Below are 57,671 nucleotides of genomic sequence, written 5' to 3'. Positions count from 1 at the left end.
TTTACCCATGGTTGATGGTGAAGCAGGTTGGCCGTGTGTACGAGTCATCATTGGAATTGACTTATACTCAACCGCTTTGTCTTTGATTGCGCTCAGTAGCTCATCACAGTATGGCAGTAAGACTGTGTCACGCGCTTCAGTTAACATTAGGCCATGAGAAAGGTTATTGATGTCCTCAGATGTACATGCGAAATGAATAAATTCATTGACTGCATTTAGCTCGGCATTGTCAGCGACTTTTTCTTTAAGAAGGTATTCTACAGCTTTAACGTCGTGGTTAGTGGTGCGCTCAATCTCTTTTACGCGTGCTGCGTCTGCTTCGCTGAAGTTTTCAACGATGCTATCAAGAAGTGCATTGGCTTTATCGCTGAAAGCGGGTACTTCTTTAATGGCGTCGCTGCTCGCTAGCGCTTGTAGCCAACGAACTTCTACGATGACGCGGTATTTGATCAAGCCAAATTCACTGAAGATGCTTCTCAGTTCTTTGGTCTTGCTACCGTAGCGACCATCCACAGGAGAGATAGCGGTTAACGCTGAAAGCTCCATAATAACTCCTAACTATTTGTTTTTGAACGATACTTAGATAGTGGTTTAAGAACCACTACGAATTTTATACCAACTTGATTAATTAAATGGTCTATTTTGAGGCGAGAAAATCTAGTCGATAACAAGGCAAAAATTTTGCTATTTAGTTGTTCTAAATAAGAAATTTTTAACGCTGTTAGCGTCAGATCTGCTCCTTCAAATTGAGCAAGTATTAAGACAAATTGATATTATATATAACTCTTTGCAGCAGTAATGATTTTCTTTTTCGCAAAAAAGAAATGACGACGTTTACCACCGAGCTGGCGCCACAGTACTGCACTACGGATCCCCGCAAGTAATAGCGCCCGAATTTTTTGTTGTGTTGCTGTTTGTTTTAATAACTCAGGCTTACCGAATACTTGGATCTTAGGGCCAAGAGGGCTTATTACTTGACCGTAAATGTCGGCAAGTGCTGCAACAACTTGGCTTTCACAGATATCAAAGTGTAATAACTGGCGCTCAACTTGCTGAATTTTTTGTGCTAATAAATCAAGAGATTTGCTATCGTTACTTAGCACTCGCTCTAATTGCATCATAGCGCCAACATACTTAACCATTTCAACGTCTTTTTCGCCGCCAGCCGAAAGCTGCTCGATTAGCGTTCGACAGCCTGTTTTGATGGCAAATTTGTCTGGGTAAACGTCCTCAGGGCGTTCAGGAGAAGTATTAATAATGCTTTTTAAAAAGCCCTCAACTTCGTTTTCATTGAAGGTGCCGTAACGCGCACATTTTTGTACCAGTTTACTGATCTGACACATTGCCGCCAGAGGCATTACGTATTGGTTTTGCATTATTTAATCACCGACTCAATAATACCGCCGCCAAGGCACACGTCATTTGCGTAGAATACCGCAGATTGTCCGGGAGTTACGGCTTTTTGTGGCTCATCGAATAACACACGTGCCATGCCATCTTGGCCAACTAATAACGTACAAGGGATGTCGGTTTGGCGATAACGTGTTTTTACCGTGCAGCGAGTTGTACCTTGTGGACCTACGCGGTCAACCCAATGTAGCTGATTTGCGTTTAAACCGTTGCTGAACAGGCGAGGGTGGTTTTTACCTTGACCAACAACCAGTACATTACGTTCGATATCTTTATCTACCACATACCAAGGTTCGCCGTTGCCTTCTTTAGAACCACCAATTAATAGACCCTTACGTTGACCTAGCGTGTGGTACATCAGGCCTTCATGTTCACCAACATGATTACCTTCACAATCTTCAATCACACCAGGCTGCGCGGGTAAAAATTTGGCAAGGAAGTCTTTAAATTTGCGCTCACCGATAAAGCAGATCCCGGTTGAATCTTTTTTATCGTGCGTGATTAGGCCTTGATCTTCTGCAATTTTACGCACTTCTGGCTTTTCAATTTCACCAACAGGGAAGAGTGTTTGCGCAATATGTTCATGGCTTAATGTGTAAAGGAAGTAGCTTTGATCTTTGTTCTCGTCATCTCCACGAAGCATAACGAATTTACCGTCACGCTCTGCGCGACGAACATAGTGGCCCGTTGCGATATAGTCCGCACCCAATGCTTCTGCTGCAAACTGTAAAAAGGCTTTAAATTTGATTTCTTTGTTGCACATGATGTCTGGGTTTGGTGTACGACCAGCCTTGTATTCTTCAAGGAAGTGCTCAAACACATTGTCCCAGTATTCAGCAGCAAAGTTTACGGTGTGTAGCTCAATACCTAACTTATCACACACTGCCTGAGCATCTTTTAGATCTTCAGCTGCTGCACAATACTCATCATTGTCATCTTCTTCCCAGTTCTTCATAAACAGGCCTTCTACTTGGTAGCCTTGTTGTTTTAAAAGGTAGGCAGATACAGAAGAATCTACACCGCCGGACATTCCGACAATGACTTTAATGTGACTATTATCGCTCATAATTTCGCTATTAATCTTAATGCTCAGATAGAAAGCGCTTATTATACTCAAATCTCTTTAAATTGCACGTCCGTGAGGTGTTCAAGCGCAGGAGAAAAGTCCTAGTAGGAAATGCTAAAGCACTCGATATTCACCGTTTTTAAGATCGCCCAGACTATATTTGCCTATTTGTGCGCGAATCAGTCTAAGCGTGGGATGACCAATATGCGCCGTCATGCGACGAACTTGTCTATTACGTCCTTCTTTGATGGAAATAGCAAGCCAGGTTGTCGGGATATTTTTTCGTTCTCTAATCGGCGGGTTACGTGGCCAAACATTAGGCTCAGTTATTACTTCTACTTTGGCAGGTAGAGTTGGACCATCTTTTAGTGCTACACCGTTTCTAAGCGCATTTAGGCTTTCGCTACTTGGCTCTCCTTCGACCTGAACCCAGTAGGTTTTATATGTCGATTTTTTAGGAGAAGTCAGGGTGTTTTGTAATTTACCGCAGTTGGTAAGTAGCAATAGCCCCTCACTATCTCTATCCAAGCGACCTGCTGCATACACATCTTTGATATCAATAAAATCAGCCAATGTTTGACGATTTTGATCATCAGTAAACTGACACAAAACATCAAAAGGCTTATTGAATAGAACGACTTTTACTTGCTCTGGCGGTAGGGCGGGTTTTGATTGCCGGTTAGTTATTGGCTTTTTCCGTGTTGTGTTGTATCTAGAGAATGCGGGCTTATTAGCATGTGATTTTCTTTTGTTATTTGTGTTGGCTCTACTACTTGTGCTCATTGCCACATTCCTAAGGTTCACGAAAAACGGTATTTTAGCGCAATTGCTCACGAGTGTCGCCTGAAAGCAAAAAAGCGACCCTTGGGCCGCCTTTTGACTGTTATCCGAAGATTACAGTGACGCTAGTACGTCGTTAAATACCGCTGAAGGACGCATAGCTGCGAACGCTTTGTCGTCTTCTGGCTGGTAATAACCACCAACATCCATTGCTTGACCTTGTGCTTCATTCAGTGCAGCAACAATATCAGCTTCTTTTGCTGTTAGTTCCGCAGCAACATTTTCAAACTTAGCTTTAAGCTCTGCATCTTTGTCTTGTGCAGCAAGCTCTTGAGCCCAGTACATTGCAAGGTAGAAATGGCTACCACGGTTATCAAGCTCTTTCACTTTACGTGAAGGTGACTTATTTTCATCTAAGAATTTAGCCGTTGCTGCATCTAATGTATCTGCAAGTACTTGTGCCTTAGCATTACCCGTTGTTTGGCTCAAATGCTCAAAAGAAGCAGCAAGTGCAAGGAATTCGCCTAGCGAGTCCCAACGCAAGTGGTTTTCTTTTTCGAACTGTTGTACATGTTTAGGCGCAGAACCACCCGCACCAGTTTCAAATAAGCCACCGCCATTCATTAGTGGAACGATAGATAGCATTTTCGCACTCGTTCCAAGCTCTAAAATTGGGAATAGGTCAGTTAGGTAATCACGTAATACGTTACCCGTTACTGAAATAGTATCTTCGCCTTTTTTCATGCGCTCTAGAGAGTATAGTGTTGCATCCACTGGTGCTTTGATTAGGATTTCAAGGCCATCAGTGTCATGCTCAGGCAAATATGCGTTTACCTTTTTGATAAGTTCAGCGTCGTGAGCACAGGCTTCGTCTAACCAGAAAACGGCAGGTGTATTCGTTGCGCGAGCACGGTTAACCGCTAGCTTTACCCAGTCTTTGATCGGTGCATCTTTCACCTGACACATACGCCAGATGTCGCCCTCAGCAACGGTATGCTCAAGTAAAGTGTTGCCCGCAGCATCAACAACGCGGATTGTGCCAGCTGATGGCGCTTCAAACGTTTTGTCGTGTGAACCGTACTCTTCCGCTTTTTGTGCCATTAGACCGACGTTAGGAATTGTACCCATAGTACGTGGGTCAAATGCACTATTTTCTTTACAGAAATCGATAGTTGCGCCGTACACACCTGAGTAACAACGATCTGGGATCACAAAAGCAGTATCTTGTTGTTTACCTTCAGCATTCCACATCTGGCCGCTTGAACGAATTGCTGCAGGCATTGATGCATCGATGATCACGTCACTAGGTACATGCAGGTTTGTAATACCACGGTCTGAGTCTACCATCGCGATATCAGGTGCTGTCTCGTAAACTGCTGCAAGGTCAGCTTCGATTTCTTTGCGCTTCGCGTCGTCCAACGACTCAATTTTTGAGTACACGTCGCCAACACCGTTGCTTGCATCAACACCGATTTCAGCAAATGTCGCTGCATGTTTCTCGAATACGTCTTTGTAGAATACTTTTACAGCGTGACCAAAGATGATTGGATCTGACACCTTCATCATGGTTGCTTTCATGTGTAGCGAGAATAGAACGCCTTTATCTTTTGCTTCTTGTACTTGTGCTGCTAAGAATTCACGTAGTGCCTGTACACTCATACGAGAGGCGTCAATGATTTCACCTGCAAGTAGTGGCGTGCTTTGTTTAAGTACGGTGATGTCACCATTGCTCGTTACGTGTTCAATACGAACATCAGTCGCTTCAGCAACCGTTACCGATTGTTCAGAACCGAAGAAGTCACCGTCAGCCATTGATGCAACATAAGACTGTGAGTCTTTCGACCAAGCACCCATTGAATGCGGGTTTTTACGAGCGTAGCCTTTGACTGAAGTTGGAGCACGGCGGTCTGAGTTACCTTCACGAAGTACTGGGTTTACTGCACTACCTTTGATTTTGTCATAACGTGCTTTAACACCTGCTTCTTCGTCTGTTTTGGCTTCAGAAGGATACTCTGGGAGCGCGTAACCTTTAGCTTGCAATTCTTTAATCGCTGCACGAAGTTGTGGAATTGAAGCACTGATATTAGGTAACTTGATGATGTTAGCTTCAGGCGTTTTAGCAAGGGCACCTAGCTCAGCGAGTGCATCACCAATACGTTGTTCTTCTTTTAAGTACTCAGGGAAAGTCGCAATAATACGTCCTGCAAGTGAAATATCGCGAGTTTCAACTTCGATATTTGCAGGCTTAGTGAATGCTTGGATGATTGGCAATAGCGAGTATGTTGCGAGAGCCGGGGCTTCATCTGTTTTGGTATAGATAATTTTCGATGTCATCATCATTCCTAGATAGTTGTGGGCTGTTACGCCGTTCAACAATTGCTAATAGGACTAAGCGACGCAATTTTCACACTCAACAACGTGTTGTTGTAGCTGGTTTAAACTGGACCAGTTCACTAAGCGATTAGTGAAAGATGCAAAAAAACCTCGACAATGCTCATTAGAATCGATGTCTAGGTAGCGCAGCATTAGCAAGTTTGTTAGGTATTTATACTTTTGGCTTATTACAATAACTGGTTTTCATTCAGCATTGAAATGCATCAAGTAGCAATATCTAACCAACCTGAAATTGACTTTGCAAGCGTGCTTTAGTCTAACAGTGTTTGCATATGGGGGCTAATTTTTAAATTTAAAGTGTAAAAGTGAAAAGTTATAACAAACGAGACAAGAAAAGGCTGAAAATTTCTTTTAGATTTGGAGGAGCGATTCAAAGAGAGGAATAAGCGAGCACTCATGTAACCCGCTTTAGCCAAAAACTACTTAACACTTAAACAACATCTTCCGTAATTGGAGCAATGTTAGTTGCGTGTAGACCCTTGGGCCCTTGTTGTAGCTCGAATGATACATCCTGACCAGCTTTAAGCGTCTTGTATCCATCCATTACAATCGTTGAGTAATGAGCAAAGATATCTTCGTCACTGCCGTCTTCTACGATGAAACCAAACCCTTTGGCGTTATTGAACCATTTGACTTTTCCGCAAGCCATACTTCTACATCCTTCTATAAGTTGACTAAATTAAAGTTAATCTACTCTTTTAATTTTGCTAAACTGCCCATAGATTAGACAGTCATGTAAGACTGTAGTTTATATGAGCAAGCAGTCAAGTTTTTTGCTCTTTTTTTTAACATTTTATTTATTTCTCAAATCTATTTGCTTGAGTATATAAGACAAGACTATATTTATTATGAGTGGGACAAAAGATTCTGGTGTATTGGACGCCGTTCGCGAGGAACAGAAGCAGCAGCTTCAACCGCCGCGAAAATATAAAGTGATTTTGAATAATGATGATTACACGCCCATGGATTTTGTTGTCGAGGTATTGACGACATTCTTCAATATGGATAGCGAGAGAGCAACTGAGGTGATGCTTGAAGTGCATCACAAGGGAAAAGCGGTATGTGGAGTATACCCTGCTGACATAGCCCATACTAAGGCTGAGCAGGTAAACCGATATGCTCGTGACAACGAGCACCCGCTGCTCTGTAGTTGTGAGCAGGAATGACCTATAAATTTCTTGTTGGGGGTTGCCAATGCTAAACAAAGACTTAGAACTTACTCTTAATGCCGCGTTTCGCGAGGCTCGTTCTCGCCGTCACGAATTTATGACGGTTGAGCATTTATTACTTGCATTGATCGATAACCCTTCTGCTAGTGAGGCGCTAGATGCCTGTGGTGTCGATATGGATACCTTGAAGCGCGAGTTATCAGAGTTTATTGATGAAACTACGCCTGTTATTCCAGATTTAGAGGAAGACAGAGAAACACAACCAACACTTGGTTTTCAACGTGTGCTACAACGCGCTGTATTCCATGTTCAATCTTCTGGTCGCTCAGAAGTGACTGGAGTAAATGTACTTGTTGCTATTTTTTCTGAGCAAGAAAGCCAGGCTGTTTATTTACTGAAAAAGGCTGACGTGAGCCGCTTGGATATCGTTAATTTCATTAGTCATGGTATCTCTAAGATTGAAGATGATCACGAGCAAGAAGATCATGAAGAAATGCAAGACGATAGCGGTGAAATGCAACAGGAAGAGAAAACCAAGCTGGAAAATTTCACTTCTAATCTAAATATTCAAGCGGAATCTGGCCGCATTGATCCGCTGGTTGGTCGTGATGAGGAAGTTGAGCGTACGGTTCAGGTACTGTGCCGTCGTAAGAAAAATAACCCATTACTCGTTGGTGAAGCGGGGGTTGGTAAAACTGCGATTGCTGAAGGTTTAGCGTATCGAATAGTCAATAACCAGGTACCTGATGTAATTGCCGATGCAGTGGTTTACTCACTGGATATGGGGGCATTACTTGCGGGTACAAAATATCGCGGTGACTTTGAGAAGCGCTTTAAAGCGCTACTAAAAGAACTTCAATCGAAACCTCATGCGATATTATTTATTGACGAAATCCATACCATTATCGGCGCTGGCGCTGCTTCAGGTGGTGTAATGGATGCGTCTAATCTAATTAAGCCACTGTTATCGAGTGGACAACTTCGCTGTATGGGCTCAACAACATACTCTGAATTCAAAAATATTTTTGAGAAAGACAGAGCGTTAGTGCGCCGCTTCCAGAAAATTGATGTGGTTGAACCAAGTGTTGAAGATACCACTAAGATCTTACATGGATTGAAAGAGCGTTATGAAGAGCACCATGGTATTCGTTACACGCAAAAAGCGTTAAAAGCGGCTGCTGAACTCAGTGCTAAATATATCAATGAGCGTCACTTGCCTGACAAAGCAATTGATGTCATTGACGAAGCGGGCGCCAGTCAAAGGCTACAACCAACTTCAAGACGTAAGAAAACGATTAATGTGTCGGACATTGAAGCGATTGTGTCTAAAATGGCGCGTATTCCACAGCAAAGCGTGTCATCTAGTGATAAAGAAACGCTCAAGAATCTTGATCGTAACTTGAAGATGCTGGTGTTTGGCCAAGATGAGTCGATTGACGCGTTAACATCAGCAATTCGCTTATCACGCTCCGGTCTTGCTAATGAAGACAAGCCTGTAGGTTCATTCTTGTTTGCTGGTCCTACAGGGGTCGGTAAAACCGAAGTAACCAAGCAACTTGCTAAGTGTATGGGCATAGAATTTATTCGCTTCGACATGTCTGAGTACTCTGAGCGCCATGCCGTTAGCCGCCTAATAGGTGCGCCTCCTGGGTATGTTGGCTTTGAGCAGGGGGGTCTGTTGACCGAGGCTGCAATCAAGCATCCTCATGCAGTGGTGTTGCTCGATGAAATAGAGAAAGCGCACCCAGACATCTACAACATTCTATTGCAGGTTATGGATCATGGTACGCTAACAGACAACAATGGTCGTAAGGCAGACTTTAGAAACATTGTGTTGGTGATGACAACAAATGCGGGTGTACAAGAGACTGTTCGTCAATCGATTGGATTCCAGCAGCAAGACTACTCTCATGATGCCATGGTAGAAATCAATAAGGTGTTCACACCAGAGTTTAGAAACCGCTTGGATAACATCATTTGGTTCAACCACCTAGAGAAAGAAGTTATCTTGCAAGTTGTTGATAAATTCATTGTTGAATTGCAAGCGCAGCTTGATAAGAAATCGGTTAATCTGGAACTTACGGCGCAAGCACGAGATTGGCTGTCAGATCTGGGTTACGACAAGGCAATGGGGGCTCGTCCAATGGCGAGGGTTATTCAGGACAACCTGAAAAAGCCACTTGCCAATGAAATCTTGTTTGGTCATTTGTCTGATGGTGGGACAGTGAAAGTTACGGTGAAAGACAACAAGTTGTCCTTTGATTACCAAACGGAAGCGGTGTCAGCATAAAACCTTTGAGGTATTTATAAAAGCCCAGCGTCGCTGGGCTTTTTGTTATCACTCAGTTTGATGCGGTATTACCGTCTCTCAAACTCAGTGCTAGTCGTTCGTGTATACCAATTGCTTGAATGAACTTGGTATACCTAAGTAACATCAGCATTTTGAAGTCGCTTGGGTATCAACGAGTTTACGGCATCAACTTAGTATAAATCTACACACGCAGAGTAACGAGCACGGAAGACCATGATGCTCCCTTTGAACGGTGGGGTTAGAATAACAAAAAGCCCAGAATAGCTGGGCTTTTTGTTATCACTCAGTTTGATGCGGTATTACCGTCTCTCAAACTCAGTGTTAGTCGTTCGTGTATACTAATTGCTTGAATGAACTTGGTATACCTAAGTAACATCAGCATTTTGAAGTCGCTTGGGTATCAACGAGTTTACGGCATCAACTTAGTATAAATCTACACACGCAGAGTAACGAGCACGGAAGACCATGATGCTCCCTTTGAACGGTGGGGTTAGAATAACAAAAAGCCCAGAATAGCTGGGCTTTTTGTTATCACTCAGTTTGATGCGGTATTACCGTCTCTCAAACTCAGTGCTAGTCGTTCGTGTATACCAATTGCTTGAATGAACTTGGTATACCTAAGTAACATCAGCATTTTGAAGTCGCTTGGGTATCAACGAGTTTACGGCATCAACTTAGTATAAATCTACACACGCAGAGTAACGAGCACGGAAGACCATGATGCTCCCTTTGAACGGTGGGGTTAGAATAACAAAAAGCCCAGAATAGCTGGGCTTTTTGTTATCACTCAGTTTGATGCGGTATTACCGTCTCTCAAACTCAGTGCTAGTCGTTCGTGTATACCAATTGCTTGAATGAACTTGGTATACCTAAGTAACATCAGCATTTTGAAGTCGCTTGGGTATCAACGAGTTTACGGCATCAACTTAGTATAAATCTACACACGCAGAGTAACGAGCACGGAAGACCATGATGCTCCCTTTGAACGGTGGGGTTAGAATAACAAAAAGCCCAGAATAGCTGGGCTTTTTGTTATCACTCAGTTTGATGCGGTATTACCGTCTCTCAAACTCAGTGCTAGTCGTTCGTGTATACCAATTGCTTGAATGAACTTGGTATACCTAAGTAACATCAGCATTTTGAAGTCGCTTGGGTATCAACGAGTTTACGGCATCAACTTAGTATAAATCTACACACGCAGAGTAACGAGCACGGAAGACCATGATGCTCCCTTTGAACGGTGGGGTTAGAATAAAAAGTTTCAAACGATAGCTGGGCTTTTTGTTATCACTCAGTTTGATGCGGTATTACCGTCTCTCAAACTCAGTGCTAGTCGTTCGTGTATACCAATTGCTTGAATGAACTTGGTATACCTAAGTAACATCAGCATTTTGAAGTCGCTTGGGTATCAACGAGTTTACGGCATCAACTTAGTATAAATCTACACACGCAGAGTAACGAGCACGGAAGACCATGATGCTCCCTTTGAACGGTGGGGTTAGAATAACAAAAAGCCCAGAATAGCTGGGCTTTTTGTTATCACTCAGTTTGATGCGGTATTACCGTCTCTCAAACTCAGTGCTAGTCGTTCGTGTATACCAATTGCTTGAATGAACTTGGTATACCTAAGTAACATCAGCATTTTGAAGTCGCTTGGGTATCAACGAGTTTACGGCATCAACTTAGTATAAATCTACACACGCAGAGTAACGAGCACGGAAGACCATGATGCTCCCTTTGAACGGTGGGGTTAGAATAACAAAAAGCCCAGAATAGCTGGGCTTTTTGTTATCACTCAGTTTGATGCGGTATTACCGTCTCTCAAACTCAGTGCTAGTCGTTCGTGTATACCAATTGCTTGAATGAACTTGGTATACCTAAGTAACATCAGCATTTTGAAGTCGCTTGGGTATCAACGAGTTTACGGCATCAACTTAGTATAAATCTACACACGCAGAGTAACGAGCACGGAAGACCATGATGCTCCCTTTGAACGGTGGGGTTAGAATAACAAAAAGCCCAGAATAGCTGGGCTTTTTGTTATCACTCAGTTTGATGCGGTATTACCGTCTCTCAAACTCAGTGCTAGTCGTTCGTGTATACCAATTGCTTGAATGAACTTGGTATACCTAAGTAACATCAGCATTTTGAAGTCGCTTGGGTATCAACGAGTTTACGGCATCAACTTAGTATAAATCTACACACGCAGATTAACGAGCACGGAAGACAATACGTCCCTTTGATAGGTCGTAAGGCGTCATTTCAACAGTAACTTTGTCACCAGTCAAAATACGGATGTAGTTTTTGCGCATTTTTCCAGAAATATGTGCAACAACCACGTGACCATTTTCTAGTTCAACACGGAACATTGTGTTTGGTAGCGTGTCAAGGACCGTGCCTTGCATTTCAATTACGTCTTCTTTCGCCATGTGTAGCGTATCACCTCTTGGTTAAATTAAACGATGCAGATTTTGCCCAAAAGCGGGGAATAAGTAAAGTTACAAGCTGATTTTTTGTTAATTTGGTCATTTATTCAGCCAGTTTTACCAAAGTTTTTTGCTTCTATTCCTAACGCATTTCAAAATCTGGAGCCTTGTTGATAGGCAAGGGTGATATTCTAGCATAGGAAAATCTGCTAGTAACGCATGTTTTTTGTCCATGCTATTGGATAATTGTGGTGTAAAAGGAGGTGTATTCCTGCATTTGAGCAAACGTATGCAGGAAAGAGGTACTAAGCACAAGGTTGTGAGGCATCCGGATCAATATCTTGCCAAATATCTTTAACTAGCTTTTGTGCTGGAACAAATTGGGTTTTATAACGCATTTTCTTGCAGTCGTCGATTTGATAACCCAAGTACAAGTACGGTTTATTCTGTTTCGCTGCCTGTTCGAGCTGAGCCATGATCATGATAGTGCCGATACTTAGTGATTCATACTCAGGATCGAAAAAGGTATAAATAGCAGACAATGAATAAGGCATTGAATCAGTGACGGCTACTGCAATTAACTTATCTTTGTGCCATAGCTCGATAAAGATAATGTTCATCCAACGACAAAATAAGAAGCTTTCGTACTGGAGACGGTTAGGTGGGTACATAGAGCCATCGCTGTGGCGTAGACTGATATATTTTTCGTATAGCGGATAGTATTCAGGACGCTCCTGGTGGCTAATAATTAGCTGATAATCTTGCTTTAATTTATTGCGTTTGCGTTTTTGAGATTTACTCGGTTTAAATTCTTGAGTTAACACTCTTACTGATTGACAAGCTGAGCATGCGGGACAGTGTGGACGATAAATCTGGTCTCCACTGCGGCGAAACCCTAATGCTAACAATTGTTCAAATCTATCTGGGCTGTAACAATTTGGGTCTAGAATAACCAGTAACTGTTCCTTCTGCTCAGGTAAATAACTACAACTAAATTGTTGGCTCAGTCCGATTTTAGAAGGAAAGTGTTCATTCATAGATAGCTTTCAACTCCTGAGGCTGCCACATTGATGATGGGATCTCAAATCGATCCGCCAATTTAAGTTTAGTCAAAAACTCGCTCCTTGGTACAACTTTTAATCCCAAACTTGTTAAATAAGGATTTTCGAGTTGGCAATCAATAAAATGTGCCTGATGGGCTTTGAGCCAATTTACCAGAGCCCACATCGCCATTTTGGACGTATTAGGTAAGGTGTGAAACATAGATTCACCACAAAATACACCAGACTGCATGATGCCATAGAGCCCGCCAACGAGTTTGCCTCGATCCCATATCTCCACACTATGTGCTAATCCCTGAATGTGCGCTTGCTGATACGCAGCCAACATCCCATTTGTGATCCAAGTTCCTTCAGCGGCCATTCGTTGATTTCTACAAGCTTCAATCACTTGTGAAAAGGCGGTATTGATAGTGACGGTTGGACTGAGTTTACGTTGGGCTTTTCTTAGTGTTTTACCACAGTGAAAATCTTGAAGCTCCAAAATGCCGCGCTCGCTTGGGCTCCACCACATAATTGGCTCACCTTCATTAAACCAAGGAAAGATCCCATTGGCATACGCGTTCTTCAGTCGTTTTACTTGTAAACAACCACCAATAGCAAGCAGTCCATCTGGTTCAGACAAGGCATAGTGATTTGGTGGAAAACGAAAGTCATCGCGGGCGAGATGGAACAGTTGTTGGATCATTGAACAAACTACAAGATTGTTATTTATTTCAATATAGCAAATTAAAGCAAGGAGGAAAGAGGGTCAGTCTAGACCGACCCATTTATCTATTATTTTTGGCTATCTAAGAAGCGCTCTGCGTCTAGTGCCGCCATACAGCCTGTGCCAGCGGAGGTAATTGCTTGACGGTAAATGTGGTCAGACACATCACCTGCTGCAAATACACCTTCAACACTAGTCTGTGTTGCGTTACCATTTAAGCCCGACTGTACAACCAAATAACCATCTTTCATCTCTAGCTGGCCCTCAAACATATCTGTGTTTGGTTTGTGACCAATCGCGATGAAAACACCAGCAAGATCAAGTTGCTCTGTCGCTTCTGAATCAGTATCTTTGATACGAATACCAGTAACACCCATATCATCACCTAGCACTTCATCAAGTGTACGATTTAGATGTAATACAACATTACCGTTCTCTGCTTTATCCATTAGGCGATCGGCAAGAATCTTCTCACTACGGAAAGAATCGCGGCGGTGAATAACATGTACTTCTTCAGCGATGTTTGATAGGTAAAGTGCTTCTTCAACCGCGGTATTACCACCACCAACAACCGCAACCTTTTGACCACGATAGAAAAATCCATCACAAGTTGCACAAGCAGATACGCCACGGCCTTGGAACGCTGTTTCAGACTCAAGACCAAGGTATTTTGCTGATGCACCTGTTGCGATGATTAGCGCATCACAAGTATAAGTACCTTGATCGCCAGTGAGTGTGAAAGGACGCTTCGTCACGTCAACTTTGTTGATGTGGTCGAAAATGATTTCAGTTTCAAAGCGCTCTGCATGCTCTTTCATACGGTCCATAAGAGCTGGACCCGTTAAACCATGTGCATCACCAGGCCAGTTCTCGACTTCAGTTGTTGTAGTCAGCTGACCACCTTGCTGCATACCTGTGATTAATACTGGGTTTAAATTTGCTCGTGCTGCGTATACCGCGGCAGTGTAGCCCGCAGGACCCGAACCTAAAATCAACAGTTTGCAGTGTTTTGCATCGCTCATGTAATTTTCCTAACTAAATTCTAAAAAATGCTATTAAGCAAAAGTTTGTTCGATTCTATGTAATTCAATAGGGAAGTAAATAAAAAACCGTAATCTGATTTGGTATAAATTGGCAAGTTGTCAAAAAATTTGTACTGTTTTGTTTTAAATAGACTACACATTGAGCAATCTTGTCCAGTACTAACAAAAAACAGCAGTATTTCATGACCTCAGGTTTTTTTTTTGATATGTTTTAGAGAATTTTGTTTTGCTATCAAGAGTTGATAGCCTAATTGAAAAGGTATATATGGCATTTTGGCAGAATACCCCAGGCTTTGGGTTAAGTGCACAAGATTGTGAGGTGTTAACTGATGCTAAGCAATATCATCAGACGCTTTTACAACTGATCTCACAGGCAAAAACGCGTATTTATATCACCGCACTTTATCTTCAAGATGATGAGGCGGGTCGCGAGATATTGCACGCATTGCACGAGGCTGCACAGCAAAATCCAGACTTAACGGTAAAAGTGTTGGTTGATTTTCACCGTGCGCAACGCGGCCTCATTGGTGCTGAAAAGTCAGAAGGCAATGCCAAGCTATATTGTGATTTAAAAGAGCAGCTGGGCACTCAAGTCGAAGTGTATGGTGTGCCGGTAAAAGCAAAAGAGCTTTTTGGCGTGTTGCATTTAAAAGGCTTTGTTATTGACGACATCCTGCTTTATAGCGGCGCTAGTTTAAATAATGTCTACTTGCATCATGATGAAAAATACCGCCTAGATCGCTATTTTGTGATTAAACAAGCACAGCTCGCAGATAGCTTTTGCCACTTTACCGATCAAGTGCTGATAGCGTCCGACGCAGTACCTAGACTCGACATCCGTCCACTACCTACTTTACTCGACATTCGTACTGATCAAAAACAGCTGATGAAACAGTTGAAAAAGGCCAGTTATGATATTTCAAAGGCGAATAGTCGGGAAGGTCTAACGGTTCGTCCATTTTTAGGTTTCGGTCGTAGAACTAATAAGCTAAATCGTCTTATTAAGGCGCTTTTCGATACCACAGAACAAGAGTTAGTACTTTACACTCCTTACTTCAATTTTCCGGCTCCTCTACTTCGCTCGCTACGTCGTTTGCTGAAAACAGGTAAAAAGGTAACAATAGTGGTGGGGGATAAAACTGCAAATGATTTCTATATCAGTCCAGAGCAGCCATTTAGCCGAATTGGTGCGCTTCCTTATTTGTACGAAACCATTTTGTATAAATTCATCAAGTCGCAACGCCGCTTCATCACTGCCGGATTGCTGGATGTGTATCTGTGGCAAGATGGCAACAACTCGTTTCACTTGAAGGGGGTAAGCAAAGATGGCGATACGCATTTAATGAGTGGTCATAACCTCAACCCAAGGGCATGGGGGTTAGATATTGAAAATGGCATTCTAATAGAAGATCCCGACAAAGCGTTGTTGCCTCAAATTGAGTTAGAAAAGCAAGAGATCTTAAAACATTGCCGTCGCATCGAGAGCCACGATGATCTCGAGACATTGGCGGATTATCCCGCACCAGTGAAAAAACTCCTTGGTCAGGCTAAGCGTGTGAAAGTCGACTTTATTATCAAGCGTTTTATTTAACGCAAGAACTGATAATTTTAAAAAGGGACGAGCGTCCCTTTTTTACATTCTTATTTTTGATTATATGCTTCGTTGTGTGAGCTTGCTGCGCGACCTGATGGATCGGCATTGCGCTGGAAAGACTCGTCCCAAGCAAGCGCTTCAGGTGTTGAACACGCCACAGACTTGCCGTGAGGAACACACTTAGCTGCCGCTTCTCCTGGAAAATGCGACTCAAAAATGGTGCGATAATAATAGGCTTCTTTGCTATCCGGTGTATTGATTGGATAGCGGTAATGGGCGTTTTCAAGATCCGAATCGCTCACTTGCTGACTGACATATTCTTTCAGTGAATCGATCCAGCTATAGCCTACGCCATCAGAAAACTGTTCTTTTTGGCGCCACAATACATCATCGGGTAAATAGCCATCAAACGCCTCGCGGATAATGTGTTTTTCGATACGGCCATCTTTACACATTTTATAGTCTGGGTTAGTACGCATAGCAATATCGACAAATTCCTTATCTAAGAAAGGAACACGTGCTTCAACCCCCCAAGCTGCCATCGACTTATTTGCACGTAAGCAATCAAACATATGAAGTTTCGAGACCTTTCGGTTTAGCTCATTGTGAAACTCCTCAGCGTTTGGTGCTTTGTGGAAATACAAATAGCCGCCAAATAGTTCATCGGCCCCTTCACCCGATAACACCATTTTAATGCCCATTGCTTTAATGTAGCGTGCCATAAGGTACATAGGAGTAGAAGCGCGAATGGTTGTGACATCGTAGGTCTCTAGGTGATAGACCACTTCTTTCAGAGCATCTATCCCTTGTTGTACAGTAAAGTGAATAGGATGGTGAACTGTGCCGATTTTGTCCGCTACTTTTTGTGCTGCAGCGAGATCGGGTGAACCTTCCAAGCCAATGGAAAATGAGTGAAGTTTTGGCCACCAAGCATCGGAAGCATCATCATCTTCGATACGCTTTGCTGCAAACTTTTGTGTGATGGCGGAAATCACAGAAGAATCCAGACCACCAGACAACAACACGCCATACGGCACATCGCACATCAATTGGCGTTTTACTGCGGCTTCTAGCCCATTTTTAACCGCTTCGGGGCTGGCCTCATTGTTTTTTACTGCACTAAATGCTTGCCAGTCGCGTTGGTAATACTCTCTTGGACCCCCTTCTTTTGAATACCAATAATGGCCAGGAGGAAACTCTTCAATTTGTGTACAAATAGGTGTGAGCGCCTTCATTTCGCTGGCGACATAGAGGTTACCGCTTTGATCACGGCCAGTGTAAAGTGGAATGATACCGATATGATCACGACCAATTAAAAAGGCATCTTCCGTTTCATCGTACAAACAAAATGCAAAAATTCCATTGAGATCATCTAAAAACTCAGGGCCTTTTTGCTTGTATAGCGCCAAGATCACTTCACAGTCTGATTCTGTTTGAAATTCAAATGGAACGGTCAGTGTTTTTGCAAGCTCTTTATGATTATAAATTTCACCATTTACCGCCAAAATATGTGTTTTTTCAGGGTTAAATAATGGTTGTGCGCCGCTAGAAACGCCAACAATTGCCAAACGCTCATGAACTAGGATGGCTTTTTCACTTGAATATACTCCTGACCAGTCGGGGCCACGGTGTCTTAATTTTTTTGACATTTCGATCGCTTGCTCACGAAGTGCAAGGGGATCGGTCTTGATGTCAAGTACGCCGAAAATTGAACACATATTTCCTCATTCCTATTGATGTGTTGATAATATCAACAAATTATTATTGCTCACGGAAGCATAGCTACCATGAGATAGTTTAAGTTCTACCAAAAATAATTTGATAAGTCACACAATGAAATAGAGAAAATGTGAATTTTTTGTGATGTGCAATGGTGCAATTCTGCACCATTGTGGGGCATTGCTTATTAGTGTGTCGTTCCTGCGACAAGCTTAATATCTTGCTTTTGTGTAATGGCACTGGTTAATAGGATTTTTATTCCTTTAACTAGGGTGTCAATGTCCATACTGGGCGCACCAGGGTGGTGCGCCGCTTGGGAGGGCAAGTATGGAATATGTACAAAGCCACCACGGCACGCTAAGTCATGTGTACTAAGATAGTGCAGTAATCCATACATCACATGGTTGCACACGTAAGTGCCCGCAGTATTAGAAATACTTGCAGGAACTCCCGCTTGAAGCGCACTACTTAGCATACTTTTTATTGGTAAAGAGGCAAAGTAAGCATCGGGTCCGTGTGTAACGACTGGTGTATCTATCGGCTGGTTTCCCGCGTTGTCGGCTATTCTGGCATCGTTAACGTTAATCGCGATACGTTCGATGGAGATATCACAGCGTCCACCAGCCTGGCCTAAACAGATCACGATGCTTGGGTGATACTTATCTATCGCTTGTGTTAAAGACTCAATACTTTTGTCAAATTCACAAGGTAACTCTTTTGTGTGGATCAGGTGACCTTCAATGGTCTCACCTTCTAATAGCTGAGCTAATTGCCATGAAGGGTTGATGGACTCACCACCAAATGGGGTGAACCCAGTAACGAGGACACAAGGTTTACTGTAACTGGACATTAAAAAACGACTCCGTACATAAGAAAAATATTAATCACCAATAACGTTATAGCGGTTGGTATTTGCACTTTAATGACTTGGTACTTATCTTTTAAATCTAACAGTGCCGCTGGCACGATGTTGAAATTAGCAGCCATCGGTGTCATCAGTGTTCCACAATAACCCGAATACATGCCAATTGCGACGAGCGGTGCAGGATCAGCGCCATGCCCTTGGATTAAAAATGGCAGTGCAATACCTGCGGTCATTACTGGAAATGCGGCAAAAGCGTTTCCCATAATCATGGTAAATAGTGCCATGCCAACACAATACAGCACAACGAGCATAAAACGGTTATCTGGCGAAATAAATAATGTCACTAAGTCTTGGATAGCAGTGCCTGTGTTGGCGACGATAAATACACCACCAAGCATTGCAAGCATCTGTGGCAATATTGCTGCCCAGCCTATTGAATCAACTAAGCGACGAGACTCAGAAAGTGCTTGTAGTGGACTGCCTTTGGTTATTTTCCAACTCACCAGTAATGCGATGGTGCAAGCGAGTGTCAGTGCTGAAAGCGTCACGTGATCCTGATCGAATAGATAAAAGTCGCCGAGCTGGATCTCACTTAAGATGATAGTACAGATCACGGTAACTATTGGAATAAGTACAGCAGGAACAAACAATTTATTACCAAACCGATTTGCGTCTTCTGTTTTGGCTCGTTCGCACGGCATTTCGTAATTTCCCATGGAAACCATATTCATACCTGCAAGCAGTGCGATGATCACCACGTTGATGCCAATCCATAAATATGTATTTCGCTCACCAATCAATGCGATAGAAGCATCGCCAAAGATAAAAACAGTGCCAAATAAAAACCAAAATAGTGCCGTAGTGAGACGCTTAGGATGCGCCTTATCTTGTAGCGTTTTTACCACCAGAAACATCACGATAAAACCAATCAATAAATAGATGTTGTCAATTGAAAGTAGGCTAGATTGCGCGTCAGAAGTGTTCATTAAGCTCATAATGACTCCTCCTTAAGCGCTGAATTTGTGTTGCTAGGTGTTTGCTCTTCTTCGCTTTGTTGCTGCTGACAGCGCGCAATTTCTGCCCGGATTTTTGCTTCAAATCGCGCTAAACGGAAGAGATGAACAATGAGAGCGGCAATTGCAGTTGGTATTGCCCAAAGTCCGATATGTAGCGGTTCAATCCCGGCAATGCCGTTTTCTTTTAGAAATGCATCCATCAGTAGTACAGCACCAAAGGCGATAAAAATATCCTCGCCAAAGAAGACGGCAATGTTATCGCAGGCGGCAGCATGTGCGCCTATCATGTCTTTTACATCTTGTGGCAGGTCGCCGTATTGGTTTGCCGCAGCGCCTATCGCCATCGGAGCAAGCAGTGGTCTAACGGTTTGCGCTTGGCCCGCTAAATTGATTAACCCCAGCGCAGCGGAGCACTCACGGACCACAAAATACATACTTAAAATTCGAGAAGTGGTCGCCCCTTTTATGCCCGCAACCCAAGCTTTAGCGCGTTGCTGTAAACCGTAACGCTCTAAAATTGCAATCACGGGTAAGATAAGTAAAAAGCTCGCAAGCTGGCGAGAGTTCATAAACTTTTCGCCAAAGGTGGCAATTAAGTCGACAAAGTCTATTCCAACGGCAAAACCAGTAACTAGACCTGCCGAGGTGACAACCAATAAGGGATTAAACCTCAGAGCAAAGCCAATAACAATCACGGCAATGCCCGAAAGGGGAAGGAGATTTAGCTCAGTCATTTTGTTGTTCTTTATTTTGAAGCGCTAACCTTAGCTGATTGAGATGCGCCTGTACTCGGTGAGATTCCTTTGCTGCATCTATAAGGGATGTTGATTTTAAATGGATACAATCACCCGCGCCCAATTGGCTCAAGTGGCGCATATCGGCTTGAATGATGGTACCAATAATTGGATAACCGCCTGTGGTTTGGCAGTCATTCAATAGGATAATGGGCTCGCCACTGGGGGGCAGCTGAATAACGCCAGGGTGGACAGCTTGGGTTGCAATATTATGTGCATGCACTAGGCTGCTATGGCCGCTTAGGCGAATGCCCATACGATTACTGCTGGGATTTACTTTCCAAATGGTGTCGTTTAATACACCCAGTGTCTGTTTGGAAATTAACTCGAGATGCGGGCCAGGAATAAAGTGAATGAGTTTTTCATAGCTGGGCTGCAGGCCACCAACGGCGCTTTTGGCAGTGCTCGGCGTGTAGCTTAGTTTGTCCCCTTGTTTAAGAGCTCGGCCACTTATTCCCCCAAAGCCTGCCATGAGATCGGTTGAATAACTCCCAAGAAGCTTGTCTACGTTGGTAAATCCACCTTCGACCACCAAATAAGCGCGCAAACCATCGCGGTTTTGTTTAAATGTCAGCTTATCTCCGGCCTTAGCACTGTAGCGCCAGCAAGGATATACTGATTTATCATTTAAAGCGGCATTGAGATCTGCCCCTGCGATAACAAAGTTAGTGGGGGCGTGGAAGTGAAACTCGCATAAGCCAATAGTCACTTCGATAGCTGCAGTATCGTCGTCATTTGACAAGAGTGTATTTGCAAGTTTAAGCGCAACAGGGTCGATGACACCAGCTTGACTTACTCCTAAGTGGCGAAGTCCTTGGCGACCAATGTCTTGAATAGTTGAAAGTGGCCCAGGTTTAATAACTTCTAGCATGATTTCTCCACAAAACGCACGATATCTCCTGGTTGCAGCAAGCTTGCTGATGAAGAATTTGGGTCAAATAGCGTAGCATTGGTTTGTCCCAGTATATGCCAGCCACCGGGAGATTGGCTCGGGTAAATTGCACTGTAGCTGTCTGCGATGGCAATACTGCCTTTGGGGACCTTGGTAACTGGTGTGGATTTTCTGGGTAATTGAAGTGCGGCTGGTAACCCTGATAAGTAAGCAAAACCAGGTAAGAAGCCAATAAATTGTACTTGATAATCAACGCTTGAGTGCAGCTCGATAAGCTGTTTTGGTGTCAGTTGTAATTCGTCCGCTATGCGTTCAAAATCCTGTCCGAATTCTTTGCCATAAAACACCTCAATATGATGGTGTGTTGGCTTTACCTCTGCTATTTCTAGGTCTTGCCAATGTGCTTGGATTTTGTGTTGCCACGCATCGGCTTTACGGGGGTCTTTTAGATAGGCAGTAACGGAAGACTTGGCAGGCACCACATCAATAAAATCACCGCTACTATCAAGCCATTTCTTGAGGGCGAATAATCGTTGATTAATTGGACTTTTGCTATCAGGCAAACATGTTGTATTTACAACAATTGCTTGCTCACCTAATAGATAACAACTCACATCGGACATAGACAATAACAATTGGTTGCTTTGGTAAACGTTATATTTCTTATAACACACCTCGCAATTGAAACGAAGTTATTGCTACTAGTTGCCATTGTGTTGCAGTTACAAAAAAGCCGTGTTTTAACACGGCTTAAAATATAAGGATTTATTTAGCAGTTAATAGCCATTGACTCAGAAGGCGAACGCCATAACCTGTACCACCAGTTGGTACTTCGTCTTTTGCTGAGCTTGAAAGTGCGTTACCTGCAATATCAATATGAACCCAACGGGTGTCACCTGCAAATTGTTGTAGGAAAGTTGCAGCAGTTGTTGCACCAGGACCACCTGAACCTACGTTTTGGAAATCGGCGATGTCAGATTTTAGTTTGTCCTTATAGCCAAGCGGTAGACGCCATACGTTTTCGTTCACAACCTTACCTGCGTTGGTAAATTCTGTAATTAAGCTATCATCTTCAGAGAAAATTGCTGAATATTCGTTACCAACAGCACGGATTTTAGAGCCAGTTAATGTCGCAACATCAATCATAATCTCAGGGCTGTAGTGTTTACGTGCATACCACATTGCATCAGACAGTACCAAACGGCCTTCAGCATCTGTGTTGACAACTTCTACGCTAATACCTTCTGCAGTACGTAGCACATCACCCGGTGCGATTGCATACTGAGACACCATATTTGCTGCCATACCCATGACTGCTACCACGTTTACGTCTGCTTTGCTTAGCGCCATTGCTTTTACTGTACCAAGCACGGCAGCCGCGCCCGCCATGTCAGATTTCATGCGTGCAATCGACGCGCCGGTTTTGATGCTATAACCACCAGAATCAAAAGTAATTCCTTTACCGATCAGGGCAATTGGTGTCTCGTTGTTACCTTTATAGTGTGCAACAACTAAACGAGAGCCGTGCTCACTACCACGGCCAACGCCCTCAAGTGCGCCCATGCCGAGCTCTTTAAGTTCACCTGGTGCTAATACTTTTACTTCAACGCCATATTGTTCAAGTTCCTTTGCTGCTTTTGCAAAATCAACCGGGGTCATTTCTGTTGCGACTTCAGAGGTTAAGTCTCGCGCTAAAAATACGCCAGCTTGAATGTGTTGTAGTGCTTTATACTGAGCCTGTGTTGCTTGCTTATCGGCAACGTCGAAGTGGTAGCTTACGTTAAAAGTGTTTGGTTCTTTTTTGTATACTTCGAAGGTGTGGTCACGAAGGTTTGCACCGTGTGCAAATTGTGCCGCTAGTTCTGCATTTGAGAGCGCTCCCTCAACGTCTTCGAATGCAACTGCAACATTCTCCAGCTTCTTACCTTCAAATTTAGCGTGTAAATTACCGCCAAGTTTGGTCATTTTGCTCGCGTCGAGTGCGCTTGTGTTACCCAAACCAACAATGAAGATACGCTTATAATCAGAGTCTATTGGCGCCAGTACTTCAACTGTTTTGCCATACGCCCCTTTAAAGTCTTCCGCTGCAATTGCGCGCTCCAATTGTTTGTGAGTGTCTTTATCAAGGAACTTTAGGCTACTTTGGCTTTCACCAGCTTGAAAAATTACCAGTGCATCAGCGTCTGCAAGCTTGGTATTGAACTCAAAGTCAGCGGCATTTGCAGAAGTCATGCTGGCAACCGCCAGCGCTAAAGCAGAAAAACGCGTAGTCAATGACATAATCTTATCCTCAGATAACTAAAATTGCGGCGTTTTTACCTTAATCAGAGAAATTTAGACACAATTTGTCGGTGAAGTAACAGGTTTTACCGTTCAGTGACATTAGGTAAGCGGCTTGTCAGCACAATGCCTAATATCGTGATCATAATGTAGAGTGCAAGTAACACATTAATTGAAAATGCCGAGGCAATGACACCAAGTGCGCTTGTTAATAAAAGCACAATACCGATAATTGTGTTACTGAGCGTGACGTAACTGGTGCGTTTGTTTCCTTCAGCCATATCGACCACGTAGGTTTTGCGGCCCACGCGCACGCCTTGGTGAGCGATAGCAATAACAAAATAGCAAAGTGGAATGAACCAGATTGTTTCTAGCAGTGAAGAATAAAATAAAGCAGTTGCCAGTAGTATTGCAGTGATAGCAACGGTGATTGTAGCGCCATACATCATCACGTGTTTACTTGATTGATCGGCAAGACGACCCCAAAAAGCCCCACTGACTAAACTGGCAAGCCCAGACACCGCTAACAAAGCTGCCAACACCCATGCTCCGTTGCCGATATTCTGCTGCGCCAGCACGGTGAAATAGGGCGGAATAAGCGCGGAACTTAACAAAAGCCCACGCGCAAAGATAAATTTTTTCAGAGTTGGGTCTGTTTTTAACAGCGTGAAATCTTGCTTTATTTTATCTAATCCGTTTTCACCGCCTTCGGTGGCGCCTTCATATTCTTTAATTCTCGAGAACGTTAACGCACCTATCAGCCAAAAGATTGCAGCCAGTACCAGTGTGATCACAAAGTTGACGTTGTTTACTTGAGTGGCAGCGATAAAAAGCCCAACACCAAATGTAACAGTTATAAGTCCACTGACAGAGGCGGCTTGGCCGCTAAGCTGGCCGCGCTTTTGTTTAGGGATAGTTTTACCGATGACATCTTTTGACGACACGGAACTTAAGCTGCGGGCGATGCTAAAAATCGCCAGTAATCCAAGTACCAACCAAGCGTATAATTGATTTTCAGTTTGCTGCCATGCAAGCAGTGCCATAAGTAGTACACAAATAGCTTGAGTAAGTGCGCCGAGAGACCAAAGGTGCTTTCGTTTAGCGTGCTTACGCACCCACTGGCCAATAAACAATTGTGGGATCAGTGAACCGGACTCGCGAATGGGGACCAGAGCCGATATCATATAAGCGGGAGCACCGAGTGATTGCATCAGCCAAGGTAGCGTGATCTTTGGGTTGAGTAGGGCATCTCCTAATTTGCTAAATAGTTGACTCAATAAAATAAGTACGTAGTTACCGGGAACTTCTTTACACGCCTTATCGTCAATCGCTTTACAGGCACGCGCTTCGTCATCATTGGTTAGCTTTTGATAGAGATTCTCACTTATTTTACTCACACCCATTCCTTTATTTTGCAGACAGCCTACTTCACTATCATGAACGACTTTAGATGAAATGATAATTAACCTTTAGCGGTCTCATTTAATACGCAGTAAATCATATTAAGTTCAATAAGTATGAAGTGATAGTCATACTTAGTTGTGACATACAGCATTGAGAGGGTAGTGATGAGAACATTACAGGTGGCCGCATCGATAGGGTTTATCATGATGTTAGGTGTGGGTGTATCGGCGCTCGCGGGGACAGATATGCCAAAGCCTAAAGTTGATGGCGCAAGTAACCATATTAAAACGTTAGTGTTGGGCTCCGGTTGTTTCTGGGGTCCTGAAAAGCGTTATGAAAAAATGACGGGCGTGATAGATGCTGAATCTGGCTATGCCGACGGTAAAGGGTTTAAGCCAAGTTATAGAGAAATCATTAAATCGAGCCGACGCTTTGATGAAGACAACTATGCGGAAGTGGTAAAGGTAACTTACAACGCAAATCTTATCACCACCGATGCGCTGCTAAAGTACTACTTTGAAAGTCATGATCCAACCCAAAAAAATCGTCAGGGTAATGACGTTGGAACGCAGTATCGTTCGATCATTCTCTATACTGACGATCAACAAAGTGACAAGGCCCACACATTAAAAGCGCAGTATCAACATTTATTATCTGAGCAAGGCTATGGCGACATTCAAACCAAGATTAAGCCGCTTAGAAAATTCTATCCAGCAGAAGAGTATCATCAAAACTACTTAACCAAGAATCCCAAGGGATACTGCCCAGATCACAGCACGGGAGTGACCTTTGAAAAGGTGGCGAAAGATAAAACAGATAACACTATGCTAGCCCAAGGTAAGCATATTGTGATTGTTGATGCTAGAAGCTATTGCCCTTATTGCGAAAAACTAAAAAAAGAGGTGTTAAACGACTATCAAGGTGATATCCCACTTCATTTTCGCTATGCAGATCAACTCAAGGGGCTAATGATAAAAACCGCGACTTGGGCGACGCCAACGATCTTATTTATTGAAAATGGTGTTGAGTCCCTTGGCTTTCAAGGTTTTATGGCGAGAGAAGAGTTTTACAAAGCACTCGGTGCTTTTAAGCTAGGTCGTTCAGAAGCTTTTGACATTGCCTTTCAAAAAGGCACAGAAAGACCATTTTGCAAGCAGTATGATATCTTTAAAAACACACCTGATGGCGTATTTATCGATAAATTAAGCGGCAAGGTTCTTTTTGACACCCGAGATAGATTTAACTCAGGCACTGGGTGGCTGTCGTTTACCCACCCAGTAAAAGACAGCGTGACCTATCACAAAGATTTAAGCCACGGAATGGTGAGAACTGAAATACGCTCAAAAAGCAGTGGCATTCATTTAGGCCATGTCTTTAAAAATGAAGGGCCAAAAGGTCAAGACCGCTATTGTATCAATGCCCAAGTACTTGAGTTTAAAGCGAGAGAGGCGCTTTAGGTATTACGCCTAAAGTCACCTTTTGCTGAGCAGGCAGACATAAACCAAAGTCGAAGTTACTTTTGTGTATCAAGGGAATATGTTTACTTGTTAACTTTTCAAAGTGGTACTTTGGCTGCTTCCTCCTAAAATTTGATCTGCCGTTCATGTGGCCATTTATACTAATTTGGCTCTAGACTAATATGGTAACAGGTTGATTTTTATTCAATACCCAGTTAGTTTCGTCAACACTTAACTTCAAAATACGCAAAAGGAATTCTTATGCACCGTATACATATTCTGTGTCTAATTTGTTTGTGGTGGCTCATTACGGTACCGACAGCGGCTGCCAATGAAACTCCTCACCAAGTCAAAGCACTCAAAATCACTACGCTGTCGACCATGCTTGCGGACCGTGGCATTGGCGAGTGGGGGTATGCAGCACTAGTTGAAGTGGACGGCCGAAAAATTCTTTTTGATACGGGTAATCGGCCGCAAACGGTGCTGCAAAATGCGCGAGACTTACGGATCGATTTGTCCGATGTAGAAGACGTAATTTTAAGCCATAATCATGGCGACCACACTGGCGGACTAGAAACGTTAAGGACCGAGCTGAGTAAAGAGAATGCAAAAGCAATGTCTCGCATTCATGTTGGTCACGGTATTTTCGCAAAACGTGCAGGTAGAGAAAACCGCATGCACACGATGAAGCTCGCGCTTGAAAAACAAGATGTGATTTTCAAACAATACAGTGAGGCGCAAGAAATTTACCCAGGTGTTTGGTTAACAGGCAATGTTGAGCGCATTCACCCCGAACATAATTGGAGTGGAAATAGCAAACTTGAAGGTAAGCACGGCCATATAGAAGATAACATTCCAGAAGATATGTCACTGGTGATAAATACCAAAGATGGTTTTGTATTAATAGCCGGTTGTGGGCATGCGGGCATCATCAACACGATGGAACACATAGTAAAAACGATCCACCCCGCAAATATTACGACGGCGATAGGCGGATTCCATTTAATGAATGCGGATGATAAACATTTGGCATGGACAGCAGGTAAATTACAGCAGTTTGGCTTAAAGAATATGATGGGGGCACATTGTACTGGTATTAACTCGCTATACGTGCTGCGTGAATTGATGAAGTCAAACCGTAAGCAAATGGTGGTGGGCTCTGTGGGGGACAGCTTTACTTTAAGTGAGGGCGTAAAGGCTGGCTATATCGCCCGTTGACCTCGGCTTAAATGAATTAGCTCAGCCTAAATCAGCTGTGGCGCTAAGGTACAGTAATTCAGGTTGGTAGCCGCATTGTTAAGTATTTAACGCGGCGCTTCCAAGTCCCACCTTTGTTATAGGTCTGATAAATTAAGTTAAGATTTATCAGACTTATAACAGGGCATCGCCAGCGCATTTAGCGTTTAATTTCTAAAGTTCGGCATCTATTGTATTTTGTAGTTGTTCCACCGCTGGCAACTTGCCATAGCATTCCTTTTGTCGTGTTAGTCAGTTGTCGTGTACAGTCTTTTTTATCGCCTGATTTAATCTTATAAGTGAGTTTTACTTTATAGTCTGTATTTTTGTTTAAAAAGTTTCCACGCCAATAAATACCTTTATCTGCGGCAATATTGCCCGAAAATTTTTCGTCATAAATTTGGTTCCACCAACCATCACCATCTTGACCCTCAATGAACTCCCACACCGTCACTTTAGTCCAATCAGTAATGTAGCCACCTATATTGCAGTACGATACTGACAGAGGTAGATGTGTTCGACCTGAATTATTATCATGGAAATATTTTTCAGATTGGTTTTTTATTGCACTACATTTTTGTACTTTGTCATTAAGTTGTAGTGTGCCATAAAATTCAGCTCTTGCTGAGGTAGATAGCCCAGAAAAAATGGCGATTGTCGCGAGACTAAAAAATACCCCTTTGACATTTAGTTTGTTTTTATCAGAAGGTTTCACAGTGTACCTCTAGGTTTGAAAGTATTGGTAATCTAAGTGGGCATTAAACGACAAAATTATGAGGATAATGTGAAGGCTGAATTTAGCCTTCGTAAAGTGTTTAGTGTAAGCACCTTTTTTCACCCATGCATAATATTGCAATGACAGGGACAGCTAATAAGAAAATAGCGCCTTCTGCGATATCTCTTAGTGGTGTCGTAATCGCTGCTGATGCCTTTTCTGAAAAACTTTGTGCAACGCTAAAGTGGATTACGAGTGGGTGCTCAAATTGTTTGAAGTGAGCAAAGTTCAGATCCCGATTATCATATCTATCACCAACAAGTTTGACAGAAACACGACCAGACTTAAAACCATAGTCTTGGGCTTTTGCTTTTATCTCGTTCGGTGTATTAGGACTTAATAGAATATCAACCTTTCCTTCTACGCTTCGCATTGAACTGATGTGAAAGTCATTTCTTTCAAGAGAGATAAATGCCAAAAACGGGCTATCGAGTAGCTTGGCGAAGGTGGGATCAGTACGCAGTATGTAATGATGCTCTTTTCCAACAAAGATGAGATGTTTACCGTCTTCAGTTTTTAAAAAGGTCGAGATTTCATCTTGATAAGACGTGGTTTTAGTGATCTCATGATAGGTTGAACATGCTGTTGAAAAGCAGAGCAATATCGTTGTGAGTAGGGCTAATTTGAGGGTGTGTATCAGTTTTGTCATTTTCCTTCCTTGACGTATTTTTTATTCGTCGCGAACAGTACGATAATCGGTACTAGATTGGCAACAAAAATTTAATTATTTGACGCGAATTACATTGCTAAAGTCATAAAATAGGCGTATACATCGCGTCGAATTCTCGCTTTCTTTTTTAGGTGTATCTGTGGACTTTTTTTGGGTGTTGTTACTCATTAGCTTGAGTGCAGTTTTCGCGCTGTGTGAAATATCATTGGCAGCGGCACGCAAAGTTAAATTACAAACCTTATTTGATCTTGGTGACGTTAGAGCCAAGAAAGTATTATATTTGCAAGCCAATGCGCATCAGTTTTTTGCTGCGGTACAGGTGGTACTCAATGCCTTGGCAATTGTTGCGGGTATGATAGGTGAGTCGGTGTTTACCCCTTATGTATTGCAACTACTAAACTGGGTTGCAAGTTTTATGTTTGCCGATGTTGCGGCTCATGCCTCGATGTTATTGCAAATATCCACAGTGGTGTCGTTTTTACTGATCACATCGTTATTTGTATTGTTTGCTGATTTATTGCCAAAACGAATAGCCATGGTCATTCCAGAAACTATCGCGATGCGATTTATCCATCTTATGCTCGCCAGTGTATGGATTTTTAAGCCCATTATTTGGCTATTTAACGTGTTTGCTGATTGGATTATAAAGCTATTCAATTTACCAAATGAACGTGACGAACAAGTCACGCGTGATGATATTTATGCGGTGGTTGATCAAAGTGCTGAGCAGGGGGAACTGTGCGAGCATGAGTACAATATCATTGGCAATGTGCTCGACCTTAACCAGACTAATATTACCCAAGCGATGATCAACCGCGATGCAATCGTGTGGTTAGACATTCAAGAATCAGAAGAAAACCTGAGCACGTTAATTCAAGCGCACAGTTTTCAACAGTATCTGCTGTGTGATGGCTCGCTCGATAAAGTCATTGCTGCACCTGAAGCCAAACAACTACTTAGCAATATTTTGGCTAAAAAGCCGTTACTGGATGGTCAACAACAAGAATTCCATAAGCCGGTCATTTTACTTGATACCCTAAGTCTTTCCGATGCGCTAGATGGGCTGAAAAGTCATGAAAGCAACTGTGCAGTGGTGATCAATGAATTCTCAACTGTGGTTGGGATGGTAACCTTATCCAGCATCTTGAATTTAATTGCACTGAAAGACGACCAAGCAATAGAAGCCCAATTTCGACAAAAGGATAACACCCGATGGCTAGTGCAGGGTGATATGTCGATTAAGGACTTTCAAGCTTCGGTGATTGAATACGAGTTTGAACCGATTGAAGCCATAGAAACCTTAGCCGGTTTTGTGATCCACAGGTTAAAGCATTTTCCTGCCGAAGGAGAGTCGTTAGAAGTGGATGGTTTTAAGTTCAAAGTAATAGAAATTCAAGGATTGGCCATTAGGCAAATTGAAGTAACCAAAGAGCCCCAACTATAAGGGGCTCAGTGTTTCCAACACCGCGTTGATCTCTTTTAGCACCAAAGCCGAGGAATCCTGCATAAAAAAGTGCCGACCGGGTATCGCTTTAGGCGTGATACCTTGTTTAAAGCAAGTTTCCCAATGGTGCATATCCGCCCCTGTTGCTGCTTTATCCCGAGTACCATATAACACGGTTGCAGGGACGTCGAGTTTACAAGCCGACTCGTATTGATAGGTCTCTCCCAGCTTAAAGTCTGCTTTTAACGTTGGCAGCATCAGTTGTTGCAGCTCGATATCGTTGAGCAAAGCCGGTGGTAATCCGCCCATTAAATTTACCGCCGCAATGAACTTCTTATCGTCAAGAGTATGGTAGGGGGACTTTCTTATTGCATATTGCGGTGCCTTCCTAGCTGCAATAAACAGGTGTTTAACGATATTACAACCGCTATGTTGAAGTGCTAAAGCAAGCTCATACGCAATATAAGCGCCATTGCTATGACCGTAAAAAACGCTGGGTAGTGGTGTTGCCTCGCTCAAAATAGGTGCTATTGCTTCGATCAAGGTATGAATATTATCAATGGCAGCTTCATGACTTCGCTCCTTTCGCCCGGGTGCTTGGAGAGCATATAAAGCGACATCTTCTGGCAGTTTTCCTACCCAGTTTTGGTAAACAGCTGCATCTGCGCCAGCAAAAGGAAAGCAAATGAGTTGTTTGCGAATGGTGTTAGGCTTATTGAGTAAGGAAAACCATTTAGAAGTAGAAAGCTGGTGGTTTATGCGCTCTTCTATTTTATGGGTAATCACGATACCTCCTTCACGGAGTAATCGGTAGCACTTATTTTGCTAGCAATGAGCCCTAAATGATTTCTAGCTAAATACAAGCTTAAAGCCGCTTGAATAACCACAGTTATCACAGACAGATGCCATAGTAACTCTACGGAAACTCGTTGTGTAATTACGAGCCAGATAACAGGTAAAACAAAAGTGAATAGTCTGGAAGCATTGCTTATAAGAGAGGGGAAAGTATTACCTGTAGCCTGAAATATTCCCGAGCAACTATAAACGATACCTGTGGCGATGAAGTTAAATGCAACAATCTCCAAAAAGTACTGCGTTTGTTCGATGACATTTGCATCATTTGAGAAAGGAGTGGCAAGCAGGTGGCCGCAGTTTATTGCGATAACAGACATGAGCAACATAATGATTGACACACAGCACATTACCCAAAAAAAAGCATATCTAAATCGTGCTAAGTTATTTGCACCAAAGTTTTGCCCTGCAACTGCAGGAAGCGAAAAGACAACAGCCATCATGGGTAGAGAAAGTCCTTGAATTATCTTTGAACCGATACTGAGTGCTGCTTGGACATCCGTTGAGAGATCTTTGATTGCCCAAAACGTCAGCGAAATGTAGCAAAAGGTTAGCGTTAACTCGAGCCCAACGGGTCCGCCGATAACGAGTAGTTTTTTGATGGTGGAATGATCAATTTTCCATGCTTTTAGATCAATTCTTAGATAACCATCTGCTTTTCTGAAATATAAAAGGGTAACGACAATAGCTAATATCATGGAAATTGAACTTGCAAGTCCAGCCCCCGAGATCCCCATGGAAGGGATGGAGCCCCAACCGGTTATAAGTAAAGGGGATAGCAAGATATTGAGAAGGAGAGATCCGAGCTGAGCAAACATCATAGGTTTAACTATTCCTATACCTCGCATCGCTGCTCCCAAAGTAATAAATAAAAATTGCATTGCGAGACAAGGAATAAACCATTTAGTGTAAATCATAGCCGCTTCTCGAACTGCCAAGTCTGTAGTGGTATGTTGAAGGTAAAATTGGATTACAAATAGCCCAAAAGATAGCACCACCAATCCTAATATGCAGGACAATAAAATCGCTTGATTGAAGATTGAGTTTGATTCAGCTTGGTTTTTCTTACCCACGGAGTTCGCAATTAATGTAGCGGTTCCAACGTTTAAAATCTGGCTAATCGCAAAAATAAAAAAGAGTACATTGCCAACTAAGCTGAGTGCCGTCGTTTCTGCATCACCTAGCTGAGATACAAAATAGAGGTCGGTAAACATATAAAGTGTATGGACAAGCATACCGATAGCCAATGGCAAGGCCATTGATATGATATGTTTTGGAATTGAGCCTTGAGTTAAATCTTTCACACTATCATCCAATATCATGGGTTGTTGATGGCACTTTTTTCGGCCTATTTGCCGTGCGTTTATCAATATTGCTGTAATTTGGACGTTTGCCTTTTGAACTTATAAACCACTTAAAAGGGTGCAAAATACCAAGTCCAATGGCCGAAGGGGCAGGGAATAAATGTGGTTTAGTAACACCAATTTCCTGAGGTGAGCGCTCGGGGTGGTACTGGAAACTGTTAAAGGCTTTATCCCAAATACTTAGTTCAGAGCCGTAGTTTCCTGCTTCTTGTAAGTTGGTACTGTGGTGAAACCGGTGCAACTCGGGGGTTGCAATAAGATGATTTAGCCATCCCATTTTGACATTGATATTGGCGTGTATGAAGTACCCTTGCAATACCGTAAATTGACCGGCAATAAATACGCTTTCGGCAGAAAAGCCTAATAATAGAAAGATAAGTTGAATCGTAACTGCGCTTATAATTACTTCAAATAGATGTACAACAACATTATTACTTGTTGTTACCTTGTTCGGAGTATGGTGAATACCATGAAAGCTCCACAAAGATAGGTACTTGTGCTGCAATCTATGAAGCCAATATCCCGTAAATGAACTAACGAGGATTGCTAGAAACACATTTTGTGACAGTGTTAGTGCATTTTCCTGAGGTGCCAAATAAATGGAGATGGTGCGAATGATGCCCGCGCCAATCGCGCCATAAATCATCACTAAAATGAAATAACGTCCATCTCTCTGCCATTCCTTTTTGCTTGGATGCCAGCTATGCCGAAAAGGATTTATTCTTTCCATCACAACGAAGTAAAAAATAACGAATAAAACGGTGAAAAAAGTAGTGATACCAAGTTCTAGTTTTTCTGTAATCGCAAGCAAACTAATTGCACTAACTATTAAGAAAATGACTGGGTAGCAGAGTATACTCATAGCTTTAGCGGCCCTATTTTTTGTAGCTAAGTTATGCATATTGTTCATTCTCTTTTGGTTGCGTCGCAGTATTGGCATTGCTTAAAAAAGGCGTAACTCGAAACCGTTTGCTATCTTGTAGACAAAGATATTGGGCTATATGTCTGCCGCTAGCCACGGCCTGAGCTACACCATTTGATGTTCCCCAGTGACCCGAAAAATAGAAATTATCCAAGTGAGGTAAAGTGGGCCCATGTCTGTTGATGTATTTTTCAAATTCTTCTGAGTAAGGAGAGAATGGGTCCCAACCTAATACTGTGCCATTGTAGTTTTTGGTATATCGTTCACAAGTAAGCGGTGTGACAACATCTATAAACTCAACGTTGTTCTCTAATTCCTCAAAGTGCTGAGAAAGAAATTGTAGTATCTTGGAGCCAACACCTTTCTTGGCGACTTTATATTCTACAGAGCGTCTTCGACGGGTGTGACTATTTCGTCCAATACTGATATGTTCGGATTGAACACTGTTTGCGTTTAAATTTTGCCATGGTTGACTGTCAGTAAGGTAAGTAATGTAGAGCACTGACTTACCTTCAGGAGCCTGCTTTGGTAATAGAGTGCTTCTAACTTGTACAGCTATTCCGCCGTGGTTAATACCTATCAACTCTGATTTCAGTTTATCGTCTATTAGATAGGTTGAATAAGGATCATGATCAGTGTAATCCTTATTAACGGCAATAAATACGGCAACTAAGCTAGGAAAAATGATGCCCTTTGGATCGTTATGCAGATGGCTATACATTTTATCCATTACAGGGTGAGGGTAGGCACCCCTTAATAAGTGTTGTGTTGTGTTGTAACTATCGCTTGCGCTGATCACGTAATCTGCAAAGTGTTCTTGTCCGTTGCTTAGTCGTACCCCAATAGCTTTATTGTTCTCAACCAAAATTTGGTCGACTTTCGCTTTATAGTGGATTTTTCCACCTAGTTTTTTCACTCTGCTAGCCAACTTTTTAGCCAATCCTAATGAGCCGACATCCGGAACTCCTATCGCTTTATCCGCGGCATTAGCAATATTAAAAGCGAAGGGCATAACTGGAAAACTCCCAAGTCTGTCATAAATTATCCAGTTAAGAGATTCAGCTAAAATAGGATTATTAAAGCGTTTTGAGTAGTCTTCTATACTGATAGACATTGTGTTCATCAATGTTTTCATATAGGGAAGCAACTTCCACATCATTTTAGCTTTTTCCCACCATGTCATGAGTCCAGTATTTTTTAGAAATGGAAAGTGGGGACTACAACCAGCTAGTTTCCTAATATAGCCGCAAAACTCTTTAATATGCTTGGTATCTTCAGGAAACTGTTCGATTAAACTTAACTCGAGCTTATCGGGATCTGCGTGGAAAGTAACTTTTTGTCCATCTGGAAAAATTACGGTGTTGAATGTGTTAATATGGTAGATTGAAACGTCATCGAGGCAACCTAGTTCATTCCAAATTAAAGACATCTCATCTTTGTGGCCTGTGCCTTTTAACCAACTCAAACACCAATCAAAAGTAAAGTCCTTTCGCTGCCAAGAAGTACAGCATCCTCCGGGAGTTTCATGTAGCTCAAATATTGTCGTTTCGTAACCATTCATCTGGCTGTATGCTGCGGTGCTTAGACCTGACATGCCAGCTCCGATAATAATGACTGATTTTGTATTTTTTGACATTGTTATTCCTTGTCATATTCGGCGTGCATGTAATACAGTTAAGCATCGCCGAATAGTTATCTTGATGGCCTTAAGCTGTTTCGCAGGCAAGCTCTTGAAGCACGGCGGCAATCTCTTGGCACCAGTCGTTGATGCGCTGCTCGGTGAGTTCTGGTTGGTTATCATCATCAAGCGACAAGCCGAGAAACTCGCTGCCGTCTTCATTTAGCCCTTTCGACTTGGTGAAGTGGTAACCTGAATTTGGCCAGTAACCAATTGCTGTGGCGCCTTGTTCGGTTAGTTTATCGTGTAAGATGCCGATACCGTCTTGAAACCACTCGTCATAACCAACTTGATCGCCCTGACCGAAGATAGCCACGATTTTTCCGCTGAAATCCTGTTGTGCTAGGCTCTCCCAACGTGATTCCCAATCATCCTGTAAACCACCGTATTCCCACGTTGAAATCCCAAAAATCAAAAATTCATAGTTCTCGGTTAAGGTTAATTCGGTGTCTGCTATATCAAAGAGGTCGATGGTAAACTGGTTTAGGTTTGCTTTTATTAATTCTGCTGCGGCTTCAGTGTTACCTGTTGTGCTGCCATAAAATAGGCCAATACGAGTACTCATAATATTTCCTTTTAATTCTCTTGGTTAAGCAACATGCTGCTTTTGTTCGCTATAAGATTGAGGTTGGTGTAGTGAGTTTTCACCGATCCAAGCCTGAAACGGCTTGTCATCATCACGGCATACAAAGTGCAGAACATGTCTGCCTGTAGCTGCTGCACGGATCAACCCGCCGGTTGTCACCCAGTGACCAGCCATATAAAAGTTGCTAAGGCCTGGCAGTCCCGTTGTCCCGTTGGCATTTATTTCGTCTTCTAAACTTTCACCACTTTCCAAAAATGGCTGCCACGCCAATACCGTTCCTTTGCTGTTGCGGGTATAGCGAACTTGGGTCAAAGGGGTCGCGATGTCGATATATTCGATATGCTCTTTTAGTCCCTCAAAATGAGTGGAGAGCTTATCGATTATAAATTCACCTAAGGTCTTTTTAGCGAGGCGATATTGAACGCTACGCTTGACCCTAGTGTGATGGCGTTTAGTCGCCGTTGTTTCTTGGAAATTATTTAATTCAGCCCATGGCTCATAAGTTGAGAAGTAAGTGATATAAAGCACGGATTTGCCTTCTGGGGCGATATGCGGGTAGTGCACATTGCGCACCTGCACATTGATCCCCGGGTGCGTCATACCAGGGCAGTGGACCAGATCTTGTTGGTCTAACAAGTGGGTGCGGCAATGAGGTTGATGGGTATAGTCCTTGTTTACTCCCAAAAATACAGAGACGTATCCTGGGAACATTTGACCATCGGTCTCCCTTAACTCGTCGTATAGCTTGTCTAACACAGAGCTGGAATACTGGCCATCAAGCATGTTTTTTACCACATCCGTACCGTCACATGCTGAGATCACGATATCAGCATACATTTTTTGGCCATCGCTGAGCTCGACACCGATGGCTTTGTTGTCTTCGACCAAGATCTTGTGTACTCGGGTGTTGTATATGATGTCACCCCCCAACTTTTTATATCTTGCTTCCATCGATTGTGCGAGGCCTAAGGAGCCACCTTCGGGCACACCTGCATTTTTTTTCGCCGCGCAGGCCAAATTAAAGTAGAAAGGTAATAGCGGGAAACTAGGATGTTGCTCATAAAAGATAACGTTAAATGCCTTTTGCAGCAGCGGGTGTGAAAACTTAGCGGCAAAGTCCGACATCAATGTCGCCATGGATTTGCGGATTAAATTAAATTTTTTGATAAACGGCCACATCATTTTTAGCTTTTGCCAGCGTGACATAATGCCAACTGGCACCAGAAAAGGATAAGCGTCTATCATTTTGACGAATTCGCGAATGCCATCGCAAAATTGTTTGATGAGTTTCTTGTCAGCGGGAGAAATGCTCAAGAGGTGGGCTTCAAGTTTATCTGGATCTGCGTAGAAATGTACTTCTCCTAACTCTTCATCAATAACTGAATTGAAGATTTCAAAGTCTCTAATTTCTTTATCATCCAGCGCACCTAACTCTTGCCAGATTTGATTCATGCCGTTGCCTGTGCCACTACCCAGTAGCCAGCTAATACACCAATCAAAAATATAATCTCTGCGTTCCCACGATGTGCAGCAGCCGCCTGGAATATCGTGCAGTTCTAAGATCACGCTCTTGTAGCCGTTCATTTGTGCATAGCTACCGGTTGAGAGTCCACCCATGCCGGCACCTATGATGATCATAGATTGTCTTTGTGTGGTCATAATTCTGTCCTTAAAGTCGTTAGAAAGCCCCAAAGCGAAGGCTTTGGGGCAAGCTGTTACTCCACGTTTGTTGCTATTACCGCTTGGCTTTGGGTATCTTGCAGAATACTTTGCATAATTGCGCCGTTGCCTGCCTGCATCATATCTGGCATCAACATCTCCTCATGTTTACCAAAACCTTGATAGGTAATGACCTCGGCGTCTGATGCTGCATCCCAACTGGTTAGACGAGCAGCTTCTGCATGTGCATTTTGCTCGACGATAAAGTGCAGTTTTGCGTGAACCTGACCTAGATTTTTCACTTCATAACACCAATCAATATAGTCTCTCGCTTGTGCCAGTGTATGCTCGTGTACCGTATTTGAGCCGGTGTGGCGGGCGAAATGTGCTTTTAACTCTTGCTCAAAGTGCGCGAAGTCTTGTTCCCGCATTTTGATTGTTTCGGTGATCCTGAATGAGTCTAAGATCACTACATCCCCGACACGTTGACCTCGGCTTTCCAGCTCCTTAGCAATCTCAAAGGCTAAATTACCGCCAAGGGAGTATCCAAATAGGGTATAGGGACCATGAGGTTGAATTTGCATAATTTGGTCGGCATAGTCGCTAACCTTAGTGTCACTTTCGAGATAGTTAAAAGAGATCACTTCAGTGTTAGGCAATGCGTCGGCAAATGCCTTGTAGACGATGCTGTAACCACCCGCTGGCGGCAGTGCAAATAAACGACTAGATTGACCCGCATTGAAGATAAGGTAAGGGGACGCGCCCGTTTCTTTTCCTGTTACTACATCTTCAATTGCACTCGCCATGCCATGTAAGGTTGTAAATCTAAATAGCTGATTAGCTTCCATTTTGATGCTGAAGGCTGATTGGATCCTGACCATTAGCTCAATCAAATATAAAGAGTTACCGCCGAGGGCAAAAAAGTCATCATGAAGACTAATGGATTTTTGCCCTAGCATATTGGACCAAATCTCAGCGAGCTGCTGCTCAAATAAGGTGGCAGGCGCTACGAATGCTCTTACCAACTCATCGACTTCAACCTGTGGCAATGCCGCCGCATCGATTTTACCGTTACTCAGTAATGGAAATTGATCAATGGCAACTAGCCTACTAGGTACCATATAGCTTGGTAGCTGGTTCTCTAACTGTTCGAGGACAAATTCAGTACCGACCGCAAGCTCCGACTCAAAGTAGGCAATTAATTGGGTTTGCCCATGTACTTCTATTCCTTTTACATAGCTTCGCTTAATTCCAGGGATCTGGTTGATGCTAGACTCAATTTCTCCTAGCTCAACGCGGTGACCTCGTATTTTTACTTGGTTGTCGATACGTTGCAGAATATGTAGGTTTCCGTGTTTGTCCCACTTACCTAAATCACCCGTTTTATACACCCGTATGGTGCTATTTTCTGATACGGGAAGTTGAATAAATTGACTGGCATTTTTCTCTGGATTATTGAGGTAGCCAAGGCTTACGCCTTGCCCTGCAATTGCAATTTCGCCGACTGCGTTACTCGATACCAATCGGTTTTGCTTATCGAGCAAGATAAGTTGCGTTGCATTGAAAGGCTTGCCGATTGGCACTGTCGTACTGGTTTCTAAGTACTGCTCTGATTCCTCAAAGAAGCTACTGTCTATGGTTGCTTCAGATGTGCCGTAGGAGCTAAATAGTCGAGCATCTTCTTGTAGCAATCCTTTGAGTGCGCGGTATTCAGCGATTTGCCATTGCTCAGAGCCAACAATCACTCTACGTAAGCTGGTGAATCCAACCTGACTTTGCTTTGCGAATAAGATGAGATTACGAACCACAGAGGGCACAAACTCAACCGTATCAATCTGCTGTGTCTCAATGAGGTCATATAACACCGGCATGTTCAGCATCATATTTTTAGGACACAACACTAAGTGCTTCGCATTGTAAAATGCGCGCGCGAGATCGCCACAAAACACATCAAAGGTTGGACTGGCCAATTGTAAATGATGAGTGGTGGGTGCTAAATCAAATTGAGCTAACCAGTCCACGGCGATCGTAGCCCAGTTTTGGTGGCTAACCTGAACACCTTTTGGCGTCCCCGTAGAGCCAGAAGTAAAGACAATATACGCGATGTCATTTGGCTGATGATTTAACGCCAAATTGTGCTCGCTGATTTCATCTCGTTGGCTTTGGAAGCTTTCCCAAAGTAGTGTCGGGTGATCTGATGTTAGCGCTTCTTCGCAAAGTAGTAACGCGCAGCGACTTTGCTCAAGCAACAGCTGCTTGCGTTCATTGGGTTGCTGTGGGTCAATTACCACAAAATGATGACCTGCTTTTAACGTAGCGATACAAGCAACAACTAATGCGATAGATTTTTCAAAATGTAAGGCAATCGTTTGACTAGCTTGATCATCTAGCTGTGAATTGATTAGTCGCGCTAACTGGTTTGCCTGACCGTTCAGTTCGCAATAGCTTAAAGTAGCGGCAAGTTCTCCAACATTTGCTTCACAGGCAATGCTAAGGGCAGGAAGCTTCGGGCTATGTTGCGCCGCATTTTCTATTTGGCTGACCAAAGTCGGTAATGCAGGTGCGTTTTTTTGACTTTCAGCAAATGTCGCCAAGGCATCTATTGCGTCTGGACTTGCTAAGGTAAGCTCTGAAAGTGGCCGATTTGGACTGTCAACAACCATTCGCGTCAGTGCGATATAGTCCCGAGCTAGCTGCGCTATCGTTTCGGTTTCGAATAGGTCGGTATTATATTTTAATGTGCCTTTGAACACGCCATTTTCTTCATAGGTTGAAAGCGTAATGTCAAATTGACCTTCTTCTTCAGGCAGCTCCATGAATTGCATAGGAAAGCCCTTATAGTACGCGACATTATTTTCATCCATATGCGATTGCTCAACGCGGTGATTGAGCATTACAAACATGACCTGAAATACCGTAGATCGGCTGGCATCATGTTCAATACCAAGCTTATCCACTAACAGCGCAAACGGATATTCTTGGTGATCTAGTGCGTTGAGGGTAATGTCTTTCACCTGCGCTAAAAGCGAAGTAAAGTGCGTTTCAGGATCAAACCTTGCGCATAGCGGTAGGGGATTCACAAAGTAACCATAGACGTTTGAAAACTCTGGATTTGTACGACCGGCCACGGGACTGCCAATAATGATCTCATCCTGCTGAGTATATTTATGCATGACTGCGTAATAGATGCTAAGCAACGCCATGAACATGGTGGACCCTTGTGCCTTTGCAAGGGTATTCAATGAAGACGTGAGGGCTTTATCTAACTCAAAATGATATGAATCACCAACGTTGGTGAGTACCGCAGGTCTAGGTTTGTCGGTTGCAAGGTCTAATACGGGGATCTCAGCAGGTAAGTGATTCTGCCAAAACTTATAGTTTGCCGCGCCGCGTGGAGAGTGAACAAAGCGTGTTTCCCAATCGACAAATTTTTCATAGCTTGACGTTATCTCGCTGAGTGCTAACGGTTCACTTTTTGCGAAATGTGCATACAGTGACTGCATTTCATCGATAAACATGTAATTTGACCATGCATCTGAGATGATGTGATAAATTGTTACCGCAAAGTAGTAGCTTTGATCATTTTGCTTATACAAATACAGTCTAAACAGTGGGTCGTGCTCAAGGTCGAAAGGCTGTTCATTGTCTGCAATCATCATAGGTTGAATGTCATCCCAAGACTTACCATGTACATCAATGACTTGCAGTGCATCCTCGCGATGAGTCCAGACTCTTTGATAGGGTTCGCCATCTTTAAAGAAGAAGTTTGTTCTTAACATTGGGTGGCGAGCTACTACAGCACTAAGGGCTTTTTTCAGCGCGTCGATATTCAGTGCACTAGGAATGTGCATCGCGCCGCCGATATTGTAGGAAGCGCTACTTGGGTTGAGTTGATTGATAAACCAAATCGCTTTTTGTCCATAGGAAAGTGGGAATTCAGCTTCCACATTGGCATCAGATACGATAATAGAGTTAACCTTGGTCTCGGAAACCGGCTGAACCTGTGATGTTTCTGTGGTTATGACTTCAAAGCCAAGCGACTCAACGAGTTTGTCATTAAGCTCTATACTTAATTCGTTGATAGATGCACCACTTAGAAGGCGTACAATCGTTAGGGTTTCACCAAAATGGGTGGTGACCTTATTTCTCAGCTCTGTTGCCATAATAGAGTCAATACCGAGATTACCGAGCGATAGATCTAATTCCACTTGCTCTCGTTTACAGCGTAATACTTGGCTGACAGCATTAGCGAGATGATCGGCAACAAGCGGTAACCGAAGCGCGCTGTCTGTTTGCTGGTATAAAGGAGCAAAATCTTGCTCTTGGTGGCTTTGCTTGTCGTTTTCTTGGGTAGCCAAGTGACTAAATAAACTCGGCTTTCCTGCATACCAATTGGTTACTTTGGACCAATCGGCGTCACACACTAAGAGTTGAGGTTGATCTTGGTCTAGAATACGTTCAAGCACAGCCATCCCCGCACTTGGTGAGATGCAGTTCATGCCCCTTTGGTCCTTGTAATGTTCGGCGAGACCCAACTCTTCAATCATACCAATAGCCCAAGGACCCCAGTTGATACTCAGCGCCGGAAGACCCTGATTGCGACGGTAGTGGGCGAGGGCATCTAAGAAAGCATTGCCAGAAGCATAGTTTGTTTGTCCTGCGGTAGTGACTTGAGCCGCGACAGAGGAGAAGAGTACAAAATGTTCGAGGTCAACTTTACTGAGTGCTTTGTGAAGCATCAACGCACCAATCGCTTTGGTGTCAAACACACCGTCAAATGCTCTGGTATCCATATTGCCAAGTAAGGTGTCATTGACGATACCAGCACAGAAAAATAATCCGTTGATCGGTGCTTGTGCACTTAGATGATAAGACTCAAGGGCCGCGTGAAGTTCACGCTCTCGAGTTAAGTCTGTCTGCCATAACGAGACATTAACGCCCTGACTCTCAAGGTGTTGAATAAACCGAACGCGATCATAGTTACGGTCGCTTGAGGTAAGTTCTGACCAACTCTTACGCTCAGGTAATTGACTCCTACCAAGCAAAATGAGGTTTCGTGCACCTCTATCGACGAGTAGCTGACAAACTAACTGACCGATTGAACCAAATGCACCCGTGATCAATTGTGCTTTATGGCTTTGCACGCGAGTTGGGAAGGCGGATTGAAGTGACGTTGCCTGCTCTAAACGAGCAACATAGGCCTGATTTTCCCTAAAAGCAACTTCCCCTTCTTGGCGGTCACTTAATAATCTGGCTGTGATATGTTCGGCATCATTTTGGCCATCAACATCAATGAGGCCACCCCAATTATCAACCAATTCTTGCTGTGCGAGCACTCGGCTAAATCCAGTTAACGAAGCGGACATCACCGCGGTAAGTTGCTCGCTATTAACGAGGCTAGCGTTACGTGTTACCACGTAAAGCGGGAATTTACAGTCTTGTTCCACTACGGTTTTGGCCAGGTTCAACAATGAATGCAGCGAATGACGTTTTCCTCTTTGCAGCTGAGCAAGAGTTAGTGATTCTATTGCGCTGTTATCTAGACTAAAGCAATGCACAACGCCACGAATTTCTTGTTTGCCCAAAGTCTCGATAAGTTGTGACAGGTGATCCCGTGAATCGGGAACTAGCCATGCATGACAATGGCCTCTGTCGATATCAAAATATTCTCCAGATTTAACGATACAGCTAGAGTGGCCAAGCTTTGCTAAACGGTCGGCTACCTGTTCGGCTGTTCCTGATTGATCTGCGAGGAGCACCCAACGACCCGATGTGTCGGTTTCTTGTATTTCCTGCTCTGGCTCTGCAAGCCAATTAACTTGGTAAAGCCAGCTATCTATGGTTCTGGTGGTGATCCCACTTGCAGCGGAGTCAACACTTTGCGCAATAAAGTTTTTGATAACACCAAAGACTTGACCTGATTCATCACAGAGGTATAAATCACCGACCGTTTTTTCGTCGTCACGATGAGTGATTTGGGTATAACACCAAAAGTCAGTATTGTTCTGCTCGCAAAGCAGGATCTCCTCTAGCATCACTGGTAAGCGGATAGAGAATTGCTGAGCATTAGCACCTGCAAGTTCCGTAAATACTAACGTTTGGAAGCATGCATCTAATAGACTTGGGTGTAGGGTAAATTGTGCTGTTCGCTCAAGTTGAGTAGGCCAAGAAATCTTGGCAAGCACGCCGTTGTCTGTTGCCCAGATCTGTTCAATGGCTCTAAAACATGGACCATATTCGTAACCAAACTCTTTTAGGTGTGCATAAAACTCATCGTGCTGCTGTGCGCTGGTGGCAGCACTACGAATAGCATTGAGATCAATAGGCTCAGCAAGGTTGGCGCTTTGTACTCGGCGGATTGTCCCTTGAACATGGCGGGTCGTTTTACCATCTTCAAGGCTTACCACTTTAAAATTCGGTTCATCATGGTGCAAAATGAATTGCACATTGGGAGCGTGTTCATTATTCAAAAATAACGCTTTATCGATTACAAAGTGGTCGAGTGCATAGCTGCCATTGCCCCAAGTCTCTTTGGCTGCAGCATACGCCATTTCAATAAAGCCAGCAGCGGGGAAGAGGGTATTTCCTTGGATTTGGTGACAGCTTAAAAAACTATCGCGATTTGTGTCGGTTACCGCGTTCCAAACATGTTCAGCTTCACTGCGTTTACGGCCCAAGAAAGCATGGTTACTTTGCCCTAAACGCACTTGATTAAAGTACTCAGGCTCGGTCCAAAAGCGCTCTTGCAAGAACGGGTAAGTTGGCAAAGTAGTGAACTTACCTCGACCGTTTATGGCTGACCAATTTAATTCAAAGCCTAAACCAAATAGTTGAGCTGCAGCGTGGTAATAGGTGTGTTGTTCGTCGGATTTACGGCGCATACTCGAGACGACAACACTTGAGCAACTTTGTTCTTCTGCTGTTTCGGCAATAGATGCGCCAAGCACAGGGTGTGGACCTAGTTCCAAAAATGCTTGATAACCTTGTTGTAATATTGCGCGGGTGGCATCAACAAAGCGCACGGCTTGACGGACGTTGAGCCACCAATAGTTAGCATCAAGCTCAGGTCCCTCAGCAAGTGTTCCTGTTACCGTTGAATACAATGGAGTATGTGCGGTGTTAGCTTGAATACCAGCTAAACACTCGAGCAATTCGGCCTTTATCGGTTCCATAAACTGGCTGTGGTAGGGCACTTCAACGCGGAGAAACTTGCAAAACACACCCGCTTCGCTCAGTTGTGCTTCAATACTGTGTAATGCATTTTCTTCACCTGCGAGGGTGACAGAGTTTGGACTGTTTACCGCTGCAACTTCAACTTGGTCGTTGAGATAAGGCGTGACATCACTGTCAGAAAGTCCTACCGCCATCATTTTACCTGTGTTGCGGCATTGATGTTGTAAACGGCTACGATGGACTACGATGGTGCAAGCATCTTTTAATGAGTAGACCCCAGCTTCATAAAATGCCGCCGCTTCACCGGTACTGTGGCCAACAATGGCATCAGGCGAAATGCCGTGCTGACGCCACATTGCTGCAAGTGCGACTTGTACGGCAAAGTTTGCCGTTTGAGCAAGCCAAGTGTATTGCATGTTTGACGCTGATTCATCGGCAAGCATTTCATCAACCAATGACCAATCTGTAAGCGCTGACATATAGCTATCACACTCATCGATCATCGCTTTAAAAGTTGGCTCTGATTGGTACAGCTCACGGCCCATTGCCCACCATTGCGGCCCCATGCCGGTGAAAACCCACACGATTTTTTGCTCATCTTTTTTCAGTGTGCGCAATGTACTGGCCGCAGCAAATTCAGCATCATGACTTAATGTTTGCAGTTGTTGTTGCAGATCTTCTGCATTTTTGAAACAAATTGCATGACGATATTGATGGTGTTCACGGCGCTCACCCAATGTGTGGATAATATCATTGAGTGATGCATCGCTGTCTTGCAAAAATTCATTATGCGCTTTGGCAAGGCGATGAATCCCGTGTTGATCTCTTGCACTCAATGGATAAAGTTTTAGGCCATTCTCATTTGCTGGAGGTATTGATGGCACTTCTGGCGCAACAAATTCTTGAATAACCGCGTGGGAATTGGTTCCACCGAAACCAAAGGAGTTTACCCCCGCAACGGCTAAACCTTCATGCTTAGGCCAAGGTGTAAGTTTAGTGGGGATCTCATACGGCGCGTTGGCGTAATCAATCTTAGGATTAATTGATTTTAAGTGTAAATGCGGTGGGATCTGTTTGTTTTGAATGGCTTTGACCGCTTTGAACAAACCAGCCATGCCTGCGGCTGCCTCGGTATGGCCAATATTGGTTTTTACTGAGCCAATGTAGCATTTATCGTCTTGATTACGGTTGATCCCAAGGAGTGTTCCAACTGACTTTGCTTCAATAGGGTCGCCAACAGGCGTGCCTGTGCCGTGCATTTCAATGTACTGCACTTTACCGGGGTCAATATTCGCTTTGGCATAGGTTTCTTTCATCAAGCGCAATTGGGCATCGCCGTTTGGTACCGTGATCCCTTGTGTTTTACCGTCTTGATTTACACCGGTGGCTAAGATCACCGCATGAATTGGGTCGCCATCCTTAATCGCATCATCTAAGCGCTTGAGCACAACGACGCCAGCGCCTTCAGCACGGACATAGCCGTTGGCGGAGTCGTCAAAAGCATGAGAAAAACCAGTCGGAGATAAGAAACCGCCTTTAGACTCGGATACAGTATATTGTGGTGCCAAATGTAATAGCACACCACCTGCGAGCGCCATATTACTGGCCCCGGTTTGTAGACTTTTACAGGCCATATCTAACGCGACAATGGAGGAGCTACAAGCAGTATCGATTGACATGCTGGGGCCATTAAAGTCAAAAGTATGAGAGATGCGATTAGAAAGCATCGTCATCATGACACCCGTCGCAGTGTGAGCATCAATGTTATCAAAATCTGGGTTAGTGAATTGCATAATTTTATAATCAAGCGTAAACCCACCCATAAAAACACCGACCGACTCACCTGCGAGCTCAGATGGCTTTTGCCCACCATCTTCCAACGCTTCCCAAGTTACCTCTAGCAATTTACGTTGTTGAGGGTCCATAAACTCGGCTTCACGAGGCGTGATCCCAAAAAATGCTGGATCAAACTTATCGATATCATCGACATAGCCACCCCATTTTGAGCTCAATTTGCCTTTATTCGCCTTTACAGACGAATAATGAGTATCGATATTCCATCTCGATTCTGGGGTTTCTATGATGCAATCGACACCATGTTTAATATTTTCCCAAAACAATTCAGGACTATTCGCGTGACCTGGGAAACGACAACCCATGCCAATAATTGCTATCGGTAGCGTGTCGTTTGCGGGGTGAACAGAGCGTTCATTTTCGATTGCCATAATGCATTCCTTGAAGTTATCTATTTTCTATTAATTAGCGAAGTTGCAGCAGTTCATCTTGAGCGGTTGAGTGAACATGAAGCGTAGGGTAGAGCAGGCGTTTATAGATGCCGTAGTAAAGCTGTTGAAGCTGGATTAAGTCGGATGTTGTTGTGTGTTCATCTATTTGATGAATGGTTTTGTTCACCAGTCCGAGTTCTAGTACTGAGGTCGATATTTCAGCAATAAAGCGGCCATCCGACGTTCCCCCTGCGGTCGATAGTTTTGGTGTGAAATGACATTGACTGTTGATTTCATCGCAGACGATAGCGAGGGATGGAGAAGAGATCTCATCATTATTTACGCAGTAATAGGGTTGGCAGGGGTTGCTAGTCGTTAATGCATAATTGAGCGTATGTTCTTCGATGGCCTCTCTTACCAGCTCGACCAATTCATATTCGTCGTATGCGGGTGTATAACGGATATTAAAATTTAGCTGACATTGGCTTGGAATGATGTTGTCGACAAAATTTCCTGAATTTACATGGGTGAATTGCAGCGTGGTCGAGTCAAAGTTATCACAGTGCTTTGGCCAATCCTGCGACAATAGTGCTTGCATAATATTTTGCGCCAAATGGATGGCATTGGTCGCTTTTTGAGGGTAAGCCACATGTCCACTTTTACCATGTAAATTGACGGTAAAAGACAAAGCGCCACGACGACCGACTTTCAGTGTGTCTGCTACATACGCTTCTGAGCTTGGCTCTCCGACCAAGGCAAAATCAAATGCAATACGCTGCTGTTTTAAAAAATGAGCGATCCGCTTGGTTCCGTGTTCCGCTTCGCCTTCCTCGTCGCTGGTGAGTAGCAACCAAAGCTCTTTTTCCGGTACTCCAAATTCTGTCACTAAAGCCTCAATTGCACAGAAAAAGGCGGCAATAGCGCCTTTCATATCAACAATACCTCTGGCGAAGAGACAGCCATTGTGTTCTGTCAGCTTAAAAGGGTTAAACTGCCAATCTTGTGCACTTCCTGCCGGTACTACATCGGTATGACCAAGAAAAGCAAACCTAGCGTCACTATTGTTACCTATACTTGCTACTAAGTTACTCACATCACGAACAGGCAAGTGCTTGATTGAAAAGCCCAAACCCCGTAACTCTTGTGCTAACCACAGTTGACACCCAACATCATCCGGCGTGATTGATTTGAATGCGACTAACTGCCGTGCAATGTCAACAACGCGGTGGCTGGCATGTTCATCCTCTTCAACACCTTGAAACTCCTCATGTAGAGCCTCGATATCCTCTAGCGCTTCAGAGACAAGTTCGTAACAAGTGTTTGAAGAAAAGCCATTCATCTCAAAAAACCTTAATGCAGAAGTATGATAAATAGGCAATTAAAAGTGATGCTGTACACATTTTAATTACACCTCGTTCACAAGTTGCGTATTCAAACATTGAAATTATTTTGATGCTAATGATTTTATTTTGACTAAATTGACCTAAATAGTTTCATTGTTGTTTTTTGTGGATTAATTATTTTTGTTATTTACAATGCTTTTTATCTGGTTTTTATATTTGAGTTTTATTGAATTAAGTTTAGGGTAAGTGCTCTATGTACTAATATTCGAAATGTATGAAAAGTAATTTCTCTTAATAATCAGTGTTGGATTTTTATTGTTTGAGTTATGTCTTGTGTTATTCGGAATTAAGAAAATCATGGTGTTTAGGTTAATGGAATTGTGAATTCTTAAACTGTGCGAGTTTGTTGTGTAAAGTGCGCTATTAAGATAAATGGAATTAATTTCACTTATTTCTTTATGTTATTTAATTTGCGTCTAATATGTTTATTTAATCTAAATGAGAAGAGAGCCAAAGTATGTGCCTTGACGTATTAAGGTGAGTTTTCTTGATGAGGCTTTAATGTTGAAATTGTTTTTATAAATTTAATAAATTTATTCTTGAGTTGTCATATTTAATGAATAAAATAGCAAGCGCTATAGAGTTTTTATTCAATATTTTTATTTCTGTTACAGTATTTTGCTGTTTTTTATCTATAGCGCTGACTTAAATTAAGGATGAAAAATGAAAAAGCTAATCACCGCACTCGTTGCATTCACTGTATTGTCTGTATCTGCTCAAGAAGTAGAAGAGGCGAAAGCACTCGTTACTCAACAAAACATTAAAATTGTTGCTATTGGCCAAAGCGGCTGGGATCCAATTTGGAGAGAGCCTACCTGTAGCATTCAAAAAACGGATGAAGATGCTGTAGGTAATGCTTACATGATCAGTCATTACGACATGTGTTTATGCCAAAACAGTAAAAAAGCGAGCTATCTGATTGAAGATACACAAAGCAACCCTAAGCAAGCAACGGTTATTTGTTACCTAGAGCAGTAAGCTAGTCAACAGCAGCAGAGCAAAGTACTTGCACTTTACTCTGCTTTTATCACGCTATTTCCTTTAAGTTCAAATTAGCTAAATTAACTGACTTTTTGCTTTGGTGTGCTAAATAACCTGAGCTGCGGATAATTAATGCCTTTCTAGCAGCCAGTTTTAGCGCTAACTGCGTTGAATTCACTTCCAATAGCCAGCTATTGGTGCGTAAATCCGCCTTGTTTTCCCTAAAACTCTCTGGCTAGACAAGGAAAAACTAAGTTGTGCTTAAGCAACAATGAGTTGGAACACTCCTTATCCAAACCTCAGGTTAAATAACTTACCTAACTTCCAATCGAACTTTACAGCGCTGACTGCCGTTAAGATTAAAACAATCCCAAGCGTTTGTAGTATCGAAATCGTGTGCTCGAATGCAATAAAATCTACAAACAGCGCCACGACCGGATAAATAAAAGAAAGAATAGCAATTAATGTGGTGCTTAGGCGTTGGAACGCGTCATACATGATCACATACATAAACCCTGTGTTGACGACGCCTAAGAATAAGATATTACCCCAGCTCGATGAAGTCTCTGGGAAGTGTGCAAAGTCAACCCAAGGCAACAAAAATAAGCCACCAAAAAAGATTTGGATCACAGCAACCACACCGGATGGCACTTGGCTTACCTTTTTCGTCATCAGCGTTGTAATGGTATACAGAAATGCAGCTCCAAGTGCTAGTAGCAGACCAAAAACGGCTTGGTTGCTCTCTTGTGCAAAAATAACCGCGACTATTTCTTGATACGGGATCCCAACAACCAACCATAATCCCAGCACGGCGATGGCCAACCATAAAAGGATTGCCTTACTTGGATACTGACGATAAAGCACCGCGCTTAATAATACCAACATCAAAGGTTGTAGATGGTATGCGATGATTGAAATTGAAAAAGGAATATAGTCAAACGAGGCGAATAATAGCACCCAGTTTCCGACCAGCGCGATACCGCCGAGCAAGATGGTCATAAACACGGGACCTTTAAATACCTCTTTTGTCAGTTGCTTTGTCACGAGCACGTATCCGAGAAGGCACAATGCGCCAATAACACAACGTAAAAATACCACATTCCAATAGGATTGTTCTGCACTGACGACAAAGTATCCTATGGTGCCGGACAGCACCATAGCTATTATCATCTCTATTGAACCTTTCTCTTTATCTGAGCCAAACATTGTTCACACCTTGTCATATTCAATTCTATACTTGCATATTACTTAGGGTTTGCCGTATTACTAATAGACAATAAAAGGCTAATTTTTCTAATTAGCAGCCAGTTTTAGCGCTAACTGCGTTGAATTCACTTCCAATAGCCAGCTATTGGTGCGTAAATCCGCCTTGTTTTCCCTAAAACTCTCTGGCTAGACAAGGAAAAACTAAGTTGTGCTTAAGCAACAATGAGTTGGAACACTCCTTATCCAAACCTCAGGTTAAATAACTTACCTAACTTCCAATCGAACTTTACAGCGCTGACTGCCGTTAAGATTAAAACAATCCCAAGCGTTTGTAGTATCGAAATCGTGTGCTCGAATGCAATAAAATCTACAAACAGCGCCACGACCGGATAAATAAAAGAAAGAATAGCAATTAATGTGGTGCTTAGGCGTTGGAACGCGTCATACATGATCACATACATAAACCCTGTGTTGACGACGCCTAAGAATAAGATATTACCCCAGCTCGATGAAGTCTCTGGGAAGTGTGCAAAGTCAACCCAAGGCAACAAAAATAAGCCACCAAAAAAGATTTGGATCACAGCAACCACACCGGATGGCACTTGGCTTACCTTTTTCGTCATCAGCGTTGTAATGGTATACAGAAATGCAGCTCCAAGTGCTAGTAGCAGACCAAAAACGGCTTGGTTGCTCTCTTGTGCAAAAATAACCGCGACTATTTCTTGATACGGGATCCCAACAACCAACCATAATCCCAGCACGGCGATGGCCAACCATAAAAGGATTGCCTTACTTGGATACTGACGATAAAGCACCGCGCTTAATAATACCAACATCAAAGGTTGTAGATGGTATGCGATGATTGAAATTGAAAAAGGAATATAGTCAAACGAGGCGAATAATAGCACCCAGTTTCCGACCAGCGCGATACCGCCGAGCAAGATGGTCATAAACACGGGACCTTTAAATACCTCTTTTGTCAGTTGCTTTGTCACGAGCACGTATCCGAGAAGGCACAATGCGCCAATAACACAACGTAAAAATACCACATTCCAATAGGATTGTTCTGCACTGACGACAAAGTATCCTATGGTGCCGGACAGCACCATAGCTATTATCATCTCTATTGAACCTTTCTCTTTATCTGAGCCAAACATTGTTCACACCTTGTCATATTCAATTCTATACTTGCATATTACTTAGGGTTTGCCGTATTACTAATAGACAATAAAAGGCTAATTTTTCTAATTTCCTAAAAATGAAAGGCAAAAATGCGAAAACTAATTAATAATGAAAAATGGTCGCTTGATGCGATAGATAGCAAGCTTATAAAGCTGTTAGAAAACAATAGCCGAGTGTCCGTTGCTGAAATGGCCCGGGCAGTGAATATGTCTTCACCGAGTGTGAATGAACGCATGAAACGTATGGAAGAGTATGGGGTAATTAGTAAATACAGTATTGAATTAAACCCAGAAAGCTTTGATTACCCGCTGACCGCGATTGTGCGTATTCGTCAGCATCCCGGTAAACTAAAACAACTTGAAGCGATGATCCAAAACATTCCTGAAGTGATTGAATGTGACAAAGTGACGGGAGAGGATTGTTTTTATGTGAGGCTGTGTTTTGAGAGTATGCCTAAGCTAGACGAAATTCTGGATAAAGTCTCGACGCTGGGTGATACCCACACATCGGTGGTGAAATCAACAATAGTCAAACGCAGAAACGTGCCATATCAGATCCGCAAAAGGTAATCGCTAAGCATGGCGAGCAGTAAAGTTTTGACGGGATCAGCAAGGCGCAGCTAAACGTCAACAAATTTATAGTTTGTCACACTTTTTATAGCAATCCTGCCATCAATCTGGTTTTGAGTATGTTAGTATCCGTGCAGCAGTTTTTTACGAGATAGATTATGTTTCAACCAGTTAGCCTCTTTGTTGGGTTAAGATATAGCCGTGCTGCGAAAGGCAATGCATTTATATCGTTTATCTCATTTTTCTCAATTGCGGGTATCGCCCTTGGCTTAATGAGTTTGATCACCGTCAGCTCAGTGATGAATGGCTTTGAGCAAACCTTAAAAGCCGCCATGCTTGATTTGATCCCGCATGTGCAAATTAAGGAAAATGAGCAACTTGATCAAAATAAATTACAAGCCATTGAAAATCATCCATTGGTTAAGCAAGTTTCGCCATATGTTGCAAGTGACGTAATTCTACAAACCAATCAAGATTTGGTGGGTGTGCAACTTCAAGGGCTATTTCAAGGGTATGAAACTGCGTTGGATGACGCCATACGTGCCGGCAGTTTAACTCGATTGTACGAGCAAAAATACCAAGTGGCCCTGAGTCGCTATTTAGCCAATAAACTTGGCGTAAGCGTTGGTCAACAACTCCGCGTGATCATGCCGGAATTCACCACCTACACACCGCTTGGCCGCACACCGACGCAGCGCTTATTCACCGTGGCTGCCATATATGATGGCCAGAGCGAAGCTGACACTTATTTGGCATTTGCCGACGGGAAGAGTTTACAGCGGTTAATGCGCAAGAAGCCAGAGCAATACGACCTTAACATTCATTTATATGATGCCTTTAGTCTGCCTGATTTTTATCAGCAAGCGGACAGCTTGTTACAAGGGCTCGAGACACAGGATTGGCAAACTCAGCAAGGCACATTGTTTGCGGCGGTCGCTATGGAAAAGCGCATTATGTCGCTATTACTTGGCCTTATTGTGATAGTGGCTGTATTTAATATCATTTCAGCGCTATCTATGATGGTGAGTGAAAAGCAAGGGGAAGTGGCTATTTTGCAAACGCTTGGCTTTACACCACAAATGATAGCAAAAGTGTTTATGGTGCAAGGGATGTATAACGGCATTTTTGGCACACTCATTGGTGTTGCTGGTGGATTATTGCTGTCGAACAATATTAATGAGGTGCTCCACCTCGCAGGCCTTCAGTTGCTTGGTGGCGCTGAACTTCCGGTCAAAATAGAACTAACAGATTTAACGATTATGGCAGTGGGCAGCATATTGCTAAGCTTTTTAGCAACCTTGTATCCAGCTAAACGCGCGTCGAGTGTGCTGCCAGCAGAGGTATTAAGATATGAGTGATTTAGTCATTGACTGCCAAAATTTGGTCAAAAGCTACCAAGATGGTAAAGCCGAAGTAACGGTATTAAAAGGCGTTGATTTATCTGTAACCCAAGGTGAAATGCTTGCGATTGTAGGTAGCTCGGGTTCAGGTAAAAGTACTTTACTGCATATTCTCGGTACCTTGGATAAAGCATCCACCGGCAGTGTAAAAATCAAAGGTGTGGAAGTTGGCAAGCTGTCGCGTAAAAAGCAGGCGGAATTTAGAAATAAGCATTTGGGTTTTATCTATCAGTTTCATCATTTGTTGATGGAGTTTAGTGCGGTTGAAAACGTGGCGATGCCGTTATTAATTGCCGGTAATAAAGCAAAACAAGCCCGTGAAAAAGCATTACATATGCTCGATAAAGTGGGCTTGAGTCATCGTGCTGATCATAAGCCTTCAGAGCTTTCTGGGGGGGAGAGACAGCGTGTTGCGATAGCAAGAGCACTAGTGACAGAACCTGATCTGGTGCTAGCTGATGAACCAACTGGCAATCTTGATAAGCATAATGCTCTGAGAATTTATGACTTGCTGGCCGAACTCAATCAGCAGCTAAAAACCAGCTTTGTTGTTGTAACACACGATTTAGAGTTGGCAGATAAGCTTGGTCGTGCAGTACAACTGGACGATGGCAAAGTAGGTGTGTATCAGCATGCTTAGTTATTTTTTAAGCAAACGCTTTAGAGAGTCTAAACGTCAGCTTGGCTTTATTGGTTTTTTGACCCGTGCTTCTACGCTAGGTGTAATGCTGGGTATGGCTGTATTGATAGTCGCACTTTCTGTGATTAATGGTTTTGAAGAACAATTAGAGCAGCGGCTGTTGTCGGTGGTGCCGCAAGTGAGTTATCAAGCACCTTACGACCCTATTCAAGCGTGGCAGCAAAAAGTAGAGCTCTTGGAGAGTCAGCGTGGCGTCGTAAGCGCGACGGCTGAAATTAACTTAACAGCCATGCTGCAATACAAAGGCACCTTAAAAGCGGCGCAGTTAAAAGGGATCGCACCGAATAGGCATCATACGGTGTCGAGCATAGGTGATTTTATAAAAGGCGCTGAATTAAAAGCATTAAAACCGGGTGAAGTGATCATCGGCAAAGGGATAGCTGACAAGCTTGGTGTCGTGGCTGGCGATAATATTCAACTCTTGGTTGCTAACAAACATTCGGATAATCCACTCGCTGCGCCAAAGCGATTAACGGCGACTGTGGTGGGACTTATCGATATGGGTGGGCCACTTGACCAAACATTAGCCTTAGTGCCGCTTAATGCACTGCAAGAAGCGATGGACTTTAGAGAAGACCAAGTAACAGACTTACGTGCCAAGGTGAGTGATGTGTTTCAGGCACAACAAATTGCGACATCAGCGGGTAGGGCATTACCTGATTTAGTGTACGTATCATCTTGGTTTCGAACGCAAGGTGGACTGTATCAAGATATTCAGATGGTGCGCACTATCGTCTATCTCGTGGTATTTCTGATCATCGCTGTAGCGAGCTTTAATATCGTCTCTTCTATGGTGATGGAAGTAAAAGAAAAGCGGGCGGATATCGCCATTTTGAAAACCATGGGCGCACAGGACAGTACGATTTTTTCGACTTTTGCGCTACAAGGTGTGACGTATGCAGGGATAGGTGCACTGCTGGGCACTGGGATCGGCATTTTTATTGCTATTAATATTCCCGATATTTTTAAAGCTTGGATCAATATGAGTGATAGCAATCCGCTTGAAGGCGTCTACTTTATTGAATACTTACCGAGCAAAATTATTTGGACAGACATTTATATCAGTTTAGTCACGACTTTTGTTATGGCAGTCGTCGCAAGCTTATATCCCGCTTGGCAAGCCACCAAAACGGATCCTGCCAAAGTACTGGGAAATGGGTAACACCTAAAACCGTAGGTCGGCCTTTAGGCCGACATCTAATGGGCCGACATCTATGGCCTGACATATCTACAGGCCGATACGCCCATTCATCATTGCATGGCCTTATCTCATTTGCCATGACACACGCACCGTAGGTCGGCCTTTAGGTCGACATCTAATGGGCCGACATCTTTAGACCGAAAACCCGCCTCTTACAAGCTTTGAGCGTAATGATAAAGCGCTTTTAAGATTTGCATATTGCGCTCATTACCTTCATTTTCTGCGACTAAATTTTCAAGCTCTAGCATAAAATCTTCAGCTGAAATTGAAGGGTTATCTTCATTATGCATCAACTTGTTTTGGCAGTATTTACGCCATTTATCAAGTTCTACAGGTGAGAGCGACTGTGGCCAATTTCTTGCCCGATAGCGAAACAGCAAAGTGTTAAATTTACCGTCTTCAAAATCCAGTTCAATGGTTGCCAACTCTTCGGGCGATGCATTGCGAATGATTGCAAACTTGGCTTTATCGGCTTTGCTAGTGAAACCATCGTAGAGTTGATAATCCGGGTTACTTGGTTTCTCGAATCCCTGTTCATCGCTAAAGACTTCTGCAACCTTATCCCTTAGCTCTGGACGTGCTTTAAGATACTTTAAGTTTTCTAGGCATTGCTCGCGGTCAATTCCAAGTCTTGCCGCGTTTTCGGGCGAGAGGGTCTTAGCTGGTGCTACCAGCGGGCATTTATTGATATGTACTAGTTTTAATCCGACCGGTAGCTCATCTTCACCCAATTCACTGCGTTTTGTATAAAGCCGTTGTTTGAGTGCCTCAACGTCAAGGTCATTCAACACCTCCGGCGACTGTGTTAAATCAAAGCAGATCACGGCATTACTATTGATTGGGTGAAAGCTCATCGGCGCAATCCAAGTGGTGCAACCTTGTTGTGCCGGAAACATAGAAGAAACGTGTACTAAAGGCTGCATATTGAAAACGTCGATTAGGCTCGACACCGCTTTTTTATGTCTGTGATTAAAGTAGAACTCATACAGTTTTGGCTGTTTGGTTTTAATCAGTTTAGCCAGCGCAATCGTTGCGGTAACATCACTCAATGCATCGTGGGCGGCGCCATGCTCAATGCCATTGGCGACGGTTAAGTGTTCGAGTTTAAAACTCGGGTTGCCATCTTCACGGGTTGGCCATTCAATTCCTTCAGGGCGAAGCGCATAGCAGGCTCTAACTAGATCTATAATGTCCCAACGGCTATTGCCATTTTGCCATTCACGTTCATAGGGGTCATAAAAATTACGATAGAGGCTATAACGGGTCAGCTCGTCATCAAACCGAATACTGTTATATCCAGCAACGCAGGTTTGCGGTTTGGCAAATTCCGCGTGGATTTTTGCCATAAACTCGGCCTCGGTCAGGCCTTTTTTTAGTGCTAACTGTGGTGTGATCCCTGTGACCAAACAGGCTTGAGGATGCGGGAGATAGTCAGGCGCTGGTTGACAATACTCAATCAGTGGCTCACCAATAATATTGAGGTCCAGATCCGTTCTGATCCCAGCAAACTGGCTTGGCCTGTCTTTTTGCGGCGTCGCACCCCAACTCTCGTAGTCGTGCCAATAGATAGTTGGAATGTTCTGGGCATTATTTGGTGTATCTGATTGGTTTGTATTTGTCATAAAATCAAAAAGTTATTCTACTGTTTTTGTTTGTTTTGGTTAATCATATTCGTCGTGATGTTATGACGACTGTGTATATCAGTTCACACCAGTGTGTATATCGTGATAACTAAGCTGTTTGCCGCTATGCGGATACATATGACTAACGATAGATAGGCATTATCGCATAGAGGCGCGCTTAGAGTAAGGAGTAACCATGGCGGATTGTGTTATTAAAGCAGATCAAAGCGATAATTGGGGAAGTGACATCACTTATTGCTTTATCAAGCTGTCCAATTATCTATTGAGCAATCACTAAATCGCGATTAAAAGCGCTTTCTTTGAAAGTTTTTCCACATAACAACCGTTATAACTATCAATAGGGTTGAGACAACAATCAAGACATTAAAATTAAGTGTGTGGTTTTCGTAGGGCATGACTAGCAAACTTGCAATGG

Annotated in this window: 43 protein-coding genes (2 of these 43 cut by a window edge); 11 read left to right on the top strand and 32 right to left on the bottom strand. The window is 43.2% G+C overall.

Translation table 11 applies throughout. The features are described from left to right. The 6 genes from purB to cspD all read right to left on the bottom strand — a co-directional run. Positions 1 to 546, bottom strand: the start of a protein-coding gene (gene purB, locus PPIS_RS06195; protein ID WP_010379282.1) for an adenylosuccinate lyase. The gene continues 825 nt to the left of window position 1, outside the view; 546 of the gene's 1,371 nt are visible here — the first part of the coding sequence; it begins with the start codon at positions 544 to 546; the stop codon falls past the left edge of the window. A 227-nt stretch (positions 547 to 773) separates the two neighbouring features. After that, positions 774 to 1,376, bottom strand: coding sequence for a high frequency lysogenization protein HflD (hflD, locus tag PPIS_RS06190; RefSeq protein WP_010379284.1), 603 nt, complete (start codon positions 1,374 to 1,376; stop codon positions 774 to 776). Then, complete coding sequence (gene mnmA / locus PPIS_RS06185) at positions 1,376 to 2,476, bottom strand: tRNA 2-thiouridine(34) synthase MnmA (protein ID WP_010379287.1); 1,101 nt, start codon at positions 2,474 to 2,476, stop codon at positions 1,376 to 1,378. The genes hflD and mnmA overlap by 1 nt, the downstream gene beginning before the upstream one ends. Before the next feature lie 114 nt (positions 2,477 to 2,590). Further along, entirely contained in the window at positions 2,591 to 3,259 is a 669-nt protein-coding gene (locus PPIS_RS06180; RefSeq protein ID WP_010379290.1) for a pseudouridine synthase, read from the bottom strand. Positions 3,260 to 3,370: 111 nt separating this feature from the next. Continuing rightward, positions 3,371 to 5,590, bottom strand: a complete 2,220-nt coding sequence (locus PPIS_RS06175; protein WP_010379291.1) for an NADP-dependent isocitrate dehydrogenase — start codon at positions 5,588 to 5,590, stop codon at positions 3,371 to 3,373. 490 nt (positions 5,591 to 6,080) lie between these two features. Next, a complete protein-coding gene (cspD, locus tag PPIS_RS06170; RefSeq protein WP_010379294.1) occupies positions 6,081 to 6,299 on the bottom strand; it encodes a cold shock domain-containing protein CspD in 219 nt (72 codons plus the stop codon). 199 nt (positions 6,300 to 6,498) lie between these two features. Here cspD and clpS point away from each other — a divergent pair, with 199 nt between their 5' ends. Beyond that, positions 6,499 to 6,816, top strand: a complete 318-nt coding sequence (gene clpS, locus PPIS_RS06165) for an ATP-dependent Clp protease adapter ClpS (protein WP_010379297.1) — start codon at positions 6,499 to 6,501, stop codon at positions 6,814 to 6,816. 28 nt (positions 6,817 to 6,844) lie between these two features. Further along, positions 6,845 to 9,109, top strand: coding sequence for an ATP-dependent Clp protease ATP-binding subunit ClpA (gene clpA / locus PPIS_RS06160; protein WP_010379299.1), 2,265 nt, complete (start codon positions 6,845 to 6,847; stop codon positions 9,107 to 9,109). Positions 9,110 to 11,340: 2,231 nt separating this feature from the next. Here clpA and infA read toward each other — a convergent pair. The 4 genes from infA to trxB form a co-directional block, all read right to left on the bottom strand. Next, positions 11,341 to 11,559, bottom strand: coding sequence for a translation initiation factor IF-1 (gene infA, locus PPIS_RS06155; RefSeq protein WP_002962494.1), 219 nt, complete (start codon positions 11,557 to 11,559; stop codon positions 11,341 to 11,343). Positions 11,560 to 11,861: 302 nt separating this feature from the next. Beyond that, positions 11,862 to 12,593 carry an arginyltransferase gene (locus PPIS_RS06150; protein WP_010372445.1) on the bottom strand — a complete coding sequence of 244 codons (732 nt, stop codon included), beginning with the start codon at positions 12,591 to 12,593 and terminating at the stop codon, positions 11,862 to 11,864. Beyond that, the gene (gene aat / locus PPIS_RS06145; RefSeq protein WP_010372446.1) at positions 12,586 to 13,302 is read right to left on the bottom strand and encodes a leucyl/phenylalanyl-tRNA--protein transferase; all 717 of its coding nucleotides are present in this window, start codon (positions 13,300 to 13,302) and stop codon (positions 12,586 to 12,588) included. The genes PPIS_RS06150 and aat overlap by 8 nt, the downstream gene beginning before the upstream one ends. An 89-nt stretch (positions 13,303 to 13,391) precedes the next feature. Beyond that, positions 13,392 to 14,345, bottom strand: a complete 954-nt coding sequence (gene trxB / locus PPIS_RS06140) for a thioredoxin-disulfide reductase (RefSeq protein ID WP_010372447.1) — start codon at positions 14,343 to 14,345, stop codon at positions 13,392 to 13,394. A gap of 286 nt (positions 14,346 to 14,631) precedes the next feature. Here trxB and pssA point away from each other — a divergent pair, with 286 nt between their 5' ends. Next, positions 14,632 to 15,957 (top strand): CDP-diacylglycerol--serine O-phosphatidyltransferase, encoded by a 1,326-nt coding sequence (gene pssA, locus PPIS_RS06135; RefSeq protein ID WP_010372448.1) that lies wholly within the window; start codon positions 14,632 to 14,634, stop codon positions 15,955 to 15,957. Between the two features lie 50 nt (positions 15,958 to 16,007). Here pssA and asnB read toward each other — a convergent pair whose 3' ends face one another. From asnB to PPIS_RS06095, 8 genes are all read right to left on the bottom strand, one after another. Continuing rightward, complete coding sequence (gene asnB, locus PPIS_RS06130; RefSeq protein ID WP_010372449.1) at positions 16,008 to 17,678, bottom strand: asparagine synthase B; 1,671 nt, start codon at positions 17,676 to 17,678, stop codon at positions 16,008 to 16,010. Positions 17,679 to 17,866: 188 nt separating this feature from the next. Beyond that, positions 17,867 to 18,529, bottom strand: a complete 663-nt coding sequence (gene pcp, locus PPIS_RS06125) for a pyroglutamyl-peptidase I (RefSeq protein WP_010372450.1) — start codon at positions 18,527 to 18,529, stop codon at positions 17,867 to 17,869. Then, positions 18,529 to 19,539 (bottom strand): DUF979 domain-containing protein, encoded by a 1,011-nt coding sequence (locus PPIS_RS06120; protein WP_010372452.1) that lies wholly within the window; start codon positions 19,537 to 19,539, stop codon positions 18,529 to 18,531. The genes pcp and PPIS_RS06120 overlap by 1 nt, the downstream gene beginning before the upstream one ends. Beyond that, positions 19,536 to 20,294, bottom strand: coding sequence for a DUF969 domain-containing protein (locus PPIS_RS06115; RefSeq protein WP_010372454.1), 759 nt, complete (start codon positions 20,292 to 20,294; stop codon positions 19,536 to 19,538). Before PPIS_RS06115 ends, PPIS_RS06120 begins: the two co-directional genes overlap by 4 nt. After that, entirely contained in the window at positions 20,287 to 21,225 is a 939-nt protein-coding gene (locus PPIS_RS06110; RefSeq protein WP_010372456.1) for a 5-oxoprolinase subunit C family protein, read from the bottom strand. Before PPIS_RS06110 ends, PPIS_RS06115 begins: the two co-directional genes overlap by 8 nt. Beyond that, the gene (gene pxpB / locus PPIS_RS06105) at positions 21,219 to 21,869 is read right to left on the bottom strand and encodes a 5-oxoprolinase subunit PxpB (protein ID WP_010372457.1); all 651 of its coding nucleotides are present in this window, start codon (positions 21,867 to 21,869) and stop codon (positions 21,219 to 21,221) included. The genes PPIS_RS06110 and pxpB overlap by 7 nt, the downstream gene beginning before the upstream one ends. 142 nt (positions 21,870 to 22,011) lie before the next feature. After that, positions 22,012 to 23,526, bottom strand: coding sequence for a leucyl aminopeptidase (locus PPIS_RS06100; protein WP_010372459.1), 1,515 nt, complete (start codon positions 23,524 to 23,526; stop codon positions 22,012 to 22,014). An 86-nt stretch (positions 23,527 to 23,612) separates the two neighbouring features. After that, complete coding sequence (locus PPIS_RS06095; RefSeq protein WP_248694144.1) at positions 23,613 to 24,929, bottom strand: MFS transporter; 1,317 nt, start codon at positions 24,927 to 24,929, stop codon at positions 23,613 to 23,615. Positions 24,930 to 25,094: 165 nt separating this feature from the next. Between PPIS_RS06095 and msrA the strand changes: the two genes are divergently transcribed. Continuing rightward, positions 25,095 to 26,387, top strand: a complete 1,293-nt coding sequence (gene msrA / locus PPIS_RS06090) for a peptide-methionine (S)-S-oxide reductase MsrA (RefSeq protein ID WP_010372464.1) — start codon at positions 25,095 to 25,097, stop codon at positions 26,385 to 26,387. Between the two features lie 261 nt (positions 26,388 to 26,648). Further along, positions 26,649 to 27,605: an MBL fold metallo-hydrolase gene (locus PPIS_RS06085; RefSeq protein ID WP_010372467.1), complete on the top strand. Its 957-nt coding sequence runs from the start codon at positions 26,649 to 26,651 to the stop codon at positions 27,603 to 27,605. Between the two features lie 178 nt (positions 27,606 to 27,783). Here PPIS_RS06085 and PPIS_RS06080 read toward each other — a convergent pair whose 3' ends face one another. Further along, the gene (locus PPIS_RS06080) at positions 27,784 to 28,338 is read right to left on the bottom strand and encodes a hypothetical protein (RefSeq protein ID WP_010372471.1); all 555 of its coding nucleotides are present in this window, start codon (positions 28,336 to 28,338) and stop codon (positions 27,784 to 27,786) included. A 100-nt stretch (positions 28,339 to 28,438) separates the two neighbouring features. After that, positions 28,439 to 29,047, bottom strand: coding sequence for a hypothetical protein (locus PPIS_RS06075; protein WP_010372474.1), 609 nt, complete (start codon positions 29,045 to 29,047; stop codon positions 28,439 to 28,441). Between the two features lie 160 nt (positions 29,048 to 29,207). Between PPIS_RS06075 and PPIS_RS06070 the strand changes: the two genes are divergently transcribed. Continuing rightward, entirely contained in the window at positions 29,208 to 30,512 is a 1,305-nt protein-coding gene (locus tag PPIS_RS06070) for a hemolysin family protein (protein ID WP_010372478.1), read from the top strand. On the opposite strand, the gene PPIS_RS06065 is transcribed toward PPIS_RS06070, so the two are convergent. The 8 genes from PPIS_RS06065 to dapE all read right to left on the bottom strand — a co-directional run bounded on the left by PPIS_RS06065 (position 30,507) and on the right by dapE (position 48,310). Next, a complete protein-coding gene (locus tag PPIS_RS06065) occupies positions 30,507 to 31,298 on the bottom strand; it encodes a thioesterase II family protein (protein WP_010372481.1) in 792 nt (263 codons plus the stop codon). The genes PPIS_RS06070 and PPIS_RS06065 overlap by 6 nt on opposite strands. Next, positions 31,295 to 32,668 (bottom strand): MATE family efflux transporter, encoded by a 1,374-nt coding sequence (locus PPIS_RS06060; RefSeq protein WP_248694145.1) that lies wholly within the window; start codon positions 32,666 to 32,668, stop codon positions 31,295 to 31,297. The genes PPIS_RS06065 and PPIS_RS06060 overlap by 4 nt, the downstream gene beginning before the upstream one ends. 4 nt (positions 32,669 to 32,672) lie before the next feature. Continuing rightward, a complete protein-coding gene (locus tag PPIS_RS06055) occupies positions 32,673 to 33,629 on the bottom strand; it encodes a sterol desaturase family protein (RefSeq protein ID WP_019647338.1) in 957 nt (318 codons plus the stop codon). Continuing rightward, positions 33,622 to 35,286: a phytoene desaturase family protein gene (locus tag PPIS_RS06050; protein WP_010372489.1), complete on the bottom strand. Its 1,665-nt coding sequence runs from the start codon at positions 35,284 to 35,286 to the stop codon at positions 33,622 to 33,624. The genes PPIS_RS06055 and PPIS_RS06050 overlap by 8 nt, the downstream gene beginning before the upstream one ends. Before the next feature lie 70 nt (positions 35,287 to 35,356). Beyond that, a complete protein-coding gene (gene fldB, locus PPIS_RS06045; protein WP_010372491.1) occupies positions 35,357 to 35,893 on the bottom strand; it encodes a flavodoxin FldB in 537 nt (178 codons plus the stop codon). Between the two features lie 24 nt (positions 35,894 to 35,917). Beyond that, positions 35,918 to 37,573 (bottom strand): phytoene desaturase family protein, encoded by a 1,656-nt coding sequence (locus PPIS_RS06040; RefSeq protein ID WP_010372494.1) that lies wholly within the window; start codon positions 37,571 to 37,573, stop codon positions 35,918 to 35,920. 56 nt (positions 37,574 to 37,629) lie between these two features. Next, a complete protein-coding gene (locus PPIS_RS06035) occupies positions 37,630 to 46,971 on the bottom strand; it encodes a hybrid non-ribosomal peptide synthetase/type I polyketide synthase (protein ID WP_010372496.1) in 9,342 nt (3,113 codons plus the stop codon). Between the two features lie 34 nt (positions 46,972 to 47,005). Further along, entirely contained in the window at positions 47,006 to 48,310 is a 1,305-nt protein-coding gene (gene dapE / locus PPIS_RS06030; RefSeq protein WP_010372499.1) for a succinyl-diaminopimelate desuccinylase, read from the bottom strand. A 727-nt stretch (positions 48,311 to 49,037) separates the two neighbouring features. Here dapE and PPIS_RS06025 point away from each other — a divergent pair. Then, the gene (locus tag PPIS_RS06025; protein WP_010372501.1) at positions 49,038 to 49,352 is read left to right on the top strand and encodes a hypothetical protein; all 315 of its coding nucleotides are present in this window, start codon (positions 49,038 to 49,040) and stop codon (positions 49,350 to 49,352) included. 291 nt (positions 49,353 to 49,643) lie between these two features. On the opposite strand, the gene PPIS_RS06020 is transcribed toward PPIS_RS06025, so the two are convergent. Both PPIS_RS06020 and PPIS_RS06015 read right to left on the bottom strand, forming a co-directional pair. Continuing rightward, positions 49,644 to 50,561, bottom strand: a complete 918-nt coding sequence (locus tag PPIS_RS06020; protein WP_010372505.1) for a DMT family transporter — start codon at positions 50,559 to 50,561, stop codon at positions 49,644 to 49,646. A 239-nt stretch (positions 50,562 to 50,800) separates the two neighbouring features. After that, positions 50,801 to 51,718: a DMT family transporter gene (locus PPIS_RS06015; protein ID WP_010372505.1), complete on the bottom strand. Its 918-nt coding sequence runs from the start codon at positions 51,716 to 51,718 to the stop codon at positions 50,801 to 50,803. 114 nt (positions 51,719 to 51,832) lie between these two features. Between PPIS_RS06015 and PPIS_RS06010 the strand changes: the two genes are divergently transcribed. From PPIS_RS06010 to PPIS_RS05995, 4 genes are all read left to right on the top strand, one after another. Continuing rightward, on the top strand, positions 51,833 to 52,312 hold the full coding sequence (locus tag PPIS_RS06010) for an Lrp/AsnC family transcriptional regulator (protein ID WP_010372508.1): 480 nt from the start codon (positions 51,833 to 51,835) through the stop codon (positions 52,310 to 52,312). A 158-nt stretch (positions 52,313 to 52,470) separates the two neighbouring features. Then, entirely contained in the window at positions 52,471 to 53,670 is a 1,200-nt protein-coding gene (locus tag PPIS_RS06005; RefSeq protein WP_010372512.1) for a lipoprotein-releasing ABC transporter permease subunit, read from the top strand. Then, positions 53,663 to 54,352, top strand: coding sequence for a lipoprotein-releasing ABC transporter ATP-binding protein LolD (lolD, locus tag PPIS_RS06000; RefSeq protein WP_010372515.1), 690 nt, complete (start codon positions 53,663 to 53,665; stop codon positions 54,350 to 54,352). Before PPIS_RS06005 ends, lolD begins: the two co-directional genes overlap by 8 nt. Then, positions 54,345 to 55,574 (top strand): lipoprotein-releasing ABC transporter permease subunit, encoded by a 1,230-nt coding sequence (locus PPIS_RS05995; protein WP_010372518.1) that lies wholly within the window; start codon positions 54,345 to 54,347, stop codon positions 55,572 to 55,574. Before lolD ends, PPIS_RS05995 begins: the two co-directional genes overlap by 8 nt. Before the next feature lie 191 nt (positions 55,575 to 55,765). Here PPIS_RS05995 and sbcB read toward each other — a convergent pair whose 3' ends face one another. Continuing rightward, positions 55,766 to 57,235, bottom strand: a complete 1,470-nt coding sequence (gene sbcB, locus PPIS_RS05990) for an exodeoxyribonuclease I (RefSeq protein WP_010372521.1) — start codon at positions 57,233 to 57,235, stop codon at positions 55,766 to 55,768. A gap of 305 nt (positions 57,236 to 57,540) precedes the next feature. After that, positions 57,541 to 57,671 carry the end of an MFS transporter gene (locus tag PPIS_RS05985; protein WP_010372523.1) on the bottom strand. Its footprint extends 1,072 nt past the window's final position, so 131 of the gene's 1,203 nt are visible here — the last part of the coding sequence; its start codon lies beyond the right edge, outside the window; its stop codon occupies positions 57,541 to 57,543.

The organism is Pseudoalteromonas piscicida (genome assembly GCF_000238315.3).
Lineage (GTDB): Bacteria > Pseudomonadota > Gammaproteobacteria > Enterobacterales > Alteromonadaceae > Pseudoalteromonas > Pseudoalteromonas piscicida.
This window is presented reverse-complemented; position numbering and strand designations above follow the sequence as displayed.

What these genes read in the sequence shown, in the direction of transcription:
- PPIS_RS06120 (WP_010372452.1), bottom strand. Translation starts at nt 19,539, where the DNA reads ATGAGCTTAATGAACACTTCTGACGCGCAATCTAGCCTACTTTCAATT.
- clpA (WP_010379299.1), top strand. Translation starts at nt 6,845, where the DNA reads ATGCTAAACAAAGACTTAGAACTTACTCTTAATGCCGCGTTTCGCGAG.
- PPIS_RS06010 (WP_010372508.1), top strand. Translation starts at nt 51,833, where the DNA reads ATGCGAAAACTAATTAATAATGAAAAATGGTCGCTTGATGCGATAGAT.
- mnmA (WP_010379287.1), bottom strand. Translation starts at nt 2,476, where the DNA reads ATGAGCGATAATAGTCACATTAAAGTCATTGTCGGAATGTCCGGCGGT.
- PPIS_RS06110 (WP_010372456.1), bottom strand. Translation starts at nt 21,225, where the DNA reads ATGCTAGAAGTTATTAAACCTGGGCCACTTTCAACTATTCAAGACATT.
- cspD (WP_010379294.1), bottom strand. Translation starts at nt 6,299, where the DNA reads ATGGCTTGCGGAAAAGTCAAATGGTTCAATAACGCCAAAGGGTTTGGT.
- aat (WP_010372446.1), bottom strand. Translation starts at nt 13,302, where the DNA reads ATGATCCAACAACTGTTCCATCTCGCCCGCGATGACTTTCGTTTTCCA.
- PPIS_RS06115 (WP_010372454.1), bottom strand. Translation starts at nt 20,294, where the DNA reads ATGACTGAGCTAAATCTCCTTCCCCTTTCGGGCATTGCCGTGATTGTT.
- PPIS_RS05995 (WP_010372518.1), top strand. Translation starts at nt 54,345, where the DNA reads ATGCTTAGTTATTTTTTAAGCAAACGCTTTAGAGAGTCTAAACGTCAG.
- PPIS_RS06085 (WP_010372467.1), top strand. Translation starts at nt 26,649, where the DNA reads ATGCACCGTATACATATTCTGTGTCTAATTTGTTTGTGGTGGCTCATT.
- pcp (WP_010372450.1), bottom strand. Translation starts at nt 18,529, where the DNA reads ATGTCCAGTTACAGTAAACCTTGTGTCCTCGTTACTGGGTTCACCCCA.
- lolD (WP_010372515.1), top strand. Translation starts at nt 53,663, where the DNA reads ATGAGTGATTTAGTCATTGACTGCCAAAATTTGGTCAAAAGCTACCAA.
- PPIS_RS06180 (WP_010379290.1), bottom strand. Translation starts at nt 3,259, where the DNA reads ATGAGCACAAGTAGTAGAGCCAACACAAATAACAAAAGAAAATCACAT.
- asnB (WP_010372449.1), bottom strand. Translation starts at nt 17,678, where the DNA reads ATGTGTTCAATTTTCGGCGTACTTGACATCAAGACCGATCCCCTTGCA.
- PPIS_RS06035 (WP_010372496.1), bottom strand. Translation starts at nt 46,971, where the DNA reads ATGGCAATCGAAAATGAACGCTCTGTTCACCCCGCAAACGACACGCTA.
- PPIS_RS06150 (WP_010372445.1), bottom strand. Translation starts at nt 12,593, where the DNA reads ATGAATGAACACTTTCCTTCTAAAATCGGACTGAGCCAACAATTTAGT.
- PPIS_RS06075 (WP_010372474.1), bottom strand. Translation starts at nt 29,047, where the DNA reads ATGACAAAACTGATACACACCCTCAAATTAGCCCTACTCACAACGATA.
- PPIS_RS06025 (WP_010372501.1), top strand. Translation starts at nt 49,038, where the DNA reads ATGAAAAAGCTAATCACCGCACTCGTTGCATTCACTGTATTGTCTGTA.
- PPIS_RS06015 (WP_010372505.1), bottom strand. Translation starts at nt 51,718, where the DNA reads ATGTTTGGCTCAGATAAAGAGAAAGGTTCAATAGAGATGATAATAGCT.
- PPIS_RS06175 (WP_010379291.1), bottom strand. Translation starts at nt 5,590, where the DNA reads ATGACATCGAAAATTATCTATACCAAAACAGATGAAGCCCCGGCTCTC.
- pxpB (WP_010372457.1), bottom strand. Translation starts at nt 21,869, where the DNA reads ATGTCCGATGTGAGTTGTTATCTATTAGGTGAGCAAGCAATTGTTGTA.
- PPIS_RS06100 (WP_010372459.1), bottom strand. Translation starts at nt 23,526, where the DNA reads ATGTCATTGACTACGCGTTTTTCTGCTTTAGCGCTGGCGGTTGCCAGC.
- clpS (WP_010379297.1), top strand. Translation starts at nt 6,499, where the DNA reads ATGAGTGGGACAAAAGATTCTGGTGTATTGGACGCCGTTCGCGAGGAA.
- PPIS_RS06005 (WP_010372512.1), top strand. Translation starts at nt 52,471, where the DNA reads ATGTTTCAACCAGTTAGCCTCTTTGTTGGGTTAAGATATAGCCGTGCT.
- trxB (WP_010372447.1), bottom strand. Translation starts at nt 14,345, where the DNA reads ATGAGCGATGCAAAACACTGCAAACTGTTGATTTTAGGTTCGGGTCCT.
- PPIS_RS06055 (WP_019647338.1), bottom strand. Translation starts at nt 33,629, where the DNA reads ATGCATAACTTAGCTACAAAAAATAGGGCCGCTAAAGCTATGAGTATA.
- infA (WP_002962494.1), bottom strand. Translation starts at nt 11,559, where the DNA reads ATGGCGAAAGAAGACGTAATTGAAATGCAAGGCACGGTCCTTGACACG.
- PPIS_RS06050 (WP_010372489.1), bottom strand. Translation starts at nt 35,286, where the DNA reads ATGTCAAAAAATACAAAATCAGTCATTATTATCGGAGCTGGCATGTCA.
- sbcB (WP_010372521.1), bottom strand. Translation starts at nt 57,235, where the DNA reads ATGACAAATACAAACCAATCAGATACACCAAATAATGCCCAGAACATT.
- fldB (WP_010372491.1), bottom strand. Translation starts at nt 35,893, where the DNA reads ATGAGTACTCGTATTGGCCTATTTTATGGCAGCACAACAGGTAACACT.
- PPIS_RS06020 (WP_010372505.1), bottom strand. Translation starts at nt 50,561, where the DNA reads ATGTTTGGCTCAGATAAAGAGAAAGGTTCAATAGAGATGATAATAGCT.
- PPIS_RS06095 (WP_248694144.1), bottom strand. Translation starts at nt 24,929, where the DNA reads ATGGGTGTGAGTAAAATAAGTGAGAATCTCTATCAAAAGCTAACCAAT.
- PPIS_RS06040 (WP_010372494.1), bottom strand. Translation starts at nt 37,573, where the DNA reads ATGACCACACAAAGACAATCTATGATCATCATAGGTGCCGGCATGGGT.
- pssA (WP_010372448.1), top strand. Translation starts at nt 14,632, where the DNA reads ATGGCATTTTGGCAGAATACCCCAGGCTTTGGGTTAAGTGCACAAGAT.
- hflD (WP_010379284.1), bottom strand. Translation starts at nt 1,376, where the DNA reads ATGCAAAACCAATACGTAATGCCTCTGGCGGCAATGTGTCAGATCAGT.
- msrA (WP_010372464.1), top strand. Translation starts at nt 25,095, where the DNA reads ATGAGAACATTACAGGTGGCCGCATCGATAGGGTTTATCATGATGTTA.
- dapE (WP_010372499.1), bottom strand. Translation starts at nt 48,310, where the DNA reads ATGAATGGCTTTTCTTCAAACACTTGTTACGAACTTGTCTCTGAAGCG.